The organism is Sulfuricaulis sp. (genome assembly GCF_024653915.1).
In the GTDB taxonomy this organism is placed as follows: Bacteria; Pseudomonadota; Gammaproteobacteria; order Acidiferrobacterales; family Sulfurifustaceae; genus Sulfuricaulis.
The window spans coordinates 1-56,180 of sequence record NZ_JANLGY010000017.1; the positions used below are offsets into that span (position 1 = coordinate 1).

Annotated in this window: 58 protein-coding genes, 1 other RNA gene and 2 pseudogenes (1 of these 61 running past the window's edge); 43 read left to right on the forward strand and 18 right to left on the reverse strand. The window is 58.3% G+C overall.

The features are described 5' to 3' along the window. Both ssrA and NUV55_RS09105 read right to left on the reverse strand, forming a co-directional pair. Positions 1 to 229: a transfer-messenger RNA gene (gene ssrA / locus NUV55_RS09100) on the reverse strand; the annotation flags it as partial. A 100-nt stretch (positions 230 to 329) separates the two neighbouring features. Further along, positions 330 to 1,508 (reverse strand): ATP-binding protein, encoded by a 1,179-nt coding sequence (locus NUV55_RS09105; protein WP_367280395.1) that lies wholly within the window; start codon positions 1,506 to 1,508, stop codon positions 330 to 332. On the opposite strand from NUV55_RS09105, the gene NUV55_RS09110 reads away from it, so the two are divergent. Next, positions 1,507 to 1,674 (forward strand): hypothetical protein, encoded by a 168-nt coding sequence (locus NUV55_RS09110; protein ID WP_296672256.1) that lies wholly within the window; start codon positions 1,507 to 1,509, stop codon positions 1,672 to 1,674. The two genes, NUV55_RS09105 and NUV55_RS09110, sit on opposite strands and share 2 nt — an antisense overlap. Here NUV55_RS09110 and NUV55_RS09115 read toward each other — a convergent pair. Continuing rightward, positions 1,649 to 2,365 carry a response regulator gene (locus NUV55_RS09115; RefSeq protein WP_367280396.1) on the reverse strand — a complete coding sequence of 239 codons (717 nt, stop codon included), beginning with the start codon at positions 2,363 to 2,365 and terminating at the stop codon, positions 1,649 to 1,651. The genes NUV55_RS09110 and NUV55_RS09115 overlap by 26 nt on opposite strands. A gap of 68 nt (positions 2,366 to 2,433) precedes the next feature. On the opposite strand from NUV55_RS09115, the gene NUV55_RS09120 reads away from it, so the two are divergent. The 5 genes from NUV55_RS09120 to NUV55_RS09140 all read left to right on the forward strand — a co-directional run bounded on the left by NUV55_RS09120 (position 2,434) and on the right by NUV55_RS09140 (position 7,736). Next, complete coding sequence (locus NUV55_RS09120; RefSeq protein WP_296672259.1) at positions 2,434 to 2,979, forward strand: hypothetical protein; 546 nt, start codon at positions 2,434 to 2,436, stop codon at positions 2,977 to 2,979. A 153-nt stretch (positions 2,980 to 3,132) separates the two neighbouring features. After that, entirely contained in the window at positions 3,133 to 4,326 is a 1,194-nt protein-coding gene (locus NUV55_RS09125) for an efflux RND transporter periplasmic adaptor subunit (protein ID WP_296672262.1), read from the forward strand. Continuing rightward, positions 4,323 to 5,525, forward strand: a complete 1,203-nt coding sequence (locus NUV55_RS09130; protein ID WP_296672264.1) for an ABC transporter permease — start codon at positions 4,323 to 4,325, stop codon at positions 5,523 to 5,525. Before NUV55_RS09125 ends, NUV55_RS09130 begins: the two co-directional genes overlap by 4 nt. Beyond that, positions 5,518 to 6,237 (forward strand): ABC transporter ATP-binding protein, encoded by a 720-nt coding sequence (locus tag NUV55_RS09135; RefSeq protein ID WP_296672266.1) that lies wholly within the window; start codon positions 5,518 to 5,520, stop codon positions 6,235 to 6,237. The genes NUV55_RS09130 and NUV55_RS09135 overlap by 8 nt, the downstream gene beginning before the upstream one ends. A 5-nt stretch (positions 6,238 to 6,242) precedes the next feature. Next, complete coding sequence (locus tag NUV55_RS09140) at positions 6,243 to 7,736, forward strand: efflux transporter outer membrane subunit (RefSeq protein WP_296672267.1); 1,494 nt, start codon at positions 6,243 to 6,245, stop codon at positions 7,734 to 7,736. Here the strand turns inward: NUV55_RS09140 and NUV55_RS13845 are convergent. The 4 genes and pseudogenes from NUV55_RS13845 to NUV55_RS09155 all read right to left on the reverse strand — a co-directional run. Beyond that, positions 7,733 to 7,861 (reverse strand): annotated as a pseudogene (locus NUV55_RS13845) (SsrA-binding protein); the annotation flags it as partial. The gene NUV55_RS09140 and the pseudogene NUV55_RS13845 overlap by 4 nt on opposite strands. Before the next feature lie 108 nt (positions 7,862 to 7,969). Then, complete coding sequence (locus tag NUV55_RS09145; protein WP_296672269.1) at positions 7,970 to 9,286, reverse strand: diguanylate cyclase; 1,317 nt, start codon at positions 9,284 to 9,286, stop codon at positions 7,970 to 7,972. Between the two features lie 305 nt (positions 9,287 to 9,591). Then, the gene (locus NUV55_RS09150; protein ID WP_296672271.1) at positions 9,592 to 10,911 is read right to left on the reverse strand and encodes an OmpP1/FadL family transporter; all 1,320 of its coding nucleotides are present in this window, start codon (positions 10,909 to 10,911) and stop codon (positions 9,592 to 9,594) included. A gap of 374 nt (positions 10,912 to 11,285) precedes the next feature. Beyond that, positions 11,286 to 11,933, reverse strand: coding sequence for a hypothetical protein (locus NUV55_RS09155; RefSeq protein ID WP_296672273.1), 648 nt, complete (start codon positions 11,931 to 11,933; stop codon positions 11,286 to 11,288). Positions 11,934 to 12,048: 115 nt separating this feature from the next. Here NUV55_RS09155 and NUV55_RS09160 point away from each other — a divergent pair, with 115 nt between their 5' ends. After that, a complete protein-coding gene (locus NUV55_RS09160) occupies positions 12,049 to 12,924 on the forward strand; it encodes an alpha/beta fold hydrolase (RefSeq protein ID WP_296672275.1) in 876 nt (291 codons plus the stop codon). A 15-nt stretch (positions 12,925 to 12,939) separates the two neighbouring features. Here the strand turns inward: NUV55_RS09160 and NUV55_RS09165 are convergent, their stop codons facing one another. Next, positions 12,940 to 14,253 carry a choice-of-anchor U domain-containing protein gene (locus NUV55_RS09165; RefSeq protein WP_296672277.1) on the reverse strand — a complete coding sequence of 438 codons (1,314 nt, stop codon included), beginning with the start codon at positions 14,251 to 14,253 and terminating at the stop codon, positions 12,940 to 12,942. Between the two features lie 156 nt (positions 14,254 to 14,409). Continuing rightward, entirely contained in the window at positions 14,410 to 15,009 is a 600-nt protein-coding gene (locus NUV55_RS09170; protein WP_296672278.1) for a VPLPA-CTERM sorting domain-containing protein, read from the reverse strand. Positions 15,010 to 15,612: 603 nt separating this feature from the next. On the opposite strand from NUV55_RS09170, the gene NUV55_RS09175 reads away from it, so the two are divergent. The 11 genes from NUV55_RS09175 (at position 15,613) to NUV55_RS09225 (ending at position 23,883) form a co-directional block, all read left to right on the forward strand. Further along, positions 15,613 to 16,239 carry an RNA polymerase sigma factor gene (locus tag NUV55_RS09175; protein ID WP_296672280.1) on the forward strand — a complete coding sequence of 209 codons (627 nt, stop codon included), beginning with the start codon at positions 15,613 to 15,615 and terminating at the stop codon, positions 16,237 to 16,239. Next, entirely contained in the window at positions 16,239 to 16,736 is a 498-nt protein-coding gene (locus NUV55_RS09180; RefSeq protein ID WP_296672281.1) for an anti-sigma factor, read from the forward strand. Before NUV55_RS09175 ends, NUV55_RS09180 begins: the two co-directional genes overlap by 1 nt. Next, positions 16,737 to 17,183, forward strand: coding sequence for a periplasmic heavy metal sensor (locus tag NUV55_RS09185; RefSeq protein ID WP_296672283.1), 447 nt, complete (start codon positions 16,737 to 16,739; stop codon positions 17,181 to 17,183). A 238-nt stretch (positions 17,184 to 17,421) separates the two neighbouring features. After that, the gene (locus NUV55_RS09190) at positions 17,422 to 18,621 is read left to right on the forward strand and encodes an OmpP1/FadL family transporter (protein WP_296672284.1); all 1,200 of its coding nucleotides are present in this window, start codon (positions 17,422 to 17,424) and stop codon (positions 18,619 to 18,621) included. Between the two features lie 65 nt (positions 18,622 to 18,686). Next, complete coding sequence (locus NUV55_RS09195) at positions 18,687 to 20,324, forward strand: c-type cytochrome (protein WP_296672286.1); 1,638 nt, start codon at positions 18,687 to 18,689, stop codon at positions 20,322 to 20,324. Between the two features lie 148 nt (positions 20,325 to 20,472). After that, the gene (locus NUV55_RS09200) at positions 20,473 to 21,048 is read left to right on the forward strand and encodes a DUF3365 domain-containing protein (RefSeq protein ID WP_296672288.1); all 576 of its coding nucleotides are present in this window, start codon (positions 20,473 to 20,475) and stop codon (positions 21,046 to 21,048) included. A gap of 10 nt (positions 21,049 to 21,058) precedes the next feature. After that, positions 21,059 to 21,565, forward strand: a complete 507-nt coding sequence (locus tag NUV55_RS09205; RefSeq protein ID WP_296672289.1) for a hypothetical protein — start codon at positions 21,059 to 21,061, stop codon at positions 21,563 to 21,565. A 130-nt stretch (positions 21,566 to 21,695) separates the two neighbouring features. Further along, on the forward strand, positions 21,696 to 22,157 hold the full coding sequence (locus NUV55_RS09210) for a hypothetical protein (RefSeq protein ID WP_296672290.1): 462 nt from the start codon (positions 21,696 to 21,698) through the stop codon (positions 22,155 to 22,157). 19 nt (positions 22,158 to 22,176) lie between these two features. After that, positions 22,177 to 22,986, forward strand: a complete 810-nt coding sequence (locus tag NUV55_RS09215; protein ID WP_296672292.1) for a transporter — start codon at positions 22,177 to 22,179, stop codon at positions 22,984 to 22,986. A gap of 64 nt (positions 22,987 to 23,050) precedes the next feature. After that, the gene (locus NUV55_RS09220) at positions 23,051 to 23,659 is read left to right on the forward strand and encodes a hypothetical protein (RefSeq protein WP_296672294.1); all 609 of its coding nucleotides are present in this window, start codon (positions 23,051 to 23,053) and stop codon (positions 23,657 to 23,659) included. Between the two features lie 23 nt (positions 23,660 to 23,682). Continuing rightward, positions 23,683 to 23,883: a DUF2892 domain-containing protein gene (locus tag NUV55_RS09225; protein WP_296672295.1), complete on the forward strand. Its 201-nt coding sequence runs from the start codon at positions 23,683 to 23,685 to the stop codon at positions 23,881 to 23,883. A gap of 244 nt (positions 23,884 to 24,127) precedes the next feature. Here NUV55_RS09225 and smpB read toward each other — a convergent pair whose 3' ends face one another. Then, a complete protein-coding gene (smpB, locus tag NUV55_RS09230; protein ID WP_296672297.1) occupies positions 24,128 to 24,604 on the reverse strand; it encodes an SsrA-binding protein SmpB in 477 nt (158 codons plus the stop codon). Between the two features lie 214 nt (positions 24,605 to 24,818). On the opposite strand from smpB, the gene NUV55_RS09235 reads away from it, so the two are divergent. The 3 genes from NUV55_RS09235 to NUV55_RS09245 are packed head-to-tail and all read left to right on the forward strand — an operon-like array spanning position 24,819 to position 26,997. Next, a complete protein-coding gene (locus NUV55_RS09235; protein WP_296672299.1) occupies positions 24,819 to 26,237 on the forward strand; it encodes a sodium-dependent transporter in 1,419 nt (472 codons plus the stop codon). Beyond that, positions 26,234 to 26,674, forward strand: a complete 441-nt coding sequence (locus NUV55_RS09240) for a type II toxin-antitoxin system RatA family toxin (protein WP_296672301.1) — start codon at positions 26,234 to 26,236, stop codon at positions 26,672 to 26,674. The genes NUV55_RS09235 and NUV55_RS09240 overlap by 4 nt, the downstream gene beginning before the upstream one ends. Then, on the forward strand, positions 26,671 to 26,997 hold the full coding sequence (locus NUV55_RS09245) for an RnfH family protein (protein WP_296672303.1): 327 nt from the start codon (positions 26,671 to 26,673) through the stop codon (positions 26,995 to 26,997). Before NUV55_RS09240 ends, NUV55_RS09245 begins: the two co-directional genes overlap by 4 nt. On the opposite strand, the gene NUV55_RS09250 is transcribed toward NUV55_RS09245, so the two are convergent. Continuing rightward, positions 26,994 to 27,329 (reverse strand): outer membrane protein assembly factor BamE, encoded by a 336-nt coding sequence (locus NUV55_RS09250; protein ID WP_296672304.1) that lies wholly within the window; start codon positions 27,327 to 27,329, stop codon positions 26,994 to 26,996. The genes NUV55_RS09245 and NUV55_RS09250 overlap by 4 nt on opposite strands. A 109-nt stretch (positions 27,330 to 27,438) precedes the next feature. Between NUV55_RS09250 and fur the strand changes: the two genes are divergently transcribed. Next, positions 27,439 to 27,885: a ferric iron uptake transcriptional regulator gene (gene fur / locus NUV55_RS09255; RefSeq protein ID WP_296672306.1), complete on the forward strand. Its 447-nt coding sequence runs from the start codon at positions 27,439 to 27,441 to the stop codon at positions 27,883 to 27,885. Positions 27,886 to 27,981: 96 nt separating this feature from the next. Then, positions 27,982 to 28,527, forward strand: coding sequence for a GNAT family N-acetyltransferase (locus tag NUV55_RS09260; RefSeq protein ID WP_296672308.1), 546 nt, complete (start codon positions 27,982 to 27,984; stop codon positions 28,525 to 28,527). Positions 28,528 to 28,623: 96 nt separating this feature from the next. Here NUV55_RS09260 and NUV55_RS09265 read toward each other — a convergent pair whose 3' ends face one another. Genes NUV55_RS09265 through NUV55_RS09275 form a run of 3 tightly spaced genes read right to left on the reverse strand, consistent with a single transcriptional unit; the run spans position 28,624 to position 31,656 of the window. Then, a complete protein-coding gene (locus NUV55_RS09265; RefSeq protein WP_296672310.1) occupies positions 28,624 to 29,118 on the reverse strand; it encodes an N-acetyltransferase in 495 nt (164 codons plus the stop codon). Then, complete coding sequence (recN, locus tag NUV55_RS09270; protein ID WP_296672311.1) at positions 29,105 to 30,778, reverse strand: DNA repair protein RecN; 1,674 nt, start codon at positions 30,776 to 30,778, stop codon at positions 29,105 to 29,107. Before recN ends, NUV55_RS09265 begins: the two co-directional genes overlap by 14 nt. After that, complete coding sequence (locus tag NUV55_RS09275) at positions 30,778 to 31,656, reverse strand: NAD(+) kinase (protein WP_296672313.1); 879 nt, start codon at positions 31,654 to 31,656, stop codon at positions 30,778 to 30,780. Before NUV55_RS09275 ends, recN begins: the two co-directional genes overlap by 1 nt. Before the next feature lie 320 nt (positions 31,657 to 31,976). Between NUV55_RS09275 and hrcA the strand changes: the two genes are divergently transcribed. From hrcA to NUV55_RS09335, 12 genes are all read left to right on the forward strand, one after another. Then, positions 31,977 to 33,041 carry a heat-inducible transcriptional repressor HrcA gene (hrcA, locus tag NUV55_RS09280; RefSeq protein WP_296672314.1) on the forward strand — a complete coding sequence of 355 codons (1,065 nt, stop codon included), beginning with the start codon at positions 31,977 to 31,979 and terminating at the stop codon, positions 33,039 to 33,041. 40 nt (positions 33,042 to 33,081) lie between these two features. Then, the gene (gene grpE, locus NUV55_RS09285) at positions 33,082 to 33,681 is read left to right on the forward strand and encodes a nucleotide exchange factor GrpE (protein WP_296672316.1); all 600 of its coding nucleotides are present in this window, start codon (positions 33,082 to 33,084) and stop codon (positions 33,679 to 33,681) included. A gap of 63 nt (positions 33,682 to 33,744) precedes the next feature. Beyond that, a complete protein-coding gene (gene dnaK, locus NUV55_RS09290) occupies positions 33,745 to 35,694 on the forward strand; it encodes a molecular chaperone DnaK (protein ID WP_296672317.1) in 1,950 nt (649 codons plus the stop codon). Positions 35,695 to 35,805: 111 nt separating this feature from the next. After that, positions 35,806 to 36,936: a molecular chaperone DnaJ gene (dnaJ, locus tag NUV55_RS09295; protein WP_296672319.1), complete on the forward strand. Its 1,131-nt coding sequence runs from the start codon at positions 35,806 to 35,808 to the stop codon at positions 36,934 to 36,936. A gap of 283 nt (positions 36,937 to 37,219) precedes the next feature. After that, positions 37,220 to 38,026, forward strand: a complete 807-nt coding sequence (locus NUV55_RS09300; protein ID WP_296672321.1) for a bacterial transcriptional activator domain-containing protein — start codon at positions 37,220 to 37,222, stop codon at positions 38,024 to 38,026. A gap of 137 nt (positions 38,027 to 38,163) precedes the next feature. Beyond that, positions 38,164 to 38,376 carry a hypothetical protein gene (locus NUV55_RS09305; protein WP_296672322.1) on the forward strand — a complete coding sequence of 71 codons (213 nt, stop codon included), beginning with the start codon at positions 38,164 to 38,166 and terminating at the stop codon, positions 38,374 to 38,376. 377 nt (positions 38,377 to 38,753) lie between these two features. After that, positions 38,754 to 39,257 (forward strand): VPLPA-CTERM sorting domain-containing protein, encoded by a 504-nt coding sequence (locus NUV55_RS09310; protein WP_296672324.1) that lies wholly within the window; start codon positions 38,754 to 38,756, stop codon positions 39,255 to 39,257. A gap of 51 nt (positions 39,258 to 39,308) precedes the next feature. Beyond that, positions 39,309 to 40,094, forward strand: a complete 786-nt coding sequence (locus NUV55_RS09315) for a hypothetical protein (RefSeq protein ID WP_296672327.1) — start codon at positions 39,309 to 39,311, stop codon at positions 40,092 to 40,094. A 33-nt stretch (positions 40,095 to 40,127) separates the two neighbouring features. Continuing rightward, a complete protein-coding gene (locus tag NUV55_RS09320) occupies positions 40,128 to 40,811 on the forward strand; it encodes a DUF642 domain-containing protein (protein WP_296672328.1) in 684 nt (227 codons plus the stop codon). A 108-nt stretch (positions 40,812 to 40,919) separates the two neighbouring features. Then, complete coding sequence (locus NUV55_RS09325) at positions 40,920 to 41,849, forward strand: VPLPA-CTERM sorting domain-containing protein (RefSeq protein ID WP_296672330.1); 930 nt, start codon at positions 40,920 to 40,922, stop codon at positions 41,847 to 41,849. Between the two features lie 76 nt (positions 41,850 to 41,925). Further along, positions 41,926 to 42,879, forward strand: a complete 954-nt coding sequence (locus NUV55_RS09330; protein ID WP_296672331.1) for a hypothetical protein — start codon at positions 41,926 to 41,928, stop codon at positions 42,877 to 42,879. Positions 42,880 to 43,178: 299 nt separating this feature from the next. Next, positions 43,179 to 43,931 (forward strand): VPLPA-CTERM sorting domain-containing protein, encoded by a 753-nt coding sequence (locus NUV55_RS09335; RefSeq protein ID WP_296672333.1) that lies wholly within the window; start codon positions 43,179 to 43,181, stop codon positions 43,929 to 43,931. Positions 43,932 to 44,168: 237 nt separating this feature from the next. Here NUV55_RS09335 and NUV55_RS13850 read toward each other — a convergent pair. Further along, positions 44,169 to 44,510 (reverse strand): annotated as a pseudogene (locus tag NUV55_RS13850) (DUF5615 family PIN-like protein). 7 nt (positions 44,511 to 44,517) lie between these two features. Further along, positions 44,518 to 44,745, reverse strand: coding sequence for a DUF433 domain-containing protein (locus NUV55_RS09345; RefSeq protein ID WP_296672336.1), 228 nt, complete (start codon positions 44,743 to 44,745; stop codon positions 44,518 to 44,520). Positions 44,746 to 45,250: 505 nt separating this feature from the next. Here NUV55_RS09345 and dapB point away from each other — a divergent pair. Further along, entirely contained in the window at positions 45,251 to 46,048 is a 798-nt protein-coding gene (dapB, locus tag NUV55_RS09350; RefSeq protein WP_296672337.1) for a 4-hydroxy-tetrahydrodipicolinate reductase, read from the forward strand. A 16-nt stretch (positions 46,049 to 46,064) separates the two neighbouring features. Next, a complete protein-coding gene (locus NUV55_RS09355; RefSeq protein ID WP_296672339.1) occupies positions 46,065 to 47,300 on the forward strand; it encodes a murein transglycosylase domain-containing protein in 1,236 nt (411 codons plus the stop codon). A 12-nt stretch (positions 47,301 to 47,312) separates the two neighbouring features. Here NUV55_RS09355 and NUV55_RS09360 read toward each other — a convergent pair whose 3' ends face one another. Next, positions 47,313 to 48,005 carry an MgtC/SapB family protein gene (locus tag NUV55_RS09360; RefSeq protein ID WP_296672341.1) on the reverse strand — a complete coding sequence of 231 codons (693 nt, stop codon included), beginning with the start codon at positions 48,003 to 48,005 and terminating at the stop codon, positions 47,313 to 47,315. A 155-nt stretch (positions 48,006 to 48,160) separates the two neighbouring features. Here NUV55_RS09360 and NUV55_RS09365 point away from each other — a divergent pair, with 155 nt between their 5' ends. The 4 genes from NUV55_RS09365 to greA all read left to right on the forward strand — a co-directional run bounded on the left by NUV55_RS09365 (position 48,161) and on the right by greA (position 55,014). Beyond that, entirely contained in the window at positions 48,161 to 49,936 is a 1,776-nt protein-coding gene (locus NUV55_RS09365) for an EAL domain-containing protein (RefSeq protein WP_296672342.1), read from the forward strand. Between the two features lie 181 nt (positions 49,937 to 50,117). After that, positions 50,118 to 51,314, forward strand: a complete 1,197-nt coding sequence (gene carA, locus NUV55_RS09370; RefSeq protein WP_296672344.1) for a glutamine-hydrolyzing carbamoyl-phosphate synthase small subunit — start codon at positions 50,118 to 50,120, stop codon at positions 51,312 to 51,314. A gap of 2 nt (positions 51,315 to 51,316) precedes the next feature. Beyond that, positions 51,317 to 54,541, forward strand: coding sequence for a carbamoyl-phosphate synthase large subunit (gene carB / locus NUV55_RS09375; RefSeq protein WP_296672346.1), 3,225 nt, complete (start codon positions 51,317 to 51,319; stop codon positions 54,539 to 54,541). Further along, entirely contained in the window at positions 54,538 to 55,014 is a 477-nt protein-coding gene (gene greA, locus NUV55_RS09380; RefSeq protein ID WP_296672347.1) for a transcription elongation factor GreA, read from the forward strand. Before carB ends, greA begins: the two co-directional genes overlap by 4 nt. An 11-nt stretch (positions 55,015 to 55,025) precedes the next feature. On the opposite strand, the gene yhbY is transcribed toward greA, so the two are convergent. After that, positions 55,026 to 55,319, reverse strand: coding sequence for a ribosome assembly RNA-binding protein YhbY (yhbY, locus tag NUV55_RS09385; RefSeq protein ID WP_367280392.1), 294 nt, complete (start codon positions 55,317 to 55,319; stop codon positions 55,026 to 55,028). 71 nt (positions 55,320 to 55,390) lie between these two features. Here yhbY and NUV55_RS09390 point away from each other — a divergent pair, with 71 nt between their 5' ends. Together NUV55_RS09390 and ftsH are read left to right on the forward strand one after the other, a co-directional pair. Then, positions 55,391 to 56,014, forward strand: a complete 624-nt coding sequence (locus NUV55_RS09390) for an RlmE family RNA methyltransferase (protein ID WP_296672351.1) — start codon at positions 55,391 to 55,393, stop codon at positions 56,012 to 56,014. Positions 56,015 to 56,141: 127 nt separating this feature from the next. Beyond that, positions 56,142 to 56,180: the 5' portion of an ATP-dependent zinc metalloprotease FtsH gene (gene ftsH / locus NUV55_RS09395; protein WP_296672353.1), read on the forward strand. It continues 1,869 nt past the right edge of the window; 39 of the gene's 1,908 nt are visible here — the first part of the coding sequence; its start codon is at positions 56,142 to 56,144; its stop codon lies off the right edge, out of view.

Genomic DNA, 56,180 nt, shown 5'->3' on the forward strand with positions numbered 1-56,180 from the left:
TTGGATTTAACGCTGGCTCAACAGGCACGAGCCGGCGCGATCCCGTGTGATCGACCTTTCCATCCCAGCCCACGGGCGAAACTCGGGGGGAAAGGTTAGCGGGGATTAAGCCGCTAAGGCGTAGTTGTCGTTGTTGGCAACTATAAGTTTGCAGCTGGATTTACGAGGAGATCTGCACCTCGGCATGCCCCAGAGGTTTCGTGACCCACGTCGAAACCAGGTCACCCCCGAAACATTCACAGTATATCCCATCGCCGACGGGATGTCCTTTGAATGGGGGCAAGTTCCTGTGTATTCAAGTTGCCACGGCACGAACCGGCGGATGACGCTCAGGATTTTGCGTCGTTCGTGCGCGGCGACGTGGCGAGCGTGAGCCGGGCTTCGGTGCCGCCGCCGGGGCGCGCCAGCAGTTCGATGTTCCACCCATTGGCCTGCGCCAGTTGTCGCGCGACGGCGAGTCCCAAACCGCTGCCGCCGGTGGCGGCGCTGCGCGACGGCTCCAGCCGGTGGAACGGCCGGAACACCGCTTCGCGTTCGGACTCCGGAATGCCGGGGCCGCGGTCGAGCACGCGGATCACGTTGGCGTCGCCGGATTGTTCCAGTTCGATGTCCACCGGTTTTCCGCCGCCATAACGCATGGCGTTCTCCACGAGATTCGCCAGGATGCGCCGCAGCGCCATGGCATTCACCGTCATGATACCGCCCGCCGTGGCGTTGAGATGGATCTCGGCACCGCTGCGCCGGGCATCGGCCGCGATATCCTCGAGCAGTGCGCGCAGGTCGGTGTCGGTGCGTTGCCCCGCTTCCAGTCCGTGGCCGAGTTCGAGGAACTGGCCGATCAGGCGATCAATTTCCTCGACGTCGCGGCGCAGGCCGTCCACGAGTTTCGCGTCAACCGCGCGCGGCAGCATTTCCAGCGCCAGCTGCATGCGCGCCAGCGGCGTGCGCAGGTCGTGTGAGATGCCCGACAGCAGCGTGGTGCGGTTGGCCAGCAGTTCGCGCACCTCGCCCACCATGCGGTTGAAGCGGCGCGCGAGTTGCGCCAGTTCCTCCGGGCCCTGCTCCGGCAGGGGCTCGGGGGTCTCGCCCTGGCCGACGCGGGTAGCGGCCTGCGCCAGTTGCGCCAGCGGGCGCGTGAGACGACGCGCCAGGATGAGCGCCGTGATCAGCGTGAGCGCGGCGATGGCCGCCAGCAGCAGCGCGATGGCGGCCGGTGGGCTGGCGCCGATGCGCTCGCGCGCGAAGCCGACACGAACCATTTTTCCACCCGCCGGAATGTCGGCCCAGTACCACGTCGGATCGGCGGTCGTGTGCACCGGCACCGGCCGGTTCAGGCGTTGCGTCAGCGCCGCTTCCAGAATGAAGCGATAGTGTAGATAGCTCGTGGAGGGCGGCAGCGGTTCGCGCGCCGCGCCGATGGTCAGGCCATGATTCGTCTTCAGTTCGTGTTCGAAATCGGTGCGCGTGACCGGCGGCAGCTCGACCCAGGTCCGGGCCGAGAGCACCATGAGCGCGGCGAGGTCGTCGGCGGCGCGTTGCGACAGCGGAAAGGTAATCTGCCAGGCGATGATGCCGAGCGCCAATGCCTGCAACAGTACCAGCGCCACACCGAGCGTGAGTGCGGTACGCCCGAAGAGCGTGCGCGGCTTCACGGCGCCTTGCCCTGTGGCGTGAACAGATAGCCCTCACCACGCACGGTGCGGATGTACACCGGCGCTTCCGGATCCGGCTCGATCTTGCGTCGCAGGCGCGTGACGCGCACGTCAATCGAGCGGTCGAACGGCGAGCGGTCGTAGCCCTTGATGAGCTCGATCAGGGTGTCGCGTGACAGCACGCGGTTGGGATGCTCAAGGAATACGCGCAGTAGGGTGAACTCGGCGCCGGTGACCGGCACCTCGGCACCGTCACACGCGAGCCTGTGCATCGCGGTGTCGAGCCGATAGGGGCCGAAGACGTGGCCGTCACCGGCGACCGCTGTCCCGGCCGCCGCGGCGCCGTGGCGCCGCAGCACCGCGCGGATGCGCGCCAGCAGTTCGCGTGGATTGAACGGCTTGGCGAGATAATCGTCCGCGCCTACTTCCAGGCCCACGATGCGGTCCACGTCCTCGCCGCGCGCCGACAACATGACGATCGGCAGGTCGCCCTGCGCGCGCAGCCGGCGCGCCAGCGCCAGACCGTCCTCGCCCGGCAGCATCAGGTCGAGGATCACGAGGTCGGGGCGCGCGGCGGCGAGCTGGCGATCCATGGCCGTACCGTCGGCCACGGTATCCACCCGGAAGCCCTGCTCCGTCAGGTAACGCCCGAGCAGCTCGCGCAGCGCGGCGTCGTCGTCCACAACCAGAATACGGGTTTTCGTGTCATTCATAGCGGGTTGCCGTCCGTGCGGGCGCGGAAACATTCTGTAACACACGCAGGCGCTCCGGAAATCACCGGGTGTCCAGTATAGCGGACCAGAAGCCGCGACTATACGGCTTCGGGAAGTTTGATCACCATCAACGTAATCAAGGAGCTTATATCATGAAGATGAAAACCCTCACGGTCGCCGCGGCGGCCATGACCCTCGGCATCAATATGTTGGCGCCGGTCAGCGTCAGGGCGGAGCAGGACTTCACCCAGTACAGCAACGAGGAACTGGTGCAGCAACGCAGCCAGGTGCGCGACATGAGCGAAGGCGACCGCGCCCGGTTCCAGGAAGAGATGCAGACGCGCGCGCGCAACATGAGCGCGGAAGATCGCGCGCCGTCGGGTTTTGGCGGCTCCGGGCAGGGGGCGCAGGATGGTCAAATGCGTCAGCGTACGGGCGAGGACAACGATCGCGGTCAGGGCGAGATGAAGCGCGAGCGCACGCGCGCCGAAAGCGGCGACGGTTACGGTCGCGGGTACGAGTCGCGCCAGTCGGCCGGTCGTGGTCAGGGCGGCGGTCAGAGCGCCGGCATGGGCAACGGTCAGGGGCAAGGCAAGGGTCGCGGCCGGCGGTAATGTTTCTCTTCTTCCATACAAGGAGTATCAATATGATGGCAAACGCCGCAATCCTCCCTCCCCTCGCGGGAGGGGGGAACTGATTTTGAGACAGGTTCTAACAAGATACAGGATGGCCCGCATGAGCACAGTCAGATCAGATCGGAGTGAGGCATGAAACGGCTGCACGTGAGTCGCCGCACGCTGGCGCTGGTCGCTGTGCTGGTGCCGATGCTGGCGCTGTTCATCTATGTCGTGTTGCGCTCGGGACCCCTGGCGCCGGTGCCGGTGACCGTGGCCGCGGTCGAGAACCGCTCGATTGCGCCGGCACTGTTCGGCATCGGCACGGTCGAGGCGCGCTATCTCTACAAGATCGGGCCCACCGTCGCCGGGCGCGTCAGGCGCGTGGAAGTGCAGGTGGGCGAGCATGTTCAGGCGGGCCAGTTGCTGGGCGAGATGGATCCGGTGGATCTCGATGAGCGCCTGCAGGCACAGGACGCGACGCTCAAGCGCGCCGAGGCCGCGGCGCAGGCGGCCGCGGCGCAAGTGAGCGAGGCCGCGGCGCGCAAGATCTACGCTGTTTCGCAGGCGCGTCGTTATGAAAAACTTTTGCAGGCGCAATCGGCGAGCGAGGAAACGGTCGAGGCCAAACGGCAGGAACGCCAGCTGGCGCTCGCCGGGTTCACCGCCGCCGAGGCCAACCGCGAGGCTGCACGCCAGGAACTGGCGCGCGCGCGCGCCGAGCGCGACGGGCTGCAACAGCAGCGCGCCAATCTGCGCCTGGTCGCGCCGGTGGCCGGTCTGGTGGCGGCGCGTCACGCCGACCCCGGCACCACCGTGGTCGCCGGCCAGGCGGTGGTGGAGCTGATAGATCCCGCGAGTCTGTGGATCAATGTGCGCTTCGACCAATTGCGCGCCTCCGGCCTGCGCGCCGATCTGTCGGCACGCATCACCCTGCGTTCGCAGGGCGCGCAGGAGCACAACGCGCGCGTGTTGCGCGTTGAGCCGCTGGCCGACGCCGTGACCGAGGAGACCCTGGCCAAGGTAGTGTTCGATTCGATTCCCGATCCGCTGCCGCCCATCGGCGAGTTGGCCGAGGTCACGGTGGCGCTGCCGCCGCTGCCGGCCGCGCCAGCGGTGCCCAATGCCAGCGTGCAGCGGGTGGACGGCCGTCTCGGCGTGTGGCTGGTGGATGACGGCGCGTTGCGTTTCACGCCGATCAAGGTGGGCGCGACCGATCTCGATGGCAAGGTTCAGATTCTCGAAGGACTCAAGATTGGCGAGCGCGTGGTGGTGTACAGCCAGCGTTCGCTGAACAGCCACAGCCGCATCAAGATTGTCGAACAACTGCCGGGAGTGACGCCGTGATCAGCCTCGCCGGGCGCGACATACTGCACGCCTGGGGAAAATTTGTTTTTACCGGTATCGGTCTGGGATTGCTGATCGGCGTGACGCTGACCATGGCCGGCGTGTATCGCGGCATGGTGGACGACGCCAAGGCGCTGCTTGACAACAGCGGCGCCGACCTGTGGGTGGTGCAGCAGGGCACGCTCGGTCCCTATGCCGAATCCTCCAGTATTTACGACGATGCGTATCGCGGCATTCTCGGGATGCCGGGCGTGGCACGCGCCGCCAACGTCACCTATCTGACCATGCAGGTGCGCCGCGGCGACAAAGACGTGCGCGCCATGGTGGTCGGCGTCGTGCCCGGCGGTCCCGGCGAGCCCGGGCAACCCGGCTATCTGGTCGCCGGCCGTCATATCACGCGCAGTCACTACGAGGCCGTGGCCGATCTTGCTTCCGGCTTCAGTCTCGGCGAAAGCATCCGGATCCGCCGCAACCATTACACCGTGGTCGGGCTGACGCGGCGCATGGTGTCCTCCAGCGGTGACCCGATGGTGTTCATTCCGCTCAAGGACGCGCAGGAGGCGCAGTTTCTCAAGGACAACGACGCCATCGTGCAGCAGCGCCGCCGCACCGCGGAGAGTCCGGTGTACAACCGCCCCGGCGTGCCTGGCCTGCTGGACGCGGTGATCGCCGCGCAGGGCGCCAACCCCTTCGTCAATGTCGTGATGGTGCAGATCGAGCCCGGTTATGCCGCGGAGGAAGTGGCGCAGCCGATCCGTCGCTGGAAGCGTTTGCAAGTGTACACACGCGCGCAGATGGAACAGATCCTGGTGGGCAAGCTGATCGCGACCTCGTCGAAACAGATCGGCATGTTCCTGGTGATTCTCGCCATCGTCAGCGCCGCCATCGTGGCGTTCATCATCTACACCCTGACGCTGGGAAAAATCCGCGAGATCGCGGTGCTGAAGCTTATCGGCACGCGCAACCGCACCATCGCGGGCATGATTTTGCAGCAGGCGCTCGGCCTCGGGCTCATCGGTTTCGTGGCGGGCAAGATCGCGGCCACGTTGTGGGCGCCGTTCTTCCCCAAGTATATCCTGCTCGAGCCGGCGGACTCGGCGTACGGCTTCATCGCGGTCATGGCGATCTGCGTCCTGGCGAGCGTGATGGCGATCCGCGCCGCGCTCAAGGTGGACCCGGCGGAGGCGATCGGTGGCTGACACGCACACAAAAGGCATCCGCATCGAGGGATTGCGCAAGCGCTACGGCAGCGGTGACACCGCCGTGGACGCGCTCAAGCAGGTGGACATGCAGGTGGCGCCGGGCGAGGTCGTGGGTCTCATCGGCCCCTCCGGTTCCGGCAAGAGCACGCTGCTCAAGTGCCTCGGAGCCGTGATCGAGCCGACTGCCGGCCGCATGACCCTGGGCGATCATGTGATCTATGACGATGGCTGGAAGATTCCCGACCTGCGCACGCTGCGGCGCGACAAGATTGGTTTCGTGTTCCAGGCGCCGTACCTGATTCCGTTTCTCGATGTCACCGACAACGTGGCGCTGCTGCCGATGCTGGCCGGGCGGCCCAACGACGAGGCGCGCCAACGCGCGCGCGGACTGTTCGAGGCGCTCGACGTAATACATCGCGCCCGCGCCATGCCCTCGCAGCTGTCCGGCGGCGAGCAGCAGCGCGTGTCCATCGCCCGGGCGCTGGTTAACCAGCCGCCGGTGATACTGGCTGACGAACCCACGGCGCCGCTCGACAGCGAACGGGCGCTGGCGGTGATCCGCATACTCAACAAGATGGCGCAGCAGTACGAGACCGCCGTCATCGTCGTGACCCATGACGAAAAAATCATCCCAACCTTCAAGCGCATTTACCATATCCGCGACGGCCGCACCCACGAAGAGGCCGGCGAGGGGAGGGCGTTCGAATGAATTTCGTGGCAACCACATTTCCGGCGTGGCGCCTGTTGCTGATTCTCTATACCGGTCTGCTCGCCGGTTGTGCCGTCGGCCCGGATTTCCAGCGCCCGCCGCCACCGGCGGCCGAGGGCTATACCGCGCAGGAGCAGCCGGCACAGACCGTCACTGCCGAAAATGAACTGGGTACGGCACAGCGTTTCATCGCCGGTGCGGCGCCGGATGCCGCATGGTGGCACGCGTTCGGTTCGCCCGAACTCGATGCGCTGATCGAACGCGCCCTGCAATCGAGCCCGACACTGGAAGCGGCGCAGGCCACGCTGCGGCAGGCACAACATTTATATGAAGCACACGCCGGCGCCACGCAACTGCCGCAAGTGAACGCTACCGCCGGCGCGCAGCGCCAGCAGGTCAATAACATCGCCGCGGGCCAGACCGGGGGCGAGCGCACCTACAGCCTGTATCACGCCGGCGTCGGCGTGAGCTACAACCTCGATCTGTTCGGCGGCAACCGGCGCGCGCTCGAGGCCTTGGCCGCGCGCGCCGAGTACCAGCGCTTCCAGCACGAAGGCGCACGCCTGACGCTGGCGGCCAACGTCGTCACGACCGCCGTCATCCAGGCGCAGCTCGCGGCGCAGATCGAAGCGAGTACGGCCAGCCTCGCGGCGCAGGAGGCGCAGATCGAGATCACGCGCCAGCGCTTCGCGCTGGGCGCAGCCGCGCGCAACGACGTGCTGGCGTTGCAGACTCTGGTGGAGCAGACCCGCGCCGGCATCCCGGCGCTGCAAACCGAGCATGACCGACTCACGCATCTGCTGGCGGTGCTCGCCGGACAGCCGCCGGGCGCGGCCGGCATGCCGGCGTTCACGCTGGCGGATTTCACGCTTCCATCCGAATTGCCGGTGAGCCTGCCGTCGGAACTGGCGCGCCGACGTCCCGACATCCAGGCCGCTGAGGCCTTGTTGCGCGCGGCCAATGCCGAATACGGCACCGCGGTTTCACGGCTGTATCCACAAATCACGCTCAGTGCCGATGCCGCCTCGCAGGCGCTCACCAGCGCCGGCCTGTTTGGCAGCGGCACGCTGGTATGGGGCCTCGCAGGGCAGTTGACGCAGCCGCTGTTTCACGGCGGGCTGCGCGACGAGGCGCGCGCGGCGCAGGCCGGGTTCGACGCTGCCGCCGCGCATTATCGTGAAACCGTATTGCAGGCATTACGCAACGTGGCCGATGTGCTGCGCGCGCTGGACAATGACGCAAGGATTCTGGCAGCGCAGGCGGCCGCCAGCAACGCGGCGCAGGAATCGCTGGCGTTGGTGCAGCAGCAGTACGAGCTGGGCGCGGCCAGCTATCTGCAACTGTTGATCGCGCGCCAACAATTCCAGCAGACGCGCCGCGAACTGATCGCGGCCCAGGCCCGGCGCCTGACGGATACCGCGGCGCTGTACCAGGCCATGGGCGGCGGATGGTTGCCGGCCGAACCGGTCGGCCTGACAGGCAAGGAAGCTTCGCGCTAGTCGCACGCTCTCAGCGCGCGCTGCATCTCGCAATCGGTTTCACGTTCCTTGATGGATGCGCGCTTGTCGTGCGCCTGTTTGCCCTTGGCGAGGCCGTGCTTCCGGTAAAGCCGCGACGGGACGAGTGTGTGCCTGGTCCGACAGTCAGATTATCTGGGGAATGCTCGCTTTTAAGAGCAATGACGCCTGCGGCCAGCACAAATAATTATTCTCGCTCATGATGTCGTTGGAGGTCAGCCATTCACGTTGCGCCTGGTGTACCGACACACGCGGTTGCGGCCGGCCTCCTTCGCTGAATAAAGCGCCTGATCGGCGGCGGCGATGATTCCGTCATCAGTATCCGCGTCCTCCGGAAAGGTCGCCATGCCGATGCTTATCGTGAGGTTCAGTCCCTGTTCTGGTGCCAAGAGGATGGCGGCACCGGCTACGGACGCACGAATACGCTCGGACGTGCTCAGGGCCCCGGCGGCTGTGGTCTCCGGCAGGATAACGGCAAACTCCTCGCCGCCATAGCGGGCGACCCGGTCCACCGGCCGAACCTGTCTCCTGATACGCGAGGCGATAACGCGTATTGCCTCGTCACCCGCCTGGTGTCCGTAGGTATCATTTATAATCTTGAAGTCATCGATATCCAGCATCAATAGCGAGAAGGGATGATTGTAGCGACGCGAACGTTCCATTTCCGCAGTGAGCCATCGGTAGAATCCACGGCGATTGAGCAACTCCGTGAGACTGTCTTGAATGGCAAGCTCCTCGAGTTTTTTCTGGTGTTGTTCGATTTTTTCCGCCATGACGTTGAAGGCGAGCGCCAATTGCCCGATCTCGTCGTCCTTCCGACCCGGCACAGCGCGCGCTGAGAAGTCGCCCCCGGCCAGGCGGGAGGCAGCGCCTCCAAGCGCGCTGATAGACTTCAACATGGGGCGAGCCAACAGCAGACTGGCGATCAATGAGACTATAAACGCTGCTATGAATGAGATCAGGGGAATCAGCACCGTATGCTGTCTGGCAGCATGAGCGTTGGGCAAGGCCTCTTTGATTTCACCGTAGATTATATTGTGCAGCTGGTCGAGCAGGGCCACAGCGCGGTCGATGTGGGCGTCCAGGCGTTTCACGTCATGCATCAGTTCCGGGTTTCCAACCTGAGGCGGTGCGCGCAGGATGTCCTCGGCCAGGCGGCGGGCCTGCCGCCACTCCTGTTGCGCTGCCTTAGCTAGCGTTCGCTCCTGCTCCAGACCAAAGGGCACGGCGAGCATATGGTTGAAATGCAGGTCCATCTCATGACTCAACTGCTCGAAGTGGCTGCGTTCCGCCGGGTCACCGATGAGGAGGTATTTGTTGGGCGGTTTGCTGACCCGGAGCAGGGCAATCCGGACACGCATCACTGGCCCCAGCTCCTCCAGCACCTCCGTCACGGTTTTCTCCAAAGACTCTATCAGACGGGGCAGGACATAGAGTTGTGCCACGGCTATGGCGATCAGAAACGGCAGCAGTACGGCGCAGAGGCCGAGGATGTAGCGCTGGCGCAGAGAGAGTTGTGGTAAACGAGGCATTTTTCATTCCAGCCAGTCAATGGAACTATAGACCAGTATGGAGGCTGGGGAATATTCACTCGTATTGCGTTTTTTGCGTCTTGGCACCTGAAAAATCAGGGGCGCGTTGGTCATGCACGGCTGCATGCAGTGCAGAGTGAGCGGTCGTTCGGGCCTCAGGTTCGCTGAGTGCGGGCGGGGCCGGGAAAGTCCTGCCTTGTTTGGGGAGAATCGGCGCACAGCGCCGAAAGTATCCGGGAGAAAGGCGAGGTTAGCCTGGGGTCGGTGGAATGCGGAGTAACCCGAGAGGCTTAATCAGGGCTTGTCTAATAAACGTAACTAAACTGAAGGGTGGCGATATTGGTTTCAAAGGTTGCATTCTCGACCTCTGTCGTTCCGGTCCTCACCCCTATCATTTGGGCTCCGATGCCACGGTTGTATGAGAAATTGAGTTCCGACCGTTTGTTCAGACGAAACCCCGCTCCAACCGTGACATGGTGCTCAATGATGGGAGCAAGCCCGGGATTATTGCCAAGGTCTTCTTCAACGATTGGTGAAGCGCCATAATTGTACCCGAACATGAATTCCAGGCGATTTGAGAACTTGTAATTGAAGCCCAGTGCGTAGACATCCTGGTCGTCCCATCCAAGGTTGAGCACCACTTTATCGCCGCTGGATTGCTCTATCAAGGCCAGCTTATCACGTACATCACGGTAATAAATCCGTTTAAGGTCGAACTCCATCTGTAATTTCGGCGTGGGGGTGTAGGATATTCCGATCCCGGCGCTGGCGGGATCCTCGAAATCAAGATTATATTGCTGAGGAGTCAAGGCGCATGGGTCGCATCCCGCCACAACATTTTCTTTTGATGTTGTGAACTTGAATTCTTGAGTGCGAGTCTGGGCGTTATAAGTAGCCCCCAATCGTATGGTGGGTGTCAGGTTATAGGTTGCGCCGAGTCCCCACACATAGCCCAAATTAAAGTCAGTGGGGGATTTGAAGACGGGGGCTTGTATGCCGAACATGCCCACCGCAATGTGCGTGGTGATTCCAAGCGCCAGGTCATCGTTAATTTTAAAGGCGAAGGATGGACCGATACGAAATGACTGACGCACGGCAACAATGGGCCCGTCGGTGCCGGGGTACTTGCTGAATGTCCCCGCTGGATAGTCCACGCCACCGCCGGATAACGCATAAGCACCCAGCCCGACCGTCACGTTATCGGCGAGGAATACACTTTTAAGGGCAATGGCGCCTGTGGCCAGTACGAACAGGTTATTCTCGCTCGTGACGCCGTTGAGCGTGTTTATCGGATTGAGCACGCTGAGACTCAGATCGAAGCGCAAATCATCCTCGCCCAGGTGCAGGAAGGCCAAGCCTGCCGGATTCGTCAAGCCCGTGGTTGCGTCCTGGGGGGTTGCGATGACAGCGCCGGCCATGGCATTCGAGCGCGCGCTGAAAGCGATCTGCTGATCGCCATTGTTGGCCCATGACGGGCTGGCAGAAATGAGTGCTGCGGTGCACGTGAGGAACAAGGACCATCGCGTAATAAATCGGGCAGCAACGCCGCCTTCAATGCGAGGTAACTCCGTGATTGCCGACGCTGAGCACATTTCAGGTGCAGTGGGACGACATGATCTGGCCATGTTTGTAATTTATTAATTAATAATGATGAATATTTATTGCCAGCCACGGTTCCAGCTGAACAGTAACGGACCGTGGTTCATTCGTTTGTTATACAGACTTGAACGATCCGGAATCAGAAAAGTTCCTGCTGATTGCAGCGGGGCCTTCGCCAGGATTCGCGACGTGCCATGGGAGGCGAAGCGATGGTGAGTGGTTCGTGGCAGGTGTGGCTGGCTGGCGTGCGTTGGCGCGCCGCGGGTGCGATCCGGCGCGGGGGCGGCTGAGGCTGGTGCAGGCGGGGTCAGAGGCGCAACCTCGCACCGCGCACCGAAGAGGCGTGAAGATGGGCCGGGATGCCTTGTTGCGCCGGAAGTTTTCTTACTACCGAATCCAGCTACAAACCTGATCTGTCTCCGGCACCTCCCGGACGTGCCATGGTAGCCATCAGTCCCAAAAGACCGGAGCCAAAGAGCCACGCGGCGGTGGGCAAGGGAACGGCCGCTGTCGCAGGCAGCATGCCATCGGATTTTCTGTCTTTGAATTCAATTAATGCGCGGGCATCGGGTTTGCCATCCTGATTCAAGTCCCAGCTCAGGCGTAAATCCTGAAAATAAGCCTGCGTGGTTCCGGGATTCCGGGATTTGGAAGGATTGATGGGCGCGAAATAATGCTGCCGTGCAGGGTTGGCGTTGTCGGATAGCCGATAAACAGAGTCATCGTATGTGCCGAATAATCCATCTGCGCCTCTGTATCGAAGCGTGAAATCAATAATGTCTCCGCCGGAGAACGTGTAAGTACCGCCGACGCGCGATTTGCCGGTGACAGGGACATACTGGCCTGCCTCTGTAAAACCAAAATCAAACGCTGCACGGCTCGGTAAATCCAGCCGGACTCTGATGGTGACGCTCGAATTACGGTCGGCGCCATCAACCATCAGGACCCCGGACGGGGTATTGATGAACAACCCGGATGTCGTTGACACCGAGCAGGCCGATGCCGGCGTGAGCGGGAACACGCAGATCGCCGCGCCGATAACAACCATTGTTCTTTGCAACTTTTGTTTGTGGCACATAGGCGGCCTCATTTGTTCCAATGTTCATGCTGAACAGGTAAATTGCGCATGGCATGATGAACGCTCCGCGAACAAAATATTAACGATGGCAATCCTGGTCCCGGTCGCTGTCCTGTTGCTGATCGTCATGGCAGTGTTTGCATTTCATCTGCTCATTCATGTCGGCTTGGGCGCCCCGCGGATTCGCGAGCAGGGCATGCCGGATCAGCGTGGGCTGGCGTACCGCGAAGTCGCTATCCTGACCGAAAATGACAAGCGCCTGTTTGCCTGGTTCATTCCGGCGCCGAATGACGTTCCCGCGCCGGCCGTAGCGGTGCTGCACGGTTGGGGCGCCAATGCCGAAATGATGCTTCCGCTGGCCGCCCCGCTGCACAGTTCCGGTTATGCCGTCCTTCTGTTCGATGCGCGCAATCACGGGAGGAGCGAGGCTGACAGCTTTTCCTCGTTGCCGCGTTTTGCCGAGGATCTGGAGCACGCTCTCGACTGGCTGGTGCAGCAGCCCGGGGTGGATGCCACCAGAGTGGCCGCCGTGGGCCATTCAGTGGGGGCCGGGGCGGCCCTCCTGGTTGCCTCGCGCCGGCGCAATCTGGCAGCCGTGGTCAGCATCGCTGCCTTTGCTCACCCGGAAAGCATGATGCGGAGATTCCTGGCATCCCGTCACGTCCCTTACTTTCCATTCGGCTGGTATGTGTTGCGCTACGTCCAGCGCGTTATCGGATACCGCTTCGATGATATTGCGCCATGCAACATCATCCGGCAGATCCTTTGCCCGGTATTGCTTGTGCATGGCGCCAACGACTCCACCGTGCCGGCAACGGACGCAGAATTTATCCATGCCCGCCGTTCCGGCGACCATGTGCGTCTCCTGCTGTTGGCCGGCAGACACGATTCGTACGATGAGCTGGAATGCAATGCGGGAAAGCTGACGGAATTCCTCGATCAGGCGACTCGGCGGAAATGAGATGTTCAGTCCGAATCACCGGGCTTGTCTCTTGCAATCCGGCATTGAGCGCGCATCAGCGCGCTGAGTCGCGGGTCTGTTGAGGCATGGATTTTTTCTGATGAGAAATACGCCCAGCCAGGCCAGAAACATCAGCAGCAACCACCAGTCGCCCGCCTGCCTGAAATTGCCATTTCCAGAACTGATGCTGCAACCAAACCGGCCCGACTCTCTATGGTCAAAATCCGGATCTCCGGCAACGTTGTTGCCTACCGCGATGGGGTCGGTGATTGAACCGTTGGCCACGCCATCCAGATCGGTCGCGGGGTTGCCGTCTGTCAGGGTAATATCCACCGTCCTGGCCCCCACCTTCGTCCACGCAGACGTTGGCAGCAGTGCATATGCCCCGGCGCTGCCCACTTTATAGATCACCAGTTTGTCGGCTTCGGGTAAATCGGATGAGAACGCCATCCTGACCGTCACGCTCCCGCCGACGGCGGAGGTAGTAACGTAGCTGACAGTTCCATATGGAAAGGCGACGCGTACGGGGCCACCGGTTGCCGCGCCCGCGCTGACCTGCGTGAGAGACTGGCCTGTTGCCGTGATGGTTACCGTCTGCCCGTTCGAGACCGCCAACCCCTTGGCGACGCTGGCGTCGGAGGCGGCGCTTCCAGGCTCGATGGCATTGATCACACCGTCACCATCGCTGTCCGTCGGATTGTTGACATCAGCGCCAACTTCAATGACATCCGATGTGCCGTCGTCGTCCGTATCGCCATCGAGGCCTGTCGGATCCAGACCCAGGGAGGTGGCTACTGCATCGGAAATGCCGTCCCCATTGCTGTCCGCGCCTGCCAGGACCGCCGTCCCGTTCATGACCGGGGAGACGGTGAGCGGCAATACACCCACAATGTCTGTCCCGGAGATGCCGTTATTATCGCCGTCTAGCGTGGTAACAGTCAGCGTGTATAGTGTTTTTGTAATTTCCCACTTGATCGTCGTGGTTGTAGTCGGATTCGCGCCAATCGTGAGGGCATAAGTACCGGTATAGGTACCATCGCCATTATCGGTAAGTGTGAACGCCCCGCCAAACGAGTAGGAAAATCCCACGCTCAACATACCGGTTGTCGGACTGACAGGCGCCATACTGAATGTCCCGGCATCGAAATCGAAACTCCATGCATTATTTGGGTTCGTCGTGCTTGTGCCGAGAGTTACTCCGTTGGTTCCGTTAAGTATCGTAAGCGAATGAGTGCCCGAGTACTGGCCGGTAAGTCCGGCGGTGCCTGCCTGGGCCATGGTGTTGAAGACAAGCATGATAATTGCCAGGAAAACCGGAAGTTTTTTCATTTTACGTACCTTAAAAGAATCTTGTACGGGAAATTCGCAGGGAGCAGGGGGAGAAGCAGGCCTGGTGCGGTGAGTTTCACACAACGACCTGCAGATGTGCTCCATACAGACAGCACATCCGCAGGCAATTGCGGATCACATCACTCTGTTTGCTGATTACGACGTCTTGCGACGGCGCGCAACTCCTGCCAGACCGAGCAGGCCCGAGCCAAGCAGCCATGCCGCGGCCGGAATTGGAACCGCCGATACCGACCCCGATGCCGTGCCATCCATAACCGGCGAGATAGTGCCGAAAATGTTGGTAAAGCTGGTGCCGTTGATACCGTTAGGTTCGGTGTCCAGGGTGACCAGGGTGACGGTGGTTCCGACCAGCGTGACGTCCCAGGTGGTGGTGGTGGCGACTGCCGGCGCGGGACCGAAACCAAAGGAATAGGAGCCGGTGTAGGTGCCGTTGCCATTGTCGACCAGTGCGCCGCTTATGGGTGTGTAGCTAAAACCAGTGGTTAACATGCCACCGGCCGCACTAAAGGAGCCGCTGCCACCGCTGAAAGTGAAGCTCCAGGCATTGCTCGGGTTGGTCGTGCTTGTTCCGAGTACGACTCCAGGCGGAGCTGTTGCCGCATTAAGCAAAGTCAGCGAATACGTGCCTGAAGCGGTGCCGGTGATACCGACCGTACCCGCCTGGGCAACGCCGGCGCTTCCAACGACTGCGCATGCAAGTAATGCAGATAAAGTTGTTTTCGTCTTTGTTTTCATCTTGAAAGCCTCCATCACAATGTTTAGTGTAAGTAAATTAAAGTTGGTTATTCAGGGTTTACGCCAGTTGGCGTAAGCGATCCTTGCCTGAAATGCTCCATAACATCAGCGACGGAAATTGCGACATAAAAATAATGACGCAGATGGCTTATCTTGCCCGCGAGTTCGAGGTGAGGACCAGCGCTCATAACGTACTGACTGACCTGACCCGGCCGTTCGTGTTTAGTTAAACGATTCCGAAACTGGAAAGTTCCGGATGGGAATGGGCCCCCACATGGGCGTTTCCTCCGGAAAACACCATATAAAAACAGCTATGCCATTAATTTACTTGACGAAAGAAATGCACACCTAGGGCGATCATTATTCGAATGCGGTGGCTTGATGCGGCGCATCGTGCGGTGACGACTGGCTTGGTGCGGTCGGAGCATGGCCACTTCTGTAAGACGTAATGGGCAGCGCGGTGATCTTCCGTGTAAATTTTCATATTTAGCGACCGGAAACGGGAACTTTCCCCTCGTCGTTTCGTTAAAATCCTGAGCAGAATCAAGGAGCGGACAACTGCGTGACTTGGCGGTTATACTTGCTGGCGTGAATACAATTTGCTTGTTGCCGAATCGCATGAGATCCGGCTCGATTCACGCGCCGGGCTGGGCCAGACTTGATGCTGTGATATTGATGCAACAATTGACTGACCCGGAATGTGTTTCTCTTTGTCAAAAAGGGAAACCCGATGCTTTTGACGAACTGGTTCGACGTTATCAAGATCGTCTCTACCGTTTCATCCTGCGCATGGTCGGTTCGCGCGAAGAGGCCCTGGAGCTGACCCAGGATACCCTGTTGAAGGCTTTCCAGGGGCTTTCACAGTGGCGGCCGGAGGCGCTGTTTCGCACCTGGCTGTTCCAGATCGCCAGCAATACCGCTATCGACAGTCTGCGGCAGCGCAAGCGAATGAATAATATTTCCATCGATGAACAGCACGATTTGGCTGATCATTGTGCCGGGCCGGAACGCCTACTATACATAAGCGAGCAATGCCAAAACTTGGAACAGGCGCTTGACAAGTTACCGCACGATTTCTGCCAGGTACTTTTGCTTCGCGAATTCGAAGAGATGTCCTACAGTGAAATTGCGGAAACTTTGAACATCAACGTGGGAACGGTTAAATCGCGTTTGGCACGAGGGCGCACGATGTTGTTGGCGCTGTGCCGGCGTGACGAGGAAAAAGAGTAATGCAAAGACGGATGAACAGCGAGGTAAAGACCATGGAAGGCAACACCATGAAACAGAGTTGTGCCCACCTTGTCGATCTGTCCCCGTATATGGACGGCGAGTTATCCACATTGGCGCGCGATCAGATCAAGGCGCATCTGTCGGATTGCGCTGAATGTAACGAACGCCTGGGCCAGTTGATCGCGCTGCGGCGGGATGTAGCCGAACTCGGAAACGTGACCGTTGGTTTCGATCTCGCGCCCCGCCTGCGTTACCGCCTGAGGGTATCGTCACAAGTGCCGGCTCCATGGTCAGTCAAACCATGGCGCTGGTTGCCGCTGTCATTGGCCGCCACCATCTCGACAGTTGCCTTCGGGGTCTTTCTCGGCAGCGCGCTGACGCATGCAAGCGATGGCGTGGCCGGCACCTCGACGTCCGCCATGTCGTTGTTTGACCCTATCCCGCCCGGAGGCATCTGTCTCAGTGTTCGGCCGTGTCGATTGCATGGAAAAAGTTGAATGAAACGTTACTGGCTGTATGTGCTGCTCACCCTGTCCATTTTGCTAAATGTGGGCGTCCTGGGAGCAGTGGGTTACAACGTATTAAAACATGACGCCCCCCACCTTGAGGACTACCTGAAGCTCACGGAACCCCAGCGCCGACAGTGGCATGAGATGGAGCGGGGTTTCATGTCCGAGCTCAATGCGACGTGGATTGACATCCGCACCCACCGCGAGCGCATGATCCGTCTTATCTTTTCGTTTCCGCCGCAGCCGGATGTGGCGGCCATCGAAGCAGAACGCGCAGCTATTTCCCGGTTGCAGGAAAGCCAGCAGCGCCGGTTGATTGACCAGCTGATGGCAGAACGCGGCATACTCGACCCCTCGCAGCGTAAGGCGTTGACCGAATTGCTCATCAGCCAGGAGCCGGCCATCACGATGGAAGAGCGGTTACACGGCAAGTAAAAACAAGAAGTAAAAGGACAACACAGTTCCCCGTCCTTACCTGAAACATCTCCGCGGCTGACACAGGCTGTCGCGCCAGCAGAGATGCTGCCAAATTGGATTACGCGCCCCTCCATCCGGGAACATTATTCACGGCCTGACGTTTAAGAAAAACTATCGGAAATTAACGCATCTGACGATCACCGGCTGAATGCCTGTCGGATTATCCTATCAAACACAAAACGACAAGGGGCGAAGAATGCGGCTGACAAAAAGATTGATTGCCGTGGCGTGCCTGATGGCAGCCACTCCTGCATCAGTATCCGCTAATAATGGCGACCAGATGGTTGGCTATAGCGGCCTGTCCAACGCCATGGGTGGCGCCGTGGTGGCAACACCGCAGGATGTTTCAACCGTCCTCAGCAACCCCGCCGGCCTTGCATTTCTGCATATGGGTGATGAGCACACGCGGTTCGATATGAACCTCGCGGTGCTGAATCCGAACCGCATCATGAATGGCATTGAGAGCGACAGCAGCGCCTTCGTGATGGCGAGCGGCGGTTTCGCGTTCCAGAGTGAATCATACGGCGATCGGGTGACGATCGGTGTCGGGGCCTATCCGATCTCGGGAGGCGGTGTTGACTTTCCCGTCGGTTCGCTGAAATTGGGTAGCGGAACTTATTCGGTTGTGGCCAGCCGCATGTCACTGCGTATCGGTCCGGGATTTTCCTACAAGGTTAATCCCGATCTTGCGATTGGCGCGAACCTGAACCTGGCTGTGAACCAGATGTCGGTCAAGACCTTTAATGCGATGACCTCAACATCAACGACGTATCCCCAGGACGTTGCTTATGGCTATTCCTACGTTCTGGGCACGGTGTACCAGCTCAGCAACAAGTTGCGGCTGGGCGCCGCCTATACCAGCCGCTCGCACATCGAGGATCTCGAATGGAACATGGACAATGGCAAGTGGAATCTGTCATTCCAGGATCCTCAGACGGCGGCGGTCGGGCTCTCCTTTCAGCCCAATGACAGATTGCAGCTTGAGGCGGACGTGAAATGGATTGATTTCAGCGGTGTCCGCACATCGGCCACGCTCATCGGACCGACATCCAGCCAGGTTCTGGCGTATGGCTGGGAAGATCAGACAGTGTATGCGCTCGGCATGAAATACCGTTCCAACGACTCCGTCACCCTCATGGCCGGCTACAACTATGGCAAATCGCCGCTCGACGCAAGCGATGTCAACAATAACGTTGGCGTCACCGCCATCGTGGAACACCACCTATCGGCGGGAGTCAGCGTGCGCGCCAGCAAGTATTCGACGCTCAACTTCTCGGTCATTCACGGTTTCGAGAATGAACTGACGGCAACGTCGAATCTGCCGGGGCAGACAACGCCCACAAATGTTAGTTTCGAGACGAATTTGCTGACATTACAGTTCACCTATCAGCATTAGATGGAGACACAGTTACTCGCTGTCACACGTGATCCAAATCACAACCAACCTATGGAGCAAGTGTAATGACAAATATTAAACATGGTTCTTCCCTGCCGGGCAGAAAATGGGTTCATGCCCTTGTATTGGGCGCAGTCGTGACCCTTGGCGCCACGGCTTGTGTAATGCCGAAGATTGACACGGCGATTCCGGATACCGGCTGGAACACGAGCCACGAAGACGCCCTGAGTCCGCACACGCAACTGGCGCTCGGTGTAATGCAGGCAATGAAGGATGACGCTAACGCGGTTCCGATGGATGCGCGCCCGGCGCTTGCCCGCCAGTGGCAGAAGCTGGCCGATTTAATCGGCGCCAAGGCATTGCCCGCTGAAATCAATAGTGCCCGGCGCGAAGTCGAGCACGCCCTGAACCGGGAATTGCTCGACAAGATCAAGGCGGGCCGGGCCAACAAGGCAGACCTGATGTCATTTATGATGGGCAGTGGCATGAAGATCCCAAAGGGCGGTATTGGCAGCATGAATCCTGATCATGTGGCCGCCGTCAAGGTGGTGGAATCGCTTCAGAGTGGTGGCGTGGCAAAGGCAGAATACGAAGTGAAGCAGGTTCCCCCTGACCAGGCGCTGTCGCCCATGGAGAGCCTGACACTCGGCACCGTCATCCTGCTGGACAAAGACCGTGACTCCTTCGAAATGTCGCAGGTGTTCAAACTGGCGCTTTACTTTCGTCCGCTGCGCCGGCTGTACGACCCCAGTCCTGATCTGGTCAAAATCAACGATCCGCGCATCGAAACTGTCTACATGGATCGCATCTGGCGCGTACTGAAACCGGAACAGATCAAGCATATTCGCGAGATAAACGCGACCCGCAAGGACATGGATGATTATCTGGCGAAGCACGCCGGGCTCCATGGCGTTGATCCGCGCAAGACCCCGACATTCGCGCTGCTCGAATATGCCGTCAACGACTTTCATGAGCAGATTGCACCACCGAACACGATCGCCGCCAAGGACAAGCCCGAGTTCTTCATTCCAGCAAGTCTTAAGGCGCTCAGCGGCAAGAACCCTGGCGATGGCCAAAAGATTTTTGAAGGCGTGTGTGCCTCGTGCCATGGTGTTGACGGACAAGGACGGTTCCCGCCGATTACATTGCAATCCTACCTTGTGCTGCACAGCGATCACGAGCACTTCGAAATCATCAAGGCTGGTCCGCCGCAGAAACCGGGTGCACCGGTTGTGATGCCTACCTTCGCCAATCAGCTTACCGCTGACCAGATATGGGCGATTACGAAGTATCTCCGTTCCTGGGAGAAAAAGTGGAGCAATGGTAGCGCCACGCTGCGCGGCAAGGCCGATGCCATAAAGGCTGGCGTGAAGTTCTATAGCGCGGGCGAAGTGCATGAAATGTGGAAATCGAAGAACAAGAACGTTCTGCTCCTCGACCTCCAGAGTGACATTGCCTTCCGTATCATGGGCCACATCCCAGGCGCGTTGCATATCCCCGTCGAGGAATTCGCTGGCAAAATGAATGGCTTGCCGAAAGACAAGGAGCTCATCGTGATCGACATGTTCGGATCCGAAGGTTTCCCCCCGGCAAGACAACTGCTCGAGCGGGGATACAAGGTCTCGTACATGGATAACGGAATGCAAGAATGGAATATCCAGCGTAACTATCCCGTGACACACAAGTACGTGGCACCACAGTGACACACGGACAGCAAACTGTGCGGCGCATGCTTCGAACGTAAAGGTGTGGCGGGTCGGTTGGTGAACTAGTCTACAGAAGCCACCGACCCGCATCTTTTTTCATCAAGGTCAGCCACTTGTACCTATTTATTTACAAGGAGAAAAAATCATGAAACTGAACAGACTTGTTGCCACGGCAATCCTGGTTGGGGCGTCAACGATGAGTCTTCCAGTTGTCGCGGGAGATGCCCCTCCGGTAGATGACGTAAAAGCGGTCGCTGGAAACTACGCCAAGCAACTTAAGTCGGCGCTACTCGAAGCCATGACCAAAGAGGGTCCGGAGAAGGCAATGAGCGTCTGTTCCGAGAAAGCGGTACAGATCGGCAACGAGACAGCGCGCCAGACTGGCTGGTCCTTGCGGCGCGTCACGACTAAGGCGCGCAATCCGCTGAACATGCCGGATGCCTACGAGACCGCCGTGCTTGGTGACTTCGAGAAGATTCTCGCGAGCGGTAAGGAAGACGCCGCGCGTTACGAGGTTGTTACCGAAAGCGGCGTCCGTTATGCGCGATTCACGAAGGCGCTGAAGATCGAACCGTTGTGCTTAACGTGTCACGGCGTCAATGAAGCGGTGGCGCCGGGTGTGCGTGATCGCCTAGCCAAATTGTATCCACACGACCGGGCTCGTGGCTACCAGCTAAACGAACTGCGCGGTGCGCTTTCCATCAAGATCAGGCTCGATTAGGAGATAGTCCGTGATAAACAGAAAGAAGCTTCACAAGTATGCCGGACGTTATTTGCTGGTGGCGTTTCTCGCCGCTGGCTTTATGGCTCCCGCACACGCGGAACAACCGAAACCCGTCTCTTCAAAGCTTACACCGCGGCTCAAACAGCTCCTGAGCGAGGAGATGCAGATGATCAAGCAGGCCATGAAACAGATCCTGGACGGTTTGATTGTCGGCGATCATCCGCTTGTTGCCACAAACGCCGAGCAGATTTATTCGAGTTACATTCTCGCGCGTGAGTTGACGCCGAAGGACAAGGCGGACCTGATGAAGGCGCCACCGGAATTTCTGCAACTCGACGGGGAGTTTCACGAGATCGCCAAAAAGCTTGCGCAGGCCGGGAAACAGAAGGACTACGAACTGCAGCGTTTTTATTATGGACGGCTTGTTGATTCCTGCCAGGGTTGCCACAGTCGCTATGTGACCGACAAGTTCCCGGCGTTCTCGGGAGCTCAACCAGGGGGCCACACGCACTGAAAGCGACACCTTAATGGTTAATTCAGTAGGCAGCGGCGTCACAAGGCGGCCGCGTGATTTCAGATACTTTGACGAGGCATGTATGGCAGATATGGAAAAAAATTCCTGGATTCCAGGCTTATTTCTGGCGATGACGTGGCTGTATGCCCCGGGGGCATTGGCGGCGGATGATCATGCCGCGCATAGTCACGAATCGCATGCTGCGCATGGTGAACCACAGGCGCTCTCGCTCAACAACGGCAAGAAATGGATCACCGATGAGCCGCTGCGCCGAGGCATGGGCAATATCCGCGATGCCATAGAGCGCCATCGTCATGTGACACATGCTGGCAAGCCGACAGCGGCGCAGTACACAACGCTTGCCAAGAACATCCATGCCGAAGCTGGTTATATTTTCCAGAACTGCAAGCTTGACAAGAAGGCCGATGAAGCGCTGCACGTTATTCTCGCGGATGTTCTCAGCAGTGCTGCCGCGATTGAGGGCAGGCAAAAGGGCGTGAGCCGTGAGCGGGGCGTGGCCAGAGTTGCTGGCGCGCTTGATCGTTATGGCCGTTCCTTCGATCATTCCGGTTGGGAACCGGCCAACAAGTAGCGAGCGCCCGGTAACTCGTATGAGGAGGAATTATCCCATGCCCGCACAGCGGCCGAGCAAGGCTGCGGTTGTATGTTGTGTCGGAGTCGCTGCGGTGTTGGTGTTAGCGGTGTTGGTGTTAGAGGTGTCGCAGGCCGCGCACCCCTTGATCACGGAGGATACTGGCACTCAAGGCCACAGTAATCTCCAGTTTGAGCTTACCGCTGAACGCAGCGATGACACGGCCGATGGCACCAATAAACAGGCAGTGCAGTCAAACGCGGTACTTGCCTATGGTGCGCGTGACAATCTCGATCTGCTCTTCACGCTGCCGCACAAGCGCGAGCGCAGTGAGACAGATGGCAGTATCGACGTGGTCAGCGGGTGGGGCGACGCCGGGCTCGACCTCAAGTGGCGTTTCTATGAACGCGGTAGCTTGAGTTTTGCACTCAAGCCGGGCGTTACCTTGCCGACTGGTGACGAGGCCCGTGGCCTCGGCACTGGCCGCGCGGCTTACAGTCTGTTCCTTGTCACTTCGTTCGATCTGTCGCCATGGGCCTTCCATATTCAGCTCGGCCATTACGAAAACCGCAACGTTAATGACGAGCAGGTCGATCTGCAACACTTTTCGCTTGCCGCCACGCGTGAGTATGGACAGCTGAAGGTGGTAGCCGATCTAGGGACCATTACCAATACCGACAAGACTTCGAATAACAATCCGGCATTTTCCATTGTTGGTTTGATTTATGCCGTGAACAAGTCACTAGAACTCGATATCGGCTATATGAAGGGCGTTAGTTATACGGAAGCAGACCATAGTCTGATGGGCGGGGCAACGTTCAGATTCTGATCTATCGCGGCGCGCAGAACGATAACACGGGAGCTGATCTAGACCCACGCGAACAGAGACGGACATGTCAGGAAGATACAAAGAACACCTCTGGGCATGTGTCGTCGCGTTGGCGCTGGTTGTGGTCACATCGGTGCGTGCCGCCGAACGGGTGGCGAACAGCAAAACTGCCGATTCTCTTCAACAGATGATGATGAGCTATAAGCCGGAGCTTAAACAGAAGGTTATGCAGCTATCGCCTGAAATGCGCGCGACCATCAAGAAGTTGCATGATAGCCATACGCGTAAAAGCCAGCAGCTCACGTTGCGCCAAATCATGCACGAGATCCTGTCAGACTACCAGAGTATTGCCGCTGGCATCGCCACCGACAATGCCGAGCAGGCGGCCGACAGCGCGCGACGCTTGGCCAATCACCGCATTCCCAAGGGCGGTTTATTCCCGTACTTCCCGCTCGACATGGTCAACGACGCCGACATGAGTGTGTTGCCGATCATGAACAACGCGGTCGAGGGCAGCGCACTCAAACTTGCGACGGCGGCCGAGAAGGGTGACATGGCCACGGCGGCGGCGCGTCTGAGCGACATCATGACTGGTTGCGTCGCCTGTCACCAGAAGTTCCGCAGCAGTCCGCCCGGCGCGACCACGTTGTTGCTTTATACATCCCGAAAATAGACACATAAACGAAGGAGTGCCGTATGAATATAGATAGAATTGTCCACCTGATGGCCGGCACGATGGTCATGGCCGGCGTAGCCCTTGCCCACTACGTCCATCCGAACTGGATCTGGTTGAGTTTTATAATGGGCCTTAGTCTGGCACAGAGCGGGGTCACCGGATTCTGCCCGGCGTCATTTCTCCTGAAAAAAGCTGGCGTGAAAGACAACAGCTGCTGCTGATTAAGCTGAACGGTTCTCCTCCTGTTGACTGGCGGCGGATTTCGTCGCCAGTATTTTTTCCGTTGAGAGAGACGTGGATGGTTGAAACCCCCTCTGCCTTCAGGCGAAGCAAGGTTCGGCGAAATGGGCGTAAATCCACGAATCAGGGTTTTTTTTGCGGCGATCCAGCATGCTGGATGATTTCGCCTTTCAGCAGGCTTCAGGCCGACAAATTATGAACCCACCGGTTTAATGCCGGTGGTATTCACTTGCGGGATTTCAACACCCGCTGCATCTCGCGATCGGTTTCACGTTCCTTGATGGACGCACGCTTGTCGTGCGCCTGCTTGCCCTTGGCGAGGCCGACTTCGAGTTTCGCATTGCCGCGTTTCCAGTAGAGCCGCAGCGGGATGAGCGTATAGCCCTTGCGCTCGGTGGCGCCGATCAGCTTGTTCAGTTCCTCGCGATGCAGCAGCAGTTTGCGGGCACGCACGGGATTTGCCTTGATGTGAGTAGAAGTAGACGTTAGCGGCGAGAAATGGGCGCCGACCAGGAAGGCCTCGCTGTTATCAATGACCACGTAGCCTTCCTTCAGCTGCGCGCGCCCGGCGCGCAGGCTTTTGACCTCCCAACCCTGCAAGGCCAGCCCGGCTTCGTATTTTTCCTCGATGAAATAGTCATGCCAGGCCTTGCGGTTCTGGGCAATGGCGGGATCACGGGAAGCTTCTTTCTTTTTGTTCATGGGGCCGTGAAAACGTGATGATAGCCATGATTGTCGCGTGAAATTATCGGAAACACATTCCGATTCGATGCAGGCGTTGGCCTATGCTGTATATAAGGAATGAGGATCATGGCAAATCACGTGAGGCAGTATGTAGGTGGACGCTGCCCACCGAGTATGCCACATTCTGGCCCGTCCGAGAGGAACAGGGTTCCGCCCTGGTGACCGAAGCACGATGATCGCAACGCACAAACATCCCGCACGCCGCAATCCTCTGCGTTCCGGCAGAAAAACCATCTACGAGCGCTGGTCCTCGCCGGGGATTTTTGTGCTGGCCGCGGGCGGGGCGGCCATCGGCTTCAATAACTTCTGGCAGTTCCCCCACCTGGCCGCTCAATACGGTGGCGGCGCATTTTTGATTGTTTATCTGTTGAGCGTGCTGTTAATTGGGCTGCCATTGCTGATGGCGGAGTTCGCCCTGGGGCGCAGCGGGCGCGCTTCGCCGATCGGTGTTTTCCGCTTCATGACCCAACGTTCGCGCGCGAATCCCTTGTGGAAGCTGGTGGGATGGATGGGTGTCATCAGCGTGTTTTTGATTCTCTCGTACCTCAGCGTTATTGCCGGCTGGGTGATTGCGTACATGCTGCGTGCCGCGTTCGGCATTTTTGTCGGTCTCACCGCGGACGGCATGAATGCCCAGTTCGCGCAGATGGTAAAAGACCCCGAGAAGCAACTTTTTTGGCACACGCTGTTCATCACCATGACCATGCTGGTGGCCGGTCATGGTGTGCGCCGTGGCCTGGAGGCGGTGGCGCGCTATGCCGTGCCGCTGTTGCTGGGGATGTTGCTGGCCTTGACGGCTTATGTCGCCACCACGGACGCCTTTGCCCAGGCCGTCACGGTGTTTTTTCTGCCGGATTTCAGCAAGCTTACCGGCATGGGCGTGCTCGCCGCCATGAGTCACGCCTTTTTCAGCCTGGGTCTGGGTGCGGGCGCCATGTTGATGTACGGCACGTATCTCAGTGCCGAGGCGCGCATCCCGCGACTTTCATTCTATGTGGTGGGCGTGGACACGCTCACCAGCATTGCCATCAGCCTGGTGGTGTTCTCGATATTGTTAGCCGGCAATGTCGAACTGACTTCCGGACCGAGTCTGGTGTTCCAGGCATTGCCTCTGGCGTTCGATCACATCCCTTACGGCCGGGTGTTGATCGTTGTATTTTTTGCGCTGCTGGTGCTCGCTGCCTTGACCTCGGCAATTGCGTTGGCCGAACCGGTCATGGTCTGGCTGAGCGAGCAATTCGGTATGAGCCTGCGTCGATCGGCGATTCTTACCGGCATCAGCGCCTGGATTCTGGGAGTCATCACGATTCTGTCTTTTCACGACTGGGCGTTTTCCTTCAAACTGTTCGGGGTTGTCAAAAACCTCGGATTTTTTGACGTCATGCAGGTATTGACGGCGCATGTGCTGTTGCCGGTCTCCGGCATTCTCATCGCGCTGTATACCGGTTGGGCGCTGAAGCCAGACATCATGCGCGAGGCGCTGCATCTGCGTGCGGCCTGGGTTTACTCCACGTGGTTGTGGCTGGTGCGGCTGGTGATTCCGGTTTTGTTGCTGATCGTCCTGTTCAATCTCCCCGAGTTGTTTGCGTGACCGCGATTCACCGTTCGGCCATCGTTCCCTACAGCGCTCACCAGATGTTTGACCTGGTGTCGGATATTCCGTCCTATCCGAAATTCCTGCCGTGGTGCGGTGGGGCGCGCATCGTCACGGCGCAGGGAGATGAGGTGATCGCCGCCATTGATATTGCTTATAGCGGCGTGCACAAGACATTCTCCACGCGCAATCTGTTGCAGCACGGCAAGATGATGGAAATCCGTTTGCTGGAAGGGCCATTCAGCCATCTGCAGGGCTTCTGGCAATTCAAGTCACTGGACGAGCAGTCCAGCAAGATATCCCTCGATCTGGACTTCGAAGTGGCAAACAAAATCGTGAGCCTGGCGCTCACGCCGGTGTTTTCCAATATTGCGAACCAATTGGTGGACCGGTTTCACCAGCGCGCCGTTGAGTTGTACGGACACAAGGCATGAAACAGGGAGATAACTGGCGCGTCGAGGTGGCCTATGCCACACCACTGCGTCAGGAGGTGGTCGAGTTACCGGTCGATCCCGGGACCACCATCGAACAGGCCATTCGTGCATCCGGCATGCTCGAACGCTTCCCCGAGATCGATTTGTCACAGCACCGCGTGGGAATTTTCGGTGAACTTGCCGATCTGCATGACCCGGTTCACGACGACGATCGTATCGAGATATATCGGCCGCTGCTGGCCGATCCGAAGGAAGTCAGAAGGAAACGCGCTAAAGCGGCTGGCGGGCGCAAAAAAACTAATGCTGTCAGGAAGCGGGACTAGCTTTGGGGTGACTGGGTTTCGCTTTTGCCCGGTTTATCGTTCTGTACCGACACCAGTGTATCGTTCTTGAAAATTACCGTCAGTCGCTGCGACTCGCCGGTGTTTTTATTGCTGGGCCGGAGATAATAGTAATAATCCCAGCGGTCGAGATGGAAGGCGTCGGTGATCAGCGGCGTTCCCAGCACGAAGCGGACCTGGCTGCGCGTCATGCCGGGCTTGAGTTTGTCGATCATTTCCTGCGTGACGACGTTGCCCTGCTGAACCTCGACCTTGTAAACCGAACAGCTGGACACAAGCAGGGCAAGGCAGGCTGACAGGAGCAAATAACGCATAGTTTTGGAAATCGGTAGCAGGCTGAATTAGACTGTAGAGATAATAACCCGAAGGCTTTTCCGGGTATACCCTGTACGCTTACTTTCGAAGGTTGGGTAAACACCACGCATGAGAAACGTTAATGCAGGCGGAACCGATCTCAAGAAGGCCGGACTCAAGGCGACATTGCCGCGCCTGAAGATCCTCGGTATTTTGGAGGCGGCCGGGCATCCGCACATGACCGCGGAGGAGGTATACAAGGAACTCTTGGGCATGGGCGAGGAAGTGGGGCTGGCGACGGTGTATCGCGTGCTGACCCAGTTCGAGGCCGCGGGATTGGTGATCCGGCACAATTTTGAGGGCGGGCGTTCTGTTTTTGAAATCAACCAGGGCAGTCACCATGACCACATGGTGTGCCTCGAGTGCGGCAAGGTGTTCGAGTTTTTCGACACCGCCATCGAGGAGCGCCAGCGCAAGATCGCCGGGAAGGCTGGATTTCATATCGACGATCATTCGTTGTATCTTTACGGTGTTTGCGAGGGCATGAAAAAGCACGGGAAGTGTTCGAAGAAATAATTTCCGGATCTCGATCAAACGATGAATAGTCCCCGCCAGAAATCAACGGCGCCATCCTCTGCCAAAGGTCCCGGTACCGTCGCTCCATCGCACGGCTTGGAAAAAATACGCATCCGGGAAATCAGCTGGATGGACTGGAGAAAGCTAGCGGCGTTGTTCCAGGGAATCTTTCCGGAACTTACGACCAAGGAGATTTCGCACTACATACGCCATTACGAAGATACGATTGCCGTGGCCGAAGCCAGCGAGGGAATTGTTGGCTTCTATCAGTTTACTCCCAGGATCGGCGAGAGAACGGCCTGGTTAAATTATCTTGGCGTGCTTCCATCGCATCATCATGGCGGAGTCGGGTCTCAGTTGCTTCGCGATTTTGAAATGCGGGCGGCGCAGATGGGATTCCGTCAGGCAGAATTCGACGTTTTACAGCAGAACCAGAGGGCCATCCGGTTTTACGAGAAGCACGGTTATGCCCGTTCGCATCCGGTGGATAACAAGTTTCGTTACCGAAAGACGCTGACTGTAAATGTCCATGCTGCCGGCGATCCCCAGCCGGCACGAACAAGACCTTATCTGGCACGGGTAGGTCGGCGCGTTTTGTATCTGATGCTGGTCGGCCTGTCGCTATTGTTTGCCAATCATTAAACGATGTGACTCGCTACTACGACATGCGTGTTTGGTCTGTCGGCGGTTTGCAGGGCCAGCGCAATCTGGCTGTGAATCCTTGTTCTCTTCCTCGGGTTACTTCAGTTCCAGCAATACCGCGGTTTCATCGCAGTTATTGTATTTGTAGCATTTGACGCATATGCCCCAGACCTTTTCCGGCAGCGTGTCCATGGCCACGGTATTGAATCCTAGTTTGTGAAAAAATGGTGCAACGTAGGTCAGCGCCATCAGGCGCTTCAAGCCGATAACACGCGCTTCTTCGATGATGCGCTGCACCAGCATTTTCCCGAATCCCTGTCCTTTCCATGCATCGTCCACCACCAGGCTTCTGACCTCGCCGAGGCTTTCGGTGAATATTTCGAGTGCGCCGCAGCCGCCGACCTGGCCATTCACCTCGACCACGAAAAAATCGCGCAAATGGCGGTATAGCTCATTCATGGTGCGCGGCAGGAGATTGCCTTGCGCGGCATAAATTTCGAGCAGGTGATGAATATAGGGCACGTCGCCGATCGCGGCCGGGCGAATCGTCGACACGGCGCTCAGGGTGGGGTTGAGGTCAGGCTGAGGCACGGGTGAGCATGTCCTTCGCGTGAGCCAGGGTCTGTTTGCTGATTTCCACGCCGCCAAGCATACGCGCGATTTCCATCGTGCGCTCGCGCTCGACCAGCGGCACGGCCTCGGCTACCGTGACTTTGCCTTCGGTCAGTTTGCGCACCTGCACATGTTGCGTGCCCTGGGCGGCGACTTGGGCCAGATGGGTGATGCACAGTACCTGACGCGACTCGCCGAGGGCACGCAGTTTCCGGCCCACCACTTCGGCCACACTCCCGCCGATGCCGACGTCGACTTCGTCGAATATCAGTGTGGGGATGCGCCCCGTGCCCGCGAGCACCACTTGCAGCGCCAGGCTGATGCGTGAGAGTTCGCCACCTGATGCCACTTTGACCAGCGGCCGCGCCGGCTGGCCCGGATTGGCGCTGACCTGAAATTCCACACGCTCCAGACCGTAGGCGCCGGCTTCGTCTTCCGCCAGTGCTGTCAGGGTGATTTCGAAACTTCCCCCGGGCATGCCGAGTTCCTGCATTTCGCCGGTGACCACCTTGGCGAGTTTTTTCCCCGCGGTTTGGCGCGCGCGCGAAATATCTTTCGCTGTTTTGAAATAGACCATACGTGCTTTTTCGAGATCCTGCCCCAGCCGTTCCAGGCTGGTGTCGAGGTTTTCGATTTCACTCAGCTCAGCGCGTAAGCGTGTGTGTACCGAGGGCAGTTGCTCTGGTTTTACTTTATGTTTGCGCGCGAGATCATGCACGGTGGACAGTCGCCGTTCGACGACTTGCATTCGTGCGGGGTCGAGCTCGAGGCTGTCGAGGTAATGGTTCAGGCGCCCACCCGCCTCGTCGACCTGGATTACCGCCTCATTGAGCAGGGTGGCGATCCCGCCAAGCTTAGCGTCGTACTTGACGAGCGATTCCAGCCGGGTGACGGCGCGCGCCAGCTGTTGCGATAAGGCGGCTTCCTCGTCTTCCTGTATGGCCTGCGCCAGGGATTGCACACCCTCGATGAGTTCGGCGCCATTGGCCAGACGCGCATGTTCTTCTTCAAGGACGGGAACCTCTTCCGCCGTCAGTCCCAGGGCGTCCAATTCACGCACCTGATAACTCAGCAGTTCGACACGCGCATCACGATCCGCCGTTTGTTGTTTCAGGGTCGTCAAGCGTTCGCGCAATGATTCCATCTCCCGGAACTGACCGGCGAGGGCGCGCACGGTGTCTTCCAGCCCGGCGTAGTCATCGAGGATCTGGCGCTGGGCATCGCGTCGCAGCAGAGACTGGTGCTCGTGCTGGCCATGGATATCCACGAGATGCTCGCCCAGCTCGCGCAACATTTGTATTGGCACCGGACGGCCGTTGATGAATCCGCGTGAGGGTTTGTCGGCCTCGATCAGGCGCCGCAGCACACATTCCCGGTCGCCGAACAGGTCGTTTTCTTTGAGCCACTTCGCGGCATCGTGCGTGGGTTTCAGTGCGAAACTGGCCGAGACTTCGGCGCGCGCGCAACCGTGGCGGATCACCTCGCTGTCGGCGCGTTCGCCCAGGACCAGCGCCAGGGCATCGATGAGAATGGATTTACCCGCGCCGGTCTCGCCGGTCAGCACCGTGAAGCCCGATTCATACGTAAGACTCAACTCGCGCACGATGGCAAAATCGCGGACGTAAAGCTGCGTCAGCATCAGAGTTTCCGCCCCCAATGCAGTTTGATGCGCATCACTTCAAAGTGGCTGCGGCCCGAGGGGTGTATCAGCTCGACCTCGTTTTCGGCGCGACGCACGTACACGCGGTCGCCGTCCTCGAGCGTAAAGGTCGATTGACCGTCGAAAGTGGCGTGTGCATGTTGATCGCCGATGCGCGAGACCAGAATTTCCGCAATGCTGTCACTGGAAACCACAATCGGACGGTTCGACAGCGTGTGCGGGCAAATGGGCACGATGGCGATGGCGTCTAGCGTGGGATGCAGGATCGGCCCGCCGGACGAAAGTGCATAAGCCGTAGAACCGGTCGGGCTCGCAACGATGATGCCGTCGCCACGGATGCTGTGAACGAATTCGCCATCAAGATAGGTCTCGAATTCGATCATGCGCGCGAGTTCGCCTTTGCTTACTATTACGTCGTTGAACGCGCTGGCGCTGTGTACGATACGTCCCTTGCGCATGACTTCCGCGTGCAACAACAGCCGCTTTTCGGTCTGATAATCGCCGTCGAGAATTTTTCCAATCTCGGTGGTCATGTGCTCGGCCTGGATGTCGGCAAGGAAACCGAGACGGCCGAGATTGACCCCGATGATGGGGACATGGTGCGGGGCCAGTTCGCGCGCCACGTTGAGCAGGGTTCCATCGCCGCCGACGACAACAGCGAGGTTGATTTCGCTCCCGATAGTGGTGCGTGGCCGCGACGGTGACTTGGACCCCTTAAAATGCTCGGCCGTGGCTTGGTCCAGCAGAATCTTGAGTTTGCGTCCCAGCAGAAATTCTTCGAGCCGGCGCAAATGCTCGATCACGGTCTGGTCTTGGTACTTGCCAAACAGGCCGACGGTTTTGATTTTTTTGTCCATGCGTCATTCTTCCGAGGTTGAATCATAAACCTAACACGCACCCAACTCCGGACCAATGCGCCTTTTATTTGGCTGTCGCGACAAGTGACGTCTCGGCAGGTGGGCGTGCCTTATCGCCAAGGGCGCCAGCCATAAACAAAAGCTCAGACGGGAATGGCTGGATTAAGCAAATGGACCGGATTGATATCGAACGCTTTGCGATTCTGTGTACCTCGAAAAATCCTTTCCAATCTTGATATTGCCAATGACCCTGTGGGGCTATGGGCTTGGCACTCAACCTTTGAGAGTGCTAAAGTCGGCAACATTATAGAGGTTTGCCCATGACTCTCGACGCGCGCGCCGAAATATTGCTCAAGACCCTGATTGAACGGTACATCGCCGAGGGCCAACCTGTGGGTTCGCGCACCCTGGCGCGCCAGGCCGGACTGGATTTGTCATCGGCCACCGTGCGCAATGTCATGGCCGATCTCGAGGATATGGGTCTGGTGAGTTCCCCGCATACCTCGGCCGGGCGTGTGCCGACGGAACGCGGTTATCGCGTGTTTGTGGATACCCTGCTGAAGGTCAAACCCCTGAACCTGAACGAGCTGCACAAACTCGAGTATGAACTCCACGCGGACCACGACCCGCAGCATCTAATCGAGAACGCATCACACATGTTGTCCGAGGTCTGCAAGCTCGCGGGCATCGTCATGATGCCGCGGCGTGAGCAGCAGCTGGCCTTCCGCCACATCGATTTCGTGAGTCTTTCAGGGCAGCGAGTGTTGGTGATTCTGGTGACGCAGGACGGCCATGTGCTTAACCGGATCATCCAGGCGGATCGTGAATATTCCCCCGCTGAACTGGTACAGTCCGCCAATTATTTCAACGAAACCTATTCCGGTGTTTCCATGGGCGACGTGAAGCGCGCTCTGCTCAAGGAAATACAGCAAGTCAGCGATGACATGCAGCGGAGCATGCAAATGGCGGTGAACATGGCGCGCGAAGCCCTGAGCGGCGAGGAAGAGCCCGAAGAGCTGGTAGTCAGCGGTGAATCCAATCTCATGGACTTTCCCGAGCTGGGAGACGCGCGCAAGCTGCGTAAATTGTTCGACGCCTTCAACGCCAAGCGCGATCTCTTGCATCTGCTGGATCAAAGCATGCGTGCCGGGGGCGTGAAAATATTCATCGGTCAGGAATCGGGGTACGAGGTGCTGGCCGATTGCAGCGTGGTCACGGCGCCCTACAGCGCGGATGGTCGTGTAGTCGGGACGCTGGGGGTGATCGGCCCCACGCGCATGGCCTATGAGCAGGTGATTTCGATCGTCGATTTCACTGCACGGCTTTTGGGCAGCGCCCTGAGCAGCAACGAGCGCGCTGGCCGGCTTGATTCCTCCAGTCGTTAGCCCCATTTACCATGAGTCTATTCAGCGTGGAGGTATTGTAATGAGTCAGTATAAGGAGGGCCCGGCGGCGGAGGAGAACGCCGCGCCGGCACCACAAGCGGATACGCCGCACGACCTCGAACCGGGTACGGAGATTCAGCAGTTGCAGGCAGAGCTGGAAAAGTTTCGCGCCGAGTCAGGAGAAAATCTGGACCGGTTTTTGCGCGCCAAGGCCGAAGTCGAGAATGTACGTAAACGTGGAGAGGTGGACGTCTCCACGGCGCGCAAATATGCCATCGAGCGCTTCGCCGCGGAAATCGTTGCGGTCCGGGACAGTCTGGAGTTGGCCCGTATGGTGGAGCTGCCGAAGGACACGAACCCGGCCGTGCAGAAGATGCACGAGGGTCTGGATCTGACACTGAAACTGCTGGACAGCACTTTTGAGAAATTCGGCCTGACCGTGGTCGACCCCCAGGGGCAGAAATTCAACCCGGAGCACCACCAGGCCATCAGCATGGTCGATTCCGCGGAAGTTCTGCCGAATCACGTCGTAACCGTGGTTCAGAAGGGATTCCTGCTGAATGACCGGTTGCTGCGCCCGGCCATGGTCGTGGTGGCTCGCGGTGCGACCAACCCGAAAGACCCCGCCGCACAGGCTTGAAAAGAGCCACACCCAACCCCATTTTGGATTCTGAATAACTGTAATCTTTCTGAGGCAATAACAATGGCGAAAATTATCGGTATTGACCTGGGCACAACCAACTCCTGCGTGGCCATCATGGAGGGGGATAAGGTGCGCGTGATCGAAAACAGCGAAGGCGACCGCACGACACCCTCGGTGGTGGCCTACACGGACGACAGCGAAGTGCTTGTCGGCCAGGTGGCCAAGCGCCAGGCGATCACCAACCCCGCGAATACGCTCTACGCCATCAAGCGCTTGATTGGACGCAAGTACGAAGACGAGGTGGTGCAGCGCGACATCAAGATGGTGCCGTACAAGATTGTGAAGGCAAAGAACGGTGACGCCTGGGTGGAGGCTAAAGGCAAGGCGATGGCGTCGCAGGAAATTTCCGCGCGCGTGCTGCAGAAGATGAAAAAGACCGCCGAGGATTATCTGGGTGAGGAGGTCAAGGAAGCGGTGATTACCGTACCGGCCTATTTCAACGATTCCCAGCGCCAGGCGACCAAGGATGCCGGGCGCATCGCCGGTCTCGAGGTCAAGCGCATCATCAACGAGCCGACCGCCGCGGCGCTTGCCTATGGCATGGACAAGAAGCCCGGTGATTCCAAGCTCGCCGTGTACGATCTGGGCGGTGGCACGTTCGACATTTCCATCATCGAAATTGCCGAAGTAGACAAGGAGCATCAGTTCGAGGTGTTGTCCACCAACGGCGATACTTTCCTCGGCGGCGAAGATTTCGACAAGCGCATCATTGATTACCTCGCTGACGAATTCAAAAAGGACAACGGCGTTGATCTTCACAGGGATCCATTGGCTTTGCAGCGCCTGAAAGACGCTGCCGAGAAGGCCAAGATCGAGCTGTCCTCGAGCCAGCAGACCGAAGTCAACCTGCCGTACATCACGGCGGATGCCAGCGGCCCGAAGCACCTCAACATCAAGATCACGCGCTCCAAGCTCGAAGCACTGGTCGAGGACCTGATCCAGAAAACCATCGAGCCGTGCAAGATCGCATTGAAGGATGCCGGCCTCAAGGCCTCCGATATCGACGACATCATCCTGGTTGGCGGTCAGACCCGCATGCCGAAGGTTCAACAGCTGGTGAAGGATTTCTTCGGCAAGGAACCGCGCAAGGACGTAAACCCGGACGAAGCGGTGGCCGTGGGCGCGGCGATTCAGGGCGGTGTACTGGGCGGTCAGGTGAAGGATGTGCTGCTGCTCGACGTGACCCCGCTTTCACTGGGTATCGAGACGCTGGGCGGCGTGATGACCAAGCTGATCCAGAAAAACACCACGATTCCGACCAAGGCCTCGCAGGTGTTTTCTACAGCCGATGACAGCCAGACGGCGGTAACAGTGCATGTCCTGCAAGGCGAGCGTGAAATGGCCGCTGGCAACAAGTCACTGGGGCGGTTTGACCTCTCGGACATTCCGCAGGCGCCGCGCGGTGTGCCGCAGATTGAAGTCGGATTCGACATCGACGCGAATGGCATTCTGCACGTCTCGGCGAAAGACAAGGCCACCAACAAGGAAAACAAGATCATTATCAAGGCCGGCTCGGGTCTGTCCGAGGAAGAGATCCAGAAAATGGTCAAGGATGCCGAGGCCCATGCCGAGGAAGACCATAAGGCGCGCGAGTTGGCCGAGGTGCGCAACCATGCTGACAGCCTGACCCACAGCGTGCGCAAGTCCATGAAGGAAATGGGCGACAAGCTGGCCGCCGAGGAAAAGGAGAAGATTGAGGCGGCCATCAAGAATCTGGAAGAGGCCTCGCGCACGGACGACAAGGACGACATAAAGAGCAAAACCGATGCCCTGTTGGAAGCTTCGCACAAGATGGCGGAGCAGATGTATGCCCAGGCCAATGCCACGGCGGGTGCCGAAACGGCGGATGCATCGACCAACGCCGGCAAGAACGAAGACGATGGCAAGGCCACGGAAAATGTTGTCGATGCCGAATTCGAGGAAGTAAAGGACAACAAGGACAAAAAGTAAATTCGATTTGTCCTGGTAACAAGGGCACAGTGGCCGGTCAGCTTGGTTGGATTGATCACTGTGCTTTTTGCTGTTTGATATGAATGCATATAACCAGAACAGGTAGCAGGCATGGCGAAACAGGATTTCTACGAGGTGCTCGGTGTTGCGCGCAACGCCTCGGAGGCGGATATCAAGAAAGCCTACCGGCGTCTGGCGATGAAGCATCATCCGGACCGCAATCCGGGTGATAAGACCACCGAGGCCAAGTTCAAGGACGCCAAGGAGGCCTATGAAATTCTCTCCGATGCCCAGAAGCGCGCGTCCTACGACCAGTTCGGACACGCCGGCGTGGATCCCTCGGCCGCTGCCGGCGCAGCCGGCGGTTTTTATTCCGCCGGGGGCGGGAACTTTGCCGATATTTTTGGCGACGTGTTCGGGGATATTTTCGGCGGTGGCCGCGCGCGCGGCGCGCAGGTCTTCCGCGGCGCGAATCTCCGCTACAGTCTTGAACTCTCACTTGAAGACGCGGTACGTGGAACGGAAGTACGTATCCGCGTTCCAGCGATGGAAAAGTGCGATGCCTGCAAGGGGAGTGGCGCCAAATCCGGCACGTCGTCCACGGTCTGTCGCACCTGTGCCGGCCACGGCCAGGTCCGCATGCAACAGGGTTTCTTTTCCGTTCAGCAGACCTGCCCAAAATGTCACGGCGCCGGAAAAACCATCACCGATCCCTGTCCGACCTGTCACGGCGCTGGCCGGGTACAACATACCAAAACATTGTCGGTGAAAGTGCCCGCCGGCGTGGATGAGGGTGATCAGATTCGTCTGGCGGGAGAAGGCGAGGCCGGCGAAAATGGCGGCCCCGCGGGCGATCTGTTCGTGCAAATCCGACTCAAGCCGCATTCCCTGTTCAAGCGCGAGCAGGACGATCTCTTTTGTGAAATGCCCGTGAGTTTCTCTACAACGGTTTTGGGGGGCGATCTCGAGGTGCCAACTCTGGATGGTCGCGCCGCCATCAAAATTCCTCCCGGCACCCAGAGCGAAAAACTCTTCCGACTCCGTGGCAAAGGTGTGCGCAACGTGCGTAGCGGGCACACAGGCGATCTTTATTGCCGCATCAGTGTAGAAACGCCGGTAAATTTGACTGCGAAACAGAAGGAACTGTTGCAGGAATTCGAAAAATCGGTGCGGGAGGGTGGTACCCGCCACAGTCCCCGCGAAGCCTCCTGGGTCGATAAGCTGAAGGGTCTGTTCGGCTAGACTTGCTGGCGGGCCTGCGAGTGACTCGCTGTAGTCTTGCCTCGCCGGTAAATTTAATGCCTCTGCCTGGGCAGGACAGTACTTCCAAGAACATAAATATCATGGGGTTAGTGCGTACAGTTCACGCGCATGATTCGGTGTACGCGTTAAAGCCCGTTAAATTATTTTGTCACCACGTGAAATCGAGGCGATTTACTGCCAAAATACACGCAGGGATAAAGATAAATTGATGGCCAGCAGGGACAGCTGCCGAATGTAGAGAGTGGCGTGCTGACGTTTCAATATGTTTGACCTGCAACATTTGCCGACCGTCGCACTCGCGCCGGATGAACTTAGAAGCTATCCGCTTCAGATATATACCCTTGGACGTTTTTCCGTCTCACGGGGTATAGAGCCCATCCGTTTTGCCAGAAAGGCACAACACCGACCGTTGGAACTGCTCAAGGTGCTTGTCGCTCTGGGTGGTCGCGAAGTGGCGACCGATCAGTTGGCCATGGCGATGTGGCCAGAATCCGAAGGCGACGTGGCCTATAACGCTTTTGAAATCACCCTGCATCGTTTGCGCAAGCTGATTGGCATCGAGAAGGCGCTGGTGCTTTCGAACGGTCTGCTTACCCTCAATAACCAATTCTGTTGGGTGGATGTCTGGACATTCGAGCAGGTGATGGGCAGCGCTGAAGCCTTGTTGAATTCCGCGCAGCTGGACCCGGTTAAGCTTGCGAGCCTGTCTTCCAGGGTACTGACGCTTTATCACGGCCAGTTTCTCGGCCGTGAAACGCCCGAGCCATGGTCCATCTCATTGCGTGAGCGTTTGCGCAGCAAATTTCTGCGACACTTGGTCGATGTTGCGCGACACTGGGAAAAAATCGGTGAGCACGAAACTGCTATTCAGTATTACCAGAAAGGACTTGAGGCCGACGACCTCGCCGAACTCTTCTATCAACGCCTGATGGTTTGTTATCAGCAGCTCGGGCGTCGCAGTGAGGCATTGGCCGTTTACCGCCGTTGCCGTGCAACCTTGTCGCTTATTCTTTCCATCTCTCCTTCTCCTGCCACTGAAGCGATCCACCGTCGTTTGATTCAGGCCTGATAGCCTGAATTTCCAACCCGCGCCAACGGCGCGGGAGTGGTTCTGCGCGCGTGGTTTTTCCCCAATCGGTAAGTTATCTGTATGTCGTGCACACGCAATCTGTCGGCCAGAAGTTAAAAATTAAATTGGAGGAGCTGATGGATAGCTACATCGTTCGTCTTTACCGACGGGATACTGAGAACCCCGAAAACCTGGTTGGTTTGGTGGAGACAGTTGGAGAAGAAGCGAAACGCTCATTTCACACCGTGAATGAACTGGTGGCGATTCTTTCTGAATCTCATCCCCACGAAATAAAAATCAGCCAACCTGTGCTCAAGGTGGTTCAGTCGGGAAATAAAAATCCTCGCTGATAACCGGGAACAGGCGAAACACATTTTTTTCCGGCGCTCAACGGATGGCGCCGCAGGCAGTAGCAAACCAGGGAGCATCACCCGAAAGAAATAAAAGGCGCGAGGCGTGGCCTCGCCAATAACTTACAGTAATTCAGGAGGAGTGTATGGATCGTTATCGTTGTATAAAAAAAGCAAGGCGCTACCTGCGGTATGGAATTTCTGCCTGCATGTTGTTGCTTGCCTCGGCGGCCGCGCATGCGAGTATCGTTTTATCGGGGGGCGGTGTCGTTCCGCCGGGATCATTCTCGTCGTGCGATTATCCATTTCTAACAAGACCCGCCAGTCTTTCTTTTTGCCTTAATCAATCAAATGCCTTGCCGGATGGTACGAACTACTTGCAGGTTACGCTCACTGAGAATGGTTCTGGCGTGGATTTTCTGGTGAAAACGCTCAATCCGCTCAACAGCATCGCCGGCGATCACTTCGGTATCCAGAAATTCGGATTTAACTTCACCGGCGACAGTTCATACGAGATTACCGGCCTGCCGGATTACTGGAGGGCCAAGGAAGACAAGCACATGAGCGAGTTCGGCATGTTCGACATCCGCCTGCAGGGCAAGGGCAAGGCGCGTACCGACGAGCTGAGCTTTACTGTCACGGGCGCGGGTCTCGGCGACTTTGATTCATTCTTCGCGGCGCACGTGGCGGGCTTCGAGTGGTGTCCCGATGACGGCGACAAGAAGAACAAGTGGTGTAGCGGCAAGGGTTGCGTGAGCAGCGCTTATTTCGGCGGCGGCACGCCCGTGGTGGTGCCCATCCCCGCCGCCGCGTGGCTGTTCGGGTCCGGTTTGGCCGGCTTGTTCGGTCTGGCATCGCGTCGAAAACTGAAAACGACATAACTATTTCCATGGAGATAGGGGGGCATAATGATGAAAAAGCCAAAATCAACCATGCAAGTATTTCGATATGCGCTTCATGCTTTGCTTGCATTCGTCTGCTGGTTTTCCATGTCGGCGAGCGCGGCAACGGTCTACTCGTTGAATGACTTTCAGACCGCCGTGGGCGCCGGCTGGTCAAGCACTGATAACACCATCGTCATCACCCAGGCACCGAATGACGATTTTGAGAGAAAGTTCTTGGGCGAGTTCAGTAACGGCACGGTGAGCCTCTCGCTCACGGATCTGCCGGAACACGCCACCACGACGGTATCTTTCAGTCTGTATCTCATCCGTTCATGGGACGGCAATGACACCACCGTGGTCGACGGTGATCCGCTTGGGCCGGACTCCTGGAGTCTGGGTGTGGCAGGTGGGCCGACCCTGCTCAACACCACCTTCAGCAATGGAAACTCGGTAGCCGGGCAGCGTTACGACGGTGCGTTTTCTACGTACACGTATACCCCATGGACTCCCTGCAATGCCTACGCGGACTACTCAGGTCCAGGGAACGGGCCGATGACAGGCGCCAATGAGTGTTACTCGCTCGGTTATGATTTCGACGATCCCAATCTCGGCCTTCAATCGATGGATTCGGTCTACAACCTCAGCTTCACGTTCGCGCACAGCGCCGATAACCTGGCCCTTAATTTTTCAGCCGCTGGTTTGCAGGGCCTTTCCGATGAGAGCTGGGGTTTGGATAACGTGCACGTCGAGGTTGCCGCCGTGCCCGTCCCCGCCGCCGTGTGGCTGTTCGGTTCGGGGTTGTTGGGGTTGTTTGGATTAATGCGGCGGAGGTAATTCGCTGCGTTTTTACGTTATGGAGGATTTGATATGAAACGCTACTGGCAAAATATTCAAAGAAGAATGGCTTTTCAGTTTGCTATGGCCATCCTGCTGGGTGTCACGGCAATCACGAGTGCCCGAGCTGCAAGCTATGTTATGAACGGCGGTTTCGAAGATCCGGTCGTGACCAGCGCGCAGGAGTTTCGCAGCGGAGGAACGTCGTTTGGCGGCTGGAGCGTCGGCGGAGGTTCCATCGATCATACTGCCAGTTTCTGGCAGGCAGCTGAGGCCAATCAATCTGTCGACCTGAACGGCGCCAGCGCCGGTTCCGTGTTTCAGGATTTGTTCACCGTTACTGGCGCCAACTACATGCTCAGTTTCGCCATGGCCGGCAACCCTTTCGGCGTGGATGCCAAACGCATGCAGGTGAACTGGGGTGGCGCCGAGATTGCTGATCTGATTTTCGATCAGACTGGGACGTCGGCGACCGAGATGAACTGGATTTACCACAGCTTTCTGGTCAGCGCCTTGAGCGATATTACTCGCTTGGAATTTGTGAGCCTGACGGGAGCGATGGACGGCGCTGCGGGCCTCGATACCTTCTACGGCCCTGCGCTTGATGATGTCGTGGTTACTGCTGTCCCCATCCCCGCCGCCCTGTGGCTGTTCGGTTCGGGGCTGCTGGGCCTGATCGGTGTGGCGCGGAGCAAGGCAACGGGTAGGGCGCAATGAGCGCAGCGTATTGCGCCGAATGTTTTCTTGCGCAGACGACGCCCCGGGGAACCACGCGAGAAGAGTTTTGGGGAAAATAACTTAACACCACTGAGGAGGAAACAATTCATGAAAAAGGGCACATCAGTTCAAAAACGTTTTGTTGCACTTACACTCCAGGCTTTCATTGCCTGTGGCACGCTCACGCTGTCGCACGGAGCGCAGGCGGCGGATCCGACATGGGGCGCCCGTGCGGGCATCAGCCTTTCCACCTGTGGTGGCGAAGTGGCTGAGTCCCATAATATAGGCTTATTGGGATCCCCGGGCATCGATGTCGAGCTTACCGCTTCCCAGTATTCCTGCGGCGGCATGTATGGCTATGCGGGCGATCTGCCTTACGCTTATGCACGTTCCAAGGCGTCGTTGTCGGAAGGCACCATGGGGATCTATGCCGAAGTCAGCGGCCTCGGTCAGCTGCTGACTTATTCCGGCAGCATCGTCACCGCGCCGGTAGCGCTGGCCAACGTGAGCTCCAACCTGCAGGATGTCCTGTCGTTCACAGTCTCTGCCCATACGCCTGGCAGAATCACGTTCACGTCTACAGTGACTGGTTCCTACACTGAAAATGTCGGCTCGGTGCAATTTTCCATGGGCGGCGACATGACCTGTACCTCGGATTCGTGCTGGGGCAATCTTTCCGGCAATTGGGGGGCCGATCTGTGGGGGATCGACAACGGAGGCGGTGGAACGACGACCTATACACGATGGATCGACGTTGCCGACAATGCACTACCGATTACCTTCGACTTCGAACTCGGCGCCAGCTTGAGCGGCTCCGCTAAACCCTTCGTCGGGGTATTTGGATATCCCAATGTCGCCTCCGGCACGATTGATTACCTGCACACGGCCGCGTTCGGTTACACCCTGCCGGAAGGCGTGACGTTCACCTCGGCGTCGGGTCAGTTCATGAGCCCGGTTCCCGTTCCCGCCGCCGTGTGGCTGTTCGGCTCGGGGCTGCTGGGGCTGATCGGCGTGGCGCGGCGCAGGGTGAAATCATAACCAAAGCAGGCCCCGATCATAGCGCGATCGCAGGCACAACAAATTCAACAAGAGTTGTCAGCAGAGGAATATAACAATGAGAACACCATTTCGAATCCTGACGTTGGTTGCAACTCTGAACGTTGCGGGCGTGTCCAATGCTGCCTCCACGCAAGTTTTGTATGAGATGGCGGTCTATGGAGTCAATAGCACTCCCCTCAGCAGCTCCAACACGACAACATCCTTCACGGCTCAACCCATTGCGACGGGTAATCAAAACATCGGCGCATCGGGTAATGGCAGCGGCAATAGCAACGCTTATGCCTCCGCCACGCCCGGGATTCTGAAAGCGAGCATTTCCTCAAGCGCGGATAACGTGGCTGCGACATTCAGCAACAGAGCCAGCACGGCGGATTCTCGCGCCTTGGCGAACTTCATAGACGAGATCACGATCAATCCTTTAAATACCGGGCTGATCGGCAATACCGTCACGGTTTCCGGCAATTTGCTGCTCAGCGGCATCATGTTGGCCGGCGCGGTAGACAATAATGTCGGCATCCAGGATTCCTATGGCCAGGTGTTTATTAACGTTTCCGGCACGGGGGTACCCACGAACTGGGGCTGTACCTCTTTTACTTACACCGGCTGCGTTCGCAATGGTTTGTATGGCGGTGTCGCCGTGAATCAGCAAAACCTGCCGCCTTCGGTCATTCCCTTTTCATTCAGTGCCGTCCTCGGTACCAGCACGAGCATTCAATACACGCTCGAGCTGCAAGGAAGGTCTAACGCCTTCGCGCGTGGTTGCGATGATGTCACGCTGCCCTGCGGCGCGCTTTCCGTTGCCAGTATGTCGGCGGATTTCGGGCACAGCCTGCTCTGGGGAGGCATAACAATAGCCGACAGCTTGAGCAACCCCATCGACTTCACAGTCACCTCGACATCCCAATTCGACTATAAACAGGCGGCCGTTGTTCCTGTTCCCGCCGCCGCGTGGTTGTTCGGCTCGGGGTTGGTTGGGCTGATCGGCGTTGCACGGCGTAAATCCAGGTAGGTTGGGGTGAGCGCAGCGAACCCCAACGAATCCATGACCCCCGAATCGTTGGGGTTCGCTGCGCTCACCGCCAACCTGCGATTGATCGTGGCGCGGCGCAGGGCAGGGCGCGGTACGTAGGGTGGGTGGAGGCGTATTACGCCGGAACCCATCGAATCATGATGGGTTACGCTGCGCTTCACCCATCCTACAAGTTACGGCCGAGGCGTTCCGCGCGGCACAAGGCAGGCGCGCGCAGTGTGACAACAACAAATTGATCTGTGATTTACCAAGCATAATAACCAAGAGGAGGAAGCAACATGAACAAGCAACTTAAAGTACTGGCACTCATCGCGGCGCTCGGGTTTTCGGGCGCGGCCAATGCGGCGCCCGTGAGCGGCCAGGGTACCTGGGAGACCACGCTGCAAGGGCGTGATCTCGATGGCAACCTGTCCACCTTCGAGGCGTACTACGACACCGCCCTCAACATCACTTGGTTGGCGAATACCAACTACGCGGGTACCACGATGACTTGGGCCAACGCCAACACTTGGGCATCGGGTCTGAACATCAACGGCTACACCGGCTGGCGGCTGCCGACGGTCAGTCCCGTCGATGGCACCACGGCGGATGATGCCACTATTGCCTACAACGGTACCGAAGACCGTGGCTACAACGTCAGCGCCCCTGGCACGCTGTACGCGGGCAGCACGGCCAGTGAGATGGCCCATATGTTTTACAACACCTTGGGTGACAAGGGCTACTGCACCCCGACCAGTGTCTATCCCAGTTGTACAAACCAAAGCGGCTGGGGCCCGACCAACACCGGACCGTTTTCCAACGTCCAGAGCTCTTGGTCGGCCACGGAGTACGCGCCGAGTACCAGCAGCGCGTGGTTCTTCAATATCAGCTCCGGCTACCAGAACCTCTACAATAAGCCCAATAGCCTTTCTGCCTGGGCCGTTCACTCGGGCGATGTCGGCGCGTCAGCGGTGCCCGTCCCCGCCGCCGTGTGGCTGTTCGGCTCGGGGCTGCTGGGCCTGATCGGGGTCGCGCGGCGCAAGAAAGCGTAAAGCATTTTTCGTAGTCCATTTGTTGGGGTTCGCTGCGCTCACCGCCAACCTACGAGACCGGTGGCATAGCATGCGTAGGATGGGTGGAGCAAAGCAAAACCCATCGATTCCAGAGAAATGATGGGTTACGGCGCAAACACCTTCACCCATCCTACGCGCTACTGAGGCTCGCTTGTCCGGAATGACGAGTTTTGGTGTTTCCGTGAGCTTCTTTAACAATCTTGTCAAATCAGGCGATCACCACGGATCGCTGATCTCGACCAGGCGCTCTCCCGACTTGAGCAGCGCTAGGCCTGGGGTAAGGCTCGGACAAGGAGCTGGCGAAGATGCGCGTTGCTGGTATTGCCGCAGGTCAACCAGATCACTTGTGGTGGGGGACCGAAACGCTCAAGCAAGTGCACGAAATCGCTGTCCTTGGTGAGCACGGTGGCCTTCGCTTTTCTGGCGGCCTCGAATATCTCTTGGTCCGCGCGCGTCGCGCATCCCCAACTCGCGCACCGCCGCGGCCGGGATGTCGAAGGTTTGCGTGACCCAGGAAGCGAGCGCCGGTGAAAGTTGAGCGTCGATCCAGAGAGTCACGCCGGGATCAGGCAGCGATCAGGGGGTGATCGATCCGCCGCACGGCGAACTGCAGGCAGGCCTTGAGGTCTTCGGGTTCGAGATCGGGCAACTCCTTGAGGATCTCCTCAGCGGCAAGGCCGGCCGCATACAAGTCCAGCACATCGGAGACGCGGATGCGCATGCCGCGTACGCAGGGGCGGCCCCCGCATTGCGCTGGGTTGACCGTGATGCGATCCAATAGATTAGCCGTCATCTTCCGATCTCCATTTCTTGCTAACTTAAAGAATAACACAACTCAAGAGCTACAACACGCCGGCCGCCTGGCAATGAAAACGCGAAAAACGGGCCGTAGCCCGTAGGTGGGATGAATGAAATGAACCCCAACGAATCCATGACGCCCGAATCGTTGGGCTTGTGAAGTCCGTCCCTGGACTTCACCCTGCGGGCCAGCCTTCGGCTGTCCAAAATCGCTCCCGGCGATTTTGTCGCTGCGCTCACCGCCAACCTACGATTGATCGGCGCGGCGCAGGGCAAGACGTAGGGCGCAATAGCGCAGCGTATTGCGCCGGATGTTTCCTTGTGCAGACGGCGCGCATTCGGGTTCGCGCGGAGAAAGAAGAAGTAGATATTTATTGAAACAAGCCGGGCAGGCGTTTTATCTGCCCGGGTTTCAACCTTCCCGGCCCCTCGATCGGATGGCATCCCCCGGTCAAATCATCTATTCTCTGCGGCAACAAGATGCCAGGCCGGGAAACAAAATGACCAATATTGCCGTCACCGGCGCCGCCGGGCGCATGGGGCGAACTCTTATAGAGGCCTGTGCCCGGGCCGAAGGCCTGCGCCTGAGTGCTGCGCTGGAACGGCCCGGTGGCGCGGCTGTCGGCAAGGATGCGGGCGAGTTGGCCGGGTTGGGCAAGCTCGGTGTAATTGTCCGCGCCGGCCTCGACGGCGCCGATTTTGACGTGCTGGTGGACTTCACCAGTTCGGAGGCTACGCTCACCAATCTCGATTTCTGCCGCCAGCACAAAAAGAAAATGGTCATTGGCACCACCGGTCTCGATGATGCCGGCAAGGGTCGTATCGTGACTGCCGCCAAGGATATCGCGATTGTTTTCGCGCCTAACATGAGCGTGGGCGTGAATCTTTGTTTTAAACTGCTCGAAACCGCCGCGCGCGTGCTGGGCGATGACGTGGACGTGGAAATCACCGAAGCACATCACCGCCACAAGGCCGACGCGCCGTCGGGCACGGCGCTGCGCATGGGCGAAGTCGTCGCGAAAGTCTTGCACCGCGACCTCAAGGAGCATGGCGTGTACGGCCGCCACGGCATCAGCGGCGAACGCGCGCGCAAGACCATAGGTTTTTCCAGCATTCGTGCCGGCGATATCGTCGGCGATCACACGGTTTTGTTTGCCGGCGGTGGGGAGCGCGTGGAGATCACGCACCGGGCCGAATCACGCATGCCCTTTGCCGCTGGCGCGCTGCGTGCCGCGCGCTGGCTCGCGGACAAGAAGCACGGCCTTTACGATATGCAGGACGTGCTGGGATTACGCTGATCGATAAATGGCAGGGATGCGGAAAATTATTCTTTGCGCGTGCTGCTCCGTTCTGGTGGCGGGTTGCGCGTCTTCCGGCAGAAAAGCCCCCACACTCAATCAGGCGCTGGCCGTCATCACCAGTCCGACGACACGCTCGGTGGCCAGCATTGCCCGCAGCGATAATGCCAAGGAAGCGGTCAAGCAAGGCCTGAAAAGCCGGGAGTCCGTTTATAAGACCAACCCCCAGGCGCTGTTGCGGGACGTCAAAACCATTCAGCGCGATTACAACAATATAGTGACTTTGTTAACCGGCCGGGTCAGCAAGACCTGGGGCAAGAAGGAAGTGAAACTGCCGTCGCGCGTGCAGTACATCAAGTACACGCAGAATTACATGAGTCGCGCGGTGGTGGATTTCGACAAGGGCGAGGTAACGATCGAAACTGTCGATGACAAGGATCCCAACACCAGCCTGAAAAACGCCATCGTCACCACGCTGCTCACGCCCAACGACCCGCGCGCTGTGGACCTTTTCTCCGACAGTGCCATTACCCTCACTAGCGAAAAAGAACCTTATTTGCTGGGCCTGATTGTTGACCATAATAAGAAGTCCATTGGTTCACCGGCTGAGGCTGAAGGCTTTGCGGATCATCTGCTCAAAACCAGCGCTGCCACACGCGAGGTGGAGGTCGATAACGGAAAAAAGAAAGCACTGTTCGTGAAATTTGCCATGGTGCCCAATTTCGAGAACAAGCAGGCCGAGAAATACAGTCACTTGGTCACTAAGTTCGCTGAGCAATATAAGGTCAGCCCGAGCCTGGTGTATGCCGTTATCCGCACCGAGAGCAATTTCAATCCTTTTGCCGTCAGTTCCGCGCCGGCCTATGGGTTGATGCAACTGGTGCCCAGCAGTGGCGGGCGTGAGGCTTATCGCCGGGCAAAGGGGCAGGACGAAGCGCCGTCCAAGCAATACCTGTTCGAGGCCGAGAACAACATCGAGTTGGGGACGGCCTACCTGAATGTCCTGACCTACAGTCAGCTCGAACCGGTGGCCAATTCAGTATCGCGGGAATATTGTGTGATTTCGGCGTACAACACCGGACCCGGCAATGTATTGCGGACTTTTTCCAGGGACAGGGTGGCGGCGGTGAACTCTATTAACAGCCTTTCGCCATCCGCGGTGTACCAGAAGTTGCGCACGAGCCTGCCCTACGATGAGACCCGGCAGTACTTATATAAGGTGGTGAATTACCGCAAGCAGTTTGTCAGGTAAATTGGGAAAATCTCAGTCGGTGGCCGGGTGGATGTGGAACTCGAGCACGTGTTCCCGGGCGGTGAGGTTTTCGGCCAGACGCCGGTAACTGTCTCTCTCACCGGTGCGTATGGTCATCTGGTATTCAAAAACCTTTCCCTCTTCTGACAACTGATAGCTCAGGTTGGCCACGGAGAAGCCATGTCCGGTGATCAGAGAGCGCATTTCGGGTTCGGGCAGCAATTCCTGGCGCTTGAAGCGTATATGCAGGCGCGCGTAATACTGCGAGGGGATGATGGCTTCGATCCAGCGGAACAGTGACAAGACACCGAGCGTGAGCAGGGTAGCGACAATCGCGGGAAAGTAAAAACCGATGCCGATCAGTATTCCGATCGAAGCGGTCATCCAGATAGACGCCGCTGTAGTGAGGCCACGTACGGTAAGACCGTCTTTCATGATCACACCGGCGCCGAGGAAGCCGATGCCGGTCATGATGCCCTGCGCCATGCGCGTGGGGTCGACGCGCAACGTCTCCAGCGGCGCATTTACCAGAAGCTGCCATTGGTAGACCGTCACCAGCATCAACAGGCTGGAGGCCGTGCAAACGAGGGTGTGGGTGCGAAATCCTGCCGGGCGGCCGTGGTAGGCGCGTTCCAGACCGATCAGTCCGCCGGCGGCTACCGCCGAGCCGAGATGTATCAAAATAGTGAGATATTCCCTTTCCACAAGAGCAGTTTAGCCGTATTTGTTGACGCTGCCACCGGCCGGTGGCACCCTTTTTGCAAGGAAAATCGGTAATAGAAGCTATTGTTAAAGATGTCTGACGGGTGCGTATAAAGCCGAGATGGATAACCCGATACTATTCTGATCCATGAGAAAACATGTCCATTAACATCGCGGTGCTGATTGCGGCTATTGTCATTGCCTCGATGGCGACGACGCTGTTCTTGCTATGGTTTTTTCGTACGCGTCTCCCGCACTCTCTCCTTCCTCACGATGCCTCCGGTACTACCGATAGTTACCTGAAAACTGTATTGGCACATGTCACTGATGGTCTCATCGCCTTCGATTCACAAGGTGCGATCAAGATGTTCAATCCGGTGGCGGAACGCATGTTCGGTTATCAGGAAAGTGAAGTCCGCGGAAAGTATGCCGACATGCTGCTGACGGACCTGCGCCAAAGTGCCGGTGGGCCTATTGAATTGGGCATGCGCGAGGTGGTCGGAACGCGCAAAAGCGGCGCGACCTTCCAGGTAGACGTGAGCGTGAGCGAATCCTCGCACGCTAATCAGCCGATCTATATCGTTGTCCTGCACGATGTGACTGAACGCCAGCAGGCCGAGCAGCGGCTGGCGTATCTCGCACATTGCGACGCCCTGACCGGTCTGCCGACACGCATGTTGTTCCACGATCGTGCGACACAGGCACTGGCGCGTGCCGATCGCGAGGAGAAACTCGTGGCAATCATGTATTTAGACCTCGACCACTTCAAGAACGTTAACGACAGCATGGGGCATCATGCCGGCGATGAATTACTGAAGGTGGTGGCCAAGCGTATCACCTCCTGTTTGCGCAACGTGGACACGGTGTCACGCATGGGCGGCGATGAATTCACGGTAATCCTGGAGAGCATTCCGCACATCGACAGCGCTATGATCGTGGCTGAAAAGATTCTCGATGTCATGCAGGAGCCGTTTCACCTGGATGGGCATGAAGTGCATGTCACGGCCAGTATCGGCATCACGTTCTATCCCATGGATGACAAGGAGCTGGCCAGCCTGGTCAAGCATGCCGATCAGGCCATGTACCGCGCCAAGCAGGCCGGCCGCAATAATTACCAGCTATTCGGCGCCGACATGGCGGAAAACGCGATGGCCGTGAAACAGATGGAAGAACAGATCGGCAGCGCACTCGAACGCGGTGAATTGAAATTGCACTATCAGCCGCGCGTGGATGCGACAAGCGGAATGATCATGGGCGTCGAAGCCTTGCTGCGTTGGCAGCACCCGGAGATGGGTCTTATTTCCGCCAAGGATTTCATGCCATTGCTGGAGCGGTCCAAGCTCGTGTACACCGTGGATGAATGGGTGCTTCATACGGCCTGCCTACAGAACTACCATTGGCAGAAAATCGGATTGGCGACCGTGCGCGTCATGGTCAATATTTCGCCCTATCGCTTTCGCCGCAAAGGTCTCCCGGAGCTGGTCGACAAGGTTCTGAAGGAGACAGGCCTGCAACCGGAATTTCTTGAACTCGATGTGCCCACCGAAAATCTCGTGGGGATAGCGCACGAGAATTACCGCGCTGTCCTGCACAAGTTAAGTGACCTGGGCGTGAACGTGGCGCTGGTCGATCCGGCCATTGGCGGGAGCATTCTGGATTCCTTCCAGAAATTGCCCCAGTACGTGATGAAAATAGACCGTTCGTTTGTGCGCGATGCGGCGGTGGACGGCGATCACGCCGCTATCGTGCAGGCGGTCGTCAAGCTGGCCCGCACCATGAAGCTGAAAGTGGTCGCCGAAGGGGTGGAAACCAAGGAACAACTGGACGCACTGCGAGGTTATGGCTGTGACATGGTGCAGGGCTACCTGTTCAGCAAACCCGTGTCCACCGAGGACATTACCCGCATGCTGCGGGAAGGCAAGTCGTTGGTTTAGCCACGTACCGCAGTTGGCGTGGCATTTCCACTGCTTCATCGTTGATTCCAGTCGGGCTGTCACGTAAAATCCCGGTTCAGCCGGAAACACCCTTTTAGGCATTCAAGGCGGGAGAGAAGCACCAGAGAAACGGGCGCCTCTCCCGTTTTTGCGCGCCTGCGCGTCGAGAGGTTACTGGATTATGCCGTCTGCACTGCTTGCGCTGGAAGATGGTTCCCTGTTCTACGGGGAGTCCATCGGCATTCCGGGGCAGTCGGTGGGCGAGGTGGTGTTTAACACCGCCATGACCGGCTACCAGGAAATCCTGACCGATCCTTCCTACGCGCGTCAGATAGTCACGCTGACCTATCCCCACATCGGCAACACCGGCACCAATCCCGAGGACATGGAATCCGATGGTGTTTATGCCACCGGCCTGGTGATCCGCGACCTGCCGCTGGCCCACAGCAATTTCCGCGCGACCGAATCGTTGCCGGAATTCATGCGCCGTCACATGCTGGTCGGCATTGCCGGTATCGACACGCGTCGCCTCACGCGCTTGTTGCGTGAAAAGGGCGCGCAGAATGGATGCATCCTGGCCGTGGAGAAGGGCTCAAAGCTCAACAAGAAAGAGGCGCTGAAAGCTGCCCGCGCTTTCCCGGGGCTGAAGGGTATGGACCTTGCCAAGGTGGTGACGACGCGCAAGCCCTACGCCTGGGACGAGGGCCTGTGGGAGCTGGGCAAGGGCTACGTTAAGCAGGAGCATGCGCGGTTCCATGTAGTTGCCTACGACTACGGCATCAAGCGCAACATCCTGCGCATGCTGGCCGCGCGCGGTTGCCGCCTCACCGTGGTACCGGCTCAGACTCCGGCCGAAGAAGTATTAAAACTGAAACCGGACGGCGTGTTTCTGTCGAACGGCCCCGGCGATCCGGAACCCTGCGATTACGCCATTGAGGCAATTGCAAAAATTGTGAACACAGGTCTGCCGGTGTTTGGCATCTGCCTGGGACATCAACTTCTGGGCCTGGCCTCCGGTGCGCGCACGATCAAAATGAAATTTGGCCATCATGGCGCGAATCACCCGGTGATCGATATCGAGTCGGGCCGCGTCATGATCACCAGCCAGAACCACGGTTTTGCCGTGGACGAAGCAGGGATGCCATCCAACCTGCGTGTCACGCATCGTTCTCTGTTCGATGGCACGGTGCAGGGGTTGCAACGCACCGACAAGCCGGCGTTCTGTTTCCAGGGGCATCCGGAAGCCAGCCCTGGCCCGCATGATGTTTCACCTTTGTTTGATCGCTTCATTGAATCGATGAATCAGAACCAAACCACAGGGAGCACGGGGAAGACTTCCGTTCAACCCGCATCTCCGCGTGCCCCTGTAGTCAAATAATCATGCCAAAAAGAACTGACATCAAAAGCATAATGATTATCGGGGCCGGTCCGATCATCATCGGACAGGGTTGCGAATTCGACTATTCGGGCGCGCAGGCCTGCAAGGCGCTCAAGGAGGAGGGCTATCGCGTCATCCTCGTCAATTCCAATCCGGCCACCATCATGACCGATCCGGAGATGGCCGACGCGACCTACATCGAGCCTATCACCTGGCCCACGATTTCCAAGATTATCGAGAAGGAGCGTCCGGACGCGCTGCTCCCGACCATGGGCGGCCAGACAGCGCTCAATACGGCGCTCGATCTGGCGCGCGAAGGCGTGCTGGAAAAATTCGGCGTGCAGATGATCGGCGCCACGCGCGATGCCATCGACAAGGCTGAAGACCGCGAGCGCTTCAAGAAGGCCATGGAAACCATCGGCCTCAAGTGCGCGCGCGGCGCCATTGCCCACAGTATGGAGGAAGCGTTGCAGGTACAGGCGGCGATCGGCTTCCCCGTCATCATCCGCCCCTCCTTTACGCTCGGTGGCACGGGTGGCGGCATCGCCTACAACAAGGATGAATTCGTCATCATTTGCGAGCGTGGCCTGGATGCCTCGCCCACGCGCGAATTGCTGATCGAGGAATCCATCATCGGCTGGAAGGAATACGAGATGGAGGTGGTGCGCGATCGCCTGGACAACTGCATCATTATCTGTTCGATTGAGAATATTGATCCCATGGGCGTGCATACCGGCGATTCCATCACGGTAGCGCCGGCGCAGACGCTGACCGACAAGGAATATCAGATTATGCGTGACGCCTCGATCGCCTGTCTGCGCGAGATCGGGGTGGATACCGGCGGCTCGAACGTGCAGTTTGCAATCAACCCGAAAGACGGGCGCATGATCATCGTGGAGATGAACCCGCGCGTCTCGCGCTCCTCGGCACTGGCCTCCAAGGCCACGGGTTTTCCGATTGCCAAGATCGCCGCCAAGCTGGCGGTCGGTTATACGCTGGATGAGCTGAAGAACGACATTACCGGCGGCAAAACGCCAGCCTCGTTCGAGCCCACGATTGATTATGTGGTGACAAAAATTCCACGTTTTACCTTCGAGAAATTCCCCAAGGCCGATCCGACGCTGACCACCCAGATGAAATCGGTGGGAGAGGCGATGGCGATTGGCCGCACCTTCCAGGAGTCGTTTCAAAAGGCGCTACGCTCGCTCGAAACCGGAAGCTACGGCCTCGAATCGCGACTCGATCCTGCCGCCGACAAGGACGAAACGCGCAAGCGCCTGGTGCTCGCGCTGCGTGTGCCGGGATCGGAGCGCATCTGGCATCTGGCCGATGCCATGCGCTTTGGTATGACTCGGGAAGAAATATTTGATTTATGCCACATCGATCCCTGGTTTCTGGCACAGATCGCCGATCTGGTTGAAACCGAAAAAACCATTGCGAAGTTTGGCAGGAAGAAACCATCCGCCGATCTGCTGCGCGCCTGGAAGCGCAAGGGTTTTTCCGATCGTCGTTTGGCCCAGCTGATGAAAGTGCCCGAAAAGAAAGCGCGTAAATGGCGTCATTCAGCCAAAGTGCGCCCGGTCTACAAGCGCGTTGATTCCTGCGCCGCTGAATTTGCCTCGTCCACGGCCTACATGTATTCCACCTATGAAGAGGAGTGCGAGGCCGCGCCCGAGAAAAAGAAAAAAATTATCGTGCTGGGAGGCGGACCGAACCGTATCGGCCAGGGCATTGAGTTCGATTACTGCTGCGTGCACGCCTCCTTTGCGCTGCGCGAAGACGGCTACCAGACCATCATGATCAACTGTAATCCGGAGACCGTGTCCACGGACTATGACACCTCCGACCGGCTGTACTTCGAACCGCTGACGCTGGAAGATGTGCTCGAAATCATTCATCTGGAAAAGCCCGAAGGCGTGATCGTGCAGTACGGCGGACAAACCCCGCTCAAGCTCGCTCGCGGGCTCGAGGCGGCGGGCGCACCGATTATCGGCACCAGCCCGGAATCGATCGACGTGGCCGAAGACCGCGAACGATTCCAGAAGTTGCTTAAAAAACTGAAGCTGTTGCAGCCGCCCAACGCCACCGCGCGCACAGCACAGGAGGCGGTGAAGCTGGCCGACAAGATCGGATACCCGCTGGTCGTGCGCCCTTCCTACGTGCTCGGCGGGCGTGCCATGGAAATCGTGCACGCACGCGAGGACCTGGAAACTTACATGCGCGTGGCGGTGCGCGTATCCGAGGATTCGCCGGTGTTGCTGGATCGCTTCCTCAACGACGCGACCGAAGTGGATGTCGACGCCGTGTCCGACGGCAAGCAGGTCATTATTGGTGGCATCATGGAGCATATCGAGGAGGCCGGCGTGCACTCCGGCGATTCGGCCTGTTCATTGCCGCCGTTTTCCCTGTCGAAGAAAATACAGGATGAAATGCGCGAACAGACTGTCAAAATGGCCAAGGCACTGAAGGTGGTCGGGCTGATGAACGTGCAGTTTGCCATCCAGAATGGCAAGGTTTACGTGTTAGAGGTGAACCCGCGTGCCTCGCGTACGGTGCCTTTCGTTTCCAAAGCCACAGGGCGGCCGTTGGCCAAGATTGCGGCGCGTTGCATGGCAGGACAGTCACTGAAGAAGCAGGGCGTGTCCGGGGAGATTGTGCCTTCCTATTACTCGGTGAAGGAAGCGGTGTTTCCGTTCATCAAGTTCCCCGGCGTGGATACGATACTGGGCCCGGAGATGAAATCGACCGGTGAGGTTATGGGTGTTGGCCGCAGTTTTGGTGAGGCCTTTACCAAATCCCAGATCGCCGCGGGCAGTCCGATCCCGAACAGTGGTCGTATTTTCATCAGTGTTCGCGATGCGGATCAGATAGGGGTGGTCGAGGTCGCACGCTACTTTAGCAAGCACGGATTTGAGGTTCTGGCCACCCGTGGAACCGCCGCGGTGCTGGAGGCCGGTGGTGTCACCACGCGCGCGGTCAGCAAGCTGTCCGAGGGGCGGCCGAATATCATCGACATGATCATGAATGACGAGATTGACATAATTCTCAATACGGTTTCTGATAAACAAAGTCTCGCCGATTCATACGCCATCCGGCGCGAGGCTTTGCAGCATAAAGTGACTAACTACACGACGCTCGCGGCAGCGAAGGCCGCCTGTGAGGCACACCGTGCAGCCGGGCACATGCGTGTCAGTCGGCTGCAAGACCTTCATAAGGAACTTGTATGAAAAAGACGCCCATGACCGTCACGGGGGCAGAGAAGCTGAAAGTCGAGCTTCACCGCCTGAAGACCGTGGAGCGTCCACGCATTATCCGTGCGATTGCTGAGGCGCGTTCACACGGCGACCTTTCGGAGAACGCCGAGTATCACGCGGCCAAGGAACAGCAGGGCTTTGTCGAAGGGCGCATTGCCGATCTCGACCTCAAGCTCGCGACGGCGCAGGTCATTGATCCCTTGACGGTCAACGCCAACGGTCGGGTGGTGTTCGGAGCCACGCTGAACCTCATCGATGAGCAGTCGAGTGAGGAGGTGACTTACCAGATTGTCGGAGATTATGAGGCGGATATTGCTTCGGGAATGATTTCCATCAGTTCACCGATCGCCCGCGCACTCATCGGCAAGGAATTGGGCGATGTGGTTGAGGTGCAGGTGCCGGGTGGTGTGCGCTCCTACGAGATTCTTGCTATCCGTTATATCTGATCTGTTTTCCTTTATTCTGGAAGTTTCAGGCGCGCTTTTTTCGCCCGGCGGTAGATGACCGCCATGCGGCCGATTTCCTGCACGGCCTCGGCCCTGGTCGTTTCACAGATTTCCTCCAGCAGCGTGTGTCGCGCGTCACGATCGATCCCCGGCAGACGAATCTTGAGCAGTTCGTGGGCGTCGAGCGCTTGGGTTATTTCCTTGACTACCGCGGCCGTAACACCGGCATTTCCTACCTGTATCACGGGTTTAAAGTGATGGGCCAGCGCCTTCAGATATTTCCGCTGTTTAGCACTCAAAGCCATATATATAATGAATCGCTACTCACTCACGTTCATGAATTTGCGCATCATACCGCAGCCCCGCCCAATCCCCCATGCCCCGCACCAAGAGCAGCCAGCGTTGGCTGGCGCGTAACGCCAAGGACAAATACGTCAAGCGCGCGCGCGAGGAAGGCGCTCGTTCGCGTGCGATTTACAAGCTTGAGGAAATTGACCGCCGCGATCACCTGCTGCGACCGGACATGACGGTGATTGATCTGGGCGCCGCACCGGGAGGCTGGTCCCAATACGTCAAAAGCCGCGTGGGTGAGTCTGGAAGGGTGCTGGCGCTGGATATCCTGCCGATGGAGCCGATTGTCGGCGTCGAGTTCATCGAGGGCGATTTCACGGAACAGCCGGTGCTAGACTTGTTAATGCAGCGTATCCAGGGCAAACCGGTGGATCTTGTAATCTCGGACCTGGCCCCCAATATGACTGGTGTGGCCTCCGTGGATCAGGCGCGTGGCATGAATCTGGCGGAACTTGTGCTCGAATTCTCCGACAAATCGCTGAAGCCGGGAGGTTCGCTGCTCATCAAAGCCTTTCAGGGCTCAGGGTTTAACGAGTTATACGCACAATTGCGCCGACGCTTCGAAAAGCTCGTGGCACGCAAACCATCGGCATCGCGCGCGGAGAGCAAGGAAATTTATCTTCTGGGCAGGGGGTTTAGAGGTGTCTGAGCAAAAACGTTGTTTGCCAGGAGACATCATAGGAAAATGCGGGTATGGGATGAAGGCGCCATTACGGGTGCTGCGGGCAAGGAAATAATGCGGCCCTACTTCGTTTGTTTTTATTAAGAGGTAATACTTGAACAATCTCACCAAGAATCTCCTGTTGTGGCTCGTC

Bases quoted from the DNA above. Each gene is read 5' to 3' on its own strand.
- NUV55_RS09330 (WP_296672331.1), top strand. From the start codon at position 41,926: ATGAGAACACCATTTCGAATCCTGACGTTGGTTGCAACTCTGAACGTT.
- NUV55_RS09215 (WP_296672292.1), top strand. From the start codon at position 22,177: ATGAGGAGGAATTATCCCATGCCCGCACAGCGGCCGAGCAAGGCTGCG.
- NUV55_RS09155 (WP_296672273.1), bottom strand. From the start codon at position 11,933: ATGGTTGTTATCGGCGCGGCGATCTGCGTGTTCCCGCTCACGCCGGCA.
- smpB (WP_296672297.1), bottom strand. From the start codon at position 24,604: ATGAACAAAAAGAAAGAAGCTTCCCGTGATCCCGCCATTGCCCAGAAC.
- NUV55_RS09365 (WP_296672342.1), top strand. From the start codon at position 48,161: ATGTCCATTAACATCGCGGTGCTGATTGCGGCTATTGTCATTGCCTCG.
- NUV55_RS09235 (WP_296672299.1), top strand. From the start codon at position 24,819: ATGATCGCAACGCACAAACATCCCGCACGCCGCAATCCTCTGCGTTCC.
- NUV55_RS09220 (WP_296672294.1), top strand. From the start codon at position 23,051: ATGTCAGGAAGATACAAAGAACACCTCTGGGCATGTGTCGTCGCGTTG.
- dnaK (WP_296672317.1), top strand. From the start codon at position 33,745: ATGGCGAAAATTATCGGTATTGACCTGGGCACAACCAACTCCTGCGTG.
- NUV55_RS09200 (WP_296672288.1), top strand. From the start codon at position 20,473: ATGAAACTGAACAGACTTGTTGCCACGGCAATCCTGGTTGGGGCGTCA.
- NUV55_RS09125 (WP_296672262.1), top strand. From the start codon at position 3,133: ATGAAACGGCTGCACGTGAGTCGCCGCACGCTGGCGCTGGTCGCTGTG.
- NUV55_RS09245 (WP_296672303.1), top strand. From the start codon at position 26,671: ATGAAACAGGGAGATAACTGGCGCGTCGAGGTGGCCTATGCCACACCA.
- NUV55_RS09315 (WP_296672327.1), top strand. From the start codon at position 39,309: ATGCAAGTATTTCGATATGCGCTTCATGCTTTGCTTGCATTCGTCTGC.
- NUV55_RS09105 (WP_367280395.1), bottom strand. From the start codon at position 1,508: ATGGTGCTCTCGGCCCGGACCTGGGTCGAGCTGCCGCCGGTCACGCGC.
- NUV55_RS09355 (WP_296672339.1), top strand. From the start codon at position 46,065: ATGCGGAAAATTATTCTTTGCGCGTGCTGCTCCGTTCTGGTGGCGGGT.
- NUV55_RS09180 (WP_296672281.1), top strand. From the start codon at position 16,239: ATGCAAAGACGGATGAACAGCGAGGTAAAGACCATGGAAGGCAACACC.
- NUV55_RS09160 (WP_296672275.1), top strand. From the start codon at position 12,049: ATGGCAATCCTGGTCCCGGTCGCTGTCCTGTTGCTGATCGTCATGGCA.
- NUV55_RS09195 (WP_296672286.1), top strand. From the start codon at position 18,687: ATGACAAATATTAAACATGGTTCTTCCCTGCCGGGCAGAAAATGGGTT.
- NUV55_RS09325 (WP_296672330.1), top strand. From the start codon at position 40,920: ATGAAAAAGGGCACATCAGTTCAAAAACGTTTTGTTGCACTTACACTC.
- NUV55_RS09170 (WP_296672278.1), bottom strand. From the start codon at position 15,009: ATGAAAACAAAGACGAAAACAACTTTATCTGCATTACTTGCATGCGCA.
- NUV55_RS09275 (WP_296672313.1), bottom strand. From the start codon at position 31,656: ATGGACAAAAAAATCAAAACCGTCGGCCTGTTTGGCAAGTACCAAGAC.
- NUV55_RS09185 (WP_296672283.1), top strand. From the start codon at position 16,737: ATGAAACGTTACTGGCTGTATGTGCTGCTCACCCTGTCCATTTTGCTA.
- NUV55_RS09250 (WP_296672304.1), bottom strand. From the start codon at position 27,329: ATGCGTTATTTGCTCCTGTCAGCCTGCCTTGCCCTGCTTGTGTCCAGC.
- yhbY (WP_367280392.1), bottom strand. From the start codon at position 55,319: ATGGCTTTGAGTGCTAAACAGCGGAAATATCTGAAGGCGCTGGCCCAT.
- dapB (WP_296672337.1), top strand. From the start codon at position 45,251: ATGACCAATATTGCCGTCACCGGCGCCGCCGGGCGCATGGGGCGAACT.
- fur (WP_296672306.1), top strand. From the start codon at position 27,439: ATGAGAAACGTTAATGCAGGCGGAACCGATCTCAAGAAGGCCGGACTC.
- carB (WP_296672346.1), top strand. From the start codon at position 51,317: ATGCCAAAAAGAACTGACATCAAAAGCATAATGATTATCGGGGCCGGT.
- NUV55_RS09345 (WP_296672336.1), bottom strand. From the start codon at position 44,745: ATGACGGCTAATCTATTGGATCGCATCACGGTCAACCCAGCGCAATGC.
- NUV55_RS09110 (WP_296672256.1), top strand. From the start codon at position 1,507: ATGAGCGCGGCGAGGTCGTCGGCGGCGCGTTGCGACAGCGGAAAGGTA.
- NUV55_RS09145 (WP_296672269.1), bottom strand. From the start codon at position 9,286: ATGCCTCGTTTACCACAACTCTCTCTGCGCCAGCGCTACATCCTCGGC.
- greA (WP_296672347.1), top strand. From the start codon at position 54,538: ATGAAAAAGACGCCCATGACCGTCACGGGGGCAGAGAAGCTGAAAGTC.
- NUV55_RS09225 (WP_296672295.1), top strand. From the start codon at position 23,683: ATGAATATAGATAGAATTGTCCACCTGATGGCCGGCACGATGGTCATG.
- NUV55_RS09320 (WP_296672328.1), top strand. From the start codon at position 40,128: ATGAAACGCTACTGGCAAAATATTCAAAGAAGAATGGCTTTTCAGTTT.
- recN (WP_296672311.1), bottom strand. From the start codon at position 30,778: ATGCTGACGCAGCTTTACGTCCGCGATTTTGCCATCGTGCGCGAGTTG.
- NUV55_RS09115 (WP_367280396.1), bottom strand. From the start codon at position 2,365: ATGAATGACACGAAAACCCGTATTCTGGTTGTGGACGACGACGCCGCG.
- NUV55_RS09300 (WP_296672321.1), top strand. From the start codon at position 37,220: ATGTTTGACCTGCAACATTTGCCGACCGTCGCACTCGCGCCGGATGAA.
- NUV55_RS09190 (WP_296672284.1), top strand. From the start codon at position 17,422: ATGCGGCTGACAAAAAGATTGATTGCCGTGGCGTGCCTGATGGCAGCC.
- dnaJ (WP_296672319.1), top strand. From the start codon at position 35,806: ATGGCGAAACAGGATTTCTACGAGGTGCTCGGTGTTGCGCGCAACGCC.
- NUV55_RS09390 (WP_296672351.1), top strand. From the start codon at position 55,391: ATGCCCCGCACCAAGAGCAGCCAGCGTTGGCTGGCGCGTAACGCCAAG.
- carA (WP_296672344.1), top strand. From the start codon at position 50,118: ATGCCGTCTGCACTGCTTGCGCTGGAAGATGGTTCCCTGTTCTACGGG.
- NUV55_RS09335 (WP_296672333.1), top strand. From the start codon at position 43,179: ATGAACAAGCAACTTAAAGTACTGGCACTCATCGCGGCGCTCGGGTTT.
- grpE (WP_296672316.1), top strand. From the start codon at position 33,082: ATGAGTCAGTATAAGGAGGGCCCGGCGGCGGAGGAGAACGCCGCGCCG.
- hrcA (WP_296672314.1), top strand. From the start codon at position 31,977: ATGACTCTCGACGCGCGCGCCGAAATATTGCTCAAGACCCTGATTGAA.
- NUV55_RS09305 (WP_296672322.1), top strand. From the start codon at position 38,164: ATGGATAGCTACATCGTTCGTCTTTACCGACGGGATACTGAGAACCCC.
- NUV55_RS09165 (WP_296672277.1), bottom strand. From the start codon at position 14,253: ATGAAAAAACTTCCGGTTTTCCTGGCAATTATCATGCTTGTCTTCAAC.
- NUV55_RS09210 (WP_296672290.1), top strand. From the start codon at position 21,696: ATGACGTGGCTGTATGCCCCGGGGGCATTGGCGGCGGATGATCATGCC.
- NUV55_RS09150 (WP_296672271.1), bottom strand. From the start codon at position 10,911: ATGGCCAGATCATGTCGTCCCACTGCACCTGAAATGTGCTCAGCGTCG.